Annotated in this window: 40 protein-coding genes and 1 pseudogene; 17 read left to right on the forward strand and 24 right to left on the reverse strand. The window is 41.4% G+C overall.

The annotated features are described in order from the left end of the window. Positions 1-14 precede the first annotated feature (14 nt). The 3 genes from RMX89_RS28235 to RMX89_RS28245 all read right to left on the reverse strand — a co-directional run bounded on the left by RMX89_RS28235 (position 15) and on the right by RMX89_RS28245 (position 1,462). The gene (locus RMX89_RS28235) at positions 15-491 is read right to left on the reverse strand and encodes a hypothetical protein (protein WP_322691257.1); all 477 of its coding nucleotides are present in this window, start codon (positions 489-491) and stop codon (positions 15-17) included. An 8-nt stretch (positions 492-499) separates the two neighbouring features. Next, the gene (locus tag RMX89_RS28240) at positions 500-1,003 is read right to left on the reverse strand and encodes a hypothetical protein (protein ID WP_322691258.1); all 504 of its coding nucleotides are present in this window, start codon (positions 1,001-1,003) and stop codon (positions 500-502) included. 333 nt (positions 1,004-1,336) lie between these two features. Further along, on the reverse strand, positions 1,337-1,462 hold the full coding sequence (locus tag RMX89_RS28245; protein WP_322691259.1) for a hypothetical protein: 126 nt from the start codon (positions 1,460-1,462) through the stop codon (positions 1,337-1,339). 214 nt (positions 1,463-1,676) lie between these two features. Here RMX89_RS28245 and RMX89_RS28250 point away from each other — a divergent pair, with 214 nt between their 5' ends. The 9 genes from RMX89_RS28250 (at position 1,677) to RMX89_RS28290 (ending at position 13,792) form a co-directional block, all read left to right on the forward strand. Next, positions 1,677-2,090 carry a plasmid mobilization protein gene (locus tag RMX89_RS28250; protein WP_416212012.1) on the forward strand — a complete coding sequence of 138 codons (414 nt, stop codon included), beginning with the start codon at positions 1,677-1,679 and terminating at the stop codon, positions 2,088-2,090. Beyond that, positions 2,065-3,594, forward strand: a complete 1,530-nt coding sequence (locus RMX89_RS28255; RefSeq protein ID WP_322691261.1) for a relaxase/mobilization nuclease domain-containing protein — start codon at positions 2,065-2,067, stop codon at positions 3,592-3,594. Before RMX89_RS28250 ends, RMX89_RS28255 begins: the two co-directional genes overlap by 26 nt. A gap of 536 nt (positions 3,595-4,130) precedes the next feature. Then, positions 4,131-5,777, forward strand: a complete 1,647-nt coding sequence (locus RMX89_RS28260) for a pentapeptide repeat-containing protein (protein ID WP_322691262.1) — start codon at positions 4,131-4,133, stop codon at positions 5,775-5,777. Between the two features lie 162 nt (positions 5,778-5,939). Continuing rightward, on the forward strand, positions 5,940-7,775 hold the full coding sequence (locus RMX89_RS28265; RefSeq protein WP_322691263.1) for a diguanylate cyclase domain-containing protein: 1,836 nt from the start codon (positions 5,940-5,942) through the stop codon (positions 7,773-7,775). A gap of 398 nt (positions 7,776-8,173) precedes the next feature. Beyond that, entirely contained in the window at positions 8,174-8,929 is a 756-nt protein-coding gene (locus tag RMX89_RS28270) for a ParA family protein (RefSeq protein ID WP_322691264.1), read from the forward strand. Beyond that, positions 8,926-10,002 (forward strand): ParB/RepB/Spo0J family partition protein, encoded by a 1,077-nt coding sequence (locus RMX89_RS28275; RefSeq protein ID WP_322691265.1) that lies wholly within the window; start codon positions 8,926-8,928, stop codon positions 10,000-10,002. The genes RMX89_RS28270 and RMX89_RS28275 overlap by 4 nt, the downstream gene beginning before the upstream one ends. Positions 10,003-10,154: 152 nt before the next feature. Continuing rightward, complete coding sequence (locus tag RMX89_RS28280) at positions 10,155-10,394, forward strand: hypothetical protein (RefSeq protein ID WP_190964096.1); 240 nt, start codon at positions 10,155-10,157, stop codon at positions 10,392-10,394. Beyond that, the gene (locus tag RMX89_RS28285; RefSeq protein ID WP_190964097.1) at positions 10,391-10,780 is read left to right on the forward strand and encodes a type II toxin-antitoxin system VapC family toxin; all 390 of its coding nucleotides are present in this window, start codon (positions 10,391-10,393) and stop codon (positions 10,778-10,780) included. Before RMX89_RS28280 ends, RMX89_RS28285 begins: the two co-directional genes overlap by 4 nt. A gap of 132 nt (positions 10,781-10,912) precedes the next feature. Next, positions 10,913-13,792 (forward strand): DEAD/DEAH box helicase, encoded by a 2,880-nt coding sequence (locus tag RMX89_RS28290; protein ID WP_322691266.1) that lies wholly within the window; start codon positions 10,913-10,915, stop codon positions 13,790-13,792. Between the two features lie 173 nt (positions 13,793-13,965). On the opposite strand, the gene RMX89_RS28295 is transcribed toward RMX89_RS28290, so the two are convergent. The 5 genes from RMX89_RS28295 to RMX89_RS28315 form a co-directional block, all read right to left on the reverse strand. Further along, positions 13,966-15,555 carry an ABC transporter substrate-binding protein gene (locus RMX89_RS28295; RefSeq protein ID WP_322691267.1) on the reverse strand — a complete coding sequence of 530 codons (1,590 nt, stop codon included), beginning with the start codon at positions 15,553-15,555 and terminating at the stop codon, positions 13,966-13,968. Between the two features lie 176 nt (positions 15,556-15,731). Then, entirely contained in the window at positions 15,732-18,671 is a 2,940-nt protein-coding gene (locus tag RMX89_RS28300; protein WP_322691268.1) for a hypothetical protein, read from the reverse strand. A gap of 102 nt (positions 18,672-18,773) precedes the next feature. After that, positions 18,774-19,985, reverse strand: a complete 1,212-nt coding sequence (locus tag RMX89_RS28305; RefSeq protein ID WP_322691269.1) for a TRAFAC clade GTPase domain-containing protein — start codon at positions 19,983-19,985, stop codon at positions 18,774-18,776. A 157-nt stretch (positions 19,986-20,142) separates the two neighbouring features. Continuing rightward, positions 20,143-22,854: a dynamin family protein gene (locus RMX89_RS28310; RefSeq protein ID WP_322691270.1), complete on the reverse strand. Its 2,712-nt coding sequence runs from the start codon at positions 22,852-22,854 to the stop codon at positions 20,143-20,145. A 204-nt stretch (positions 22,855-23,058) separates the two neighbouring features. Continuing rightward, on the reverse strand, positions 23,059-23,400 hold the full coding sequence (locus RMX89_RS28315; RefSeq protein ID WP_322691271.1) for a hypothetical protein: 342 nt from the start codon (positions 23,398-23,400) through the stop codon (positions 23,059-23,061). A 349-nt stretch (positions 23,401-23,749) separates the two neighbouring features. Here RMX89_RS28315 and RMX89_RS28320 point away from each other — a divergent pair, with 349 nt between their 5' ends. Continuing rightward, entirely contained in the window at positions 23,750-25,111 is a 1,362-nt protein-coding gene (locus tag RMX89_RS28320; protein ID WP_322691272.1) for an AAA-like domain-containing protein, read from the forward strand. Between the two features lie 124 nt (positions 25,112-25,235). Then, positions 25,236-27,047: an AAA-like domain-containing protein gene (locus RMX89_RS28325; protein WP_322691273.1), complete on the forward strand. Its 1,812-nt coding sequence runs from the start codon at positions 25,236-25,238 to the stop codon at positions 27,045-27,047. A 182-nt stretch (positions 27,048-27,229) separates the two neighbouring features. On the opposite strand, the pseudogene RMX89_RS28330 reads toward RMX89_RS28325, so the two are convergent. From RMX89_RS28330 to RMX89_RS28340, 3 genes and pseudogenes are all read right to left on the reverse strand, one after another. After that, positions 27,230-27,472: pseudogene (locus tag RMX89_RS28330) on the reverse strand (tyrosine-type recombinase/integrase); the annotation flags it as partial. A gap of 12 nt (positions 27,473-27,484) precedes the next feature. After that, positions 27,485-28,840, reverse strand: coding sequence for a hypothetical protein (locus RMX89_RS28335; RefSeq protein WP_322691274.1), 1,356 nt, complete (start codon positions 28,838-28,840; stop codon positions 27,485-27,487). A 153-nt stretch (positions 28,841-28,993) separates the two neighbouring features. After that, positions 28,994-29,563 (reverse strand): tyrosine-type recombinase/integrase, encoded by a 570-nt coding sequence (locus RMX89_RS28340; RefSeq protein WP_190732316.1) that lies wholly within the window; start codon positions 29,561-29,563, stop codon positions 28,994-28,996. Between the two features lie 319 nt (positions 29,564-29,882). On the opposite strand from RMX89_RS28340, the gene RMX89_RS28345 reads away from it, so the two are divergent. Then, positions 29,883-30,539 carry a CatB-related O-acetyltransferase gene (locus RMX89_RS28345; protein WP_322691275.1) on the forward strand — a complete coding sequence of 219 codons (657 nt, stop codon included), beginning with the start codon at positions 29,883-29,885 and terminating at the stop codon, positions 30,537-30,539. A gap of 528 nt (positions 30,540-31,067) precedes the next feature. On the opposite strand, the gene RMX89_RS28350 is transcribed toward RMX89_RS28345, so the two are convergent. The 3 genes from RMX89_RS28350 to RMX89_RS28360 all read right to left on the reverse strand — a co-directional run bounded on the left by RMX89_RS28350 (position 31,068) and on the right by RMX89_RS28360 (position 33,199). Continuing rightward, positions 31,068-31,412 carry a hypothetical protein gene (locus tag RMX89_RS28350; protein WP_322691276.1) on the reverse strand — a complete coding sequence of 115 codons (345 nt, stop codon included), beginning with the start codon at positions 31,410-31,412 and terminating at the stop codon, positions 31,068-31,070. Positions 31,413-31,705: 293 nt separating this feature from the next. Then, positions 31,706-31,879, reverse strand: coding sequence for a hypothetical protein (locus RMX89_RS28355; RefSeq protein ID WP_322691277.1), 174 nt, complete (start codon positions 31,877-31,879; stop codon positions 31,706-31,708). Positions 31,880-32,278: 399 nt separating this feature from the next. After that, on the reverse strand, positions 32,279-33,199 hold the full coding sequence (locus tag RMX89_RS28360) for an aspartoacylase (RefSeq protein ID WP_322691278.1): 921 nt from the start codon (positions 33,197-33,199) through the stop codon (positions 32,279-32,281). A 156-nt stretch (positions 33,200-33,355) separates the two neighbouring features. Between RMX89_RS28360 and RMX89_RS28365 the strand changes: the two genes are divergently transcribed. Next, positions 33,356-34,306 carry a LysR family transcriptional regulator gene (locus RMX89_RS28365; RefSeq protein WP_322691279.1) on the forward strand — a complete coding sequence of 317 codons (951 nt, stop codon included), beginning with the start codon at positions 33,356-33,358 and terminating at the stop codon, positions 34,304-34,306. A 490-nt stretch (positions 34,307-34,796) separates the two neighbouring features. Here the strand turns inward: RMX89_RS28365 and RMX89_RS28370 are convergent, their stop codons facing one another. From RMX89_RS28370 to RMX89_RS28410, 9 genes are all read right to left on the reverse strand, one after another. Beyond that, positions 34,797-36,620, reverse strand: coding sequence for a hypothetical protein (locus RMX89_RS28370; protein ID WP_322691280.1), 1,824 nt, complete (start codon positions 36,618-36,620; stop codon positions 34,797-34,799). Further along, positions 36,620-37,195: a hypothetical protein gene (locus RMX89_RS28375; RefSeq protein WP_322691281.1), complete on the reverse strand. Its 576-nt coding sequence runs from the start codon at positions 37,193-37,195 to the stop codon at positions 36,620-36,622. The genes RMX89_RS28370 and RMX89_RS28375 overlap by 1 nt, the downstream gene beginning before the upstream one ends. 73 nt (positions 37,196-37,268) lie before the next feature. Continuing rightward, the gene (locus tag RMX89_RS28380; RefSeq protein ID WP_322691282.1) at positions 37,269-37,940 is read right to left on the reverse strand and encodes a hypothetical protein; all 672 of its coding nucleotides are present in this window, start codon (positions 37,938-37,940) and stop codon (positions 37,269-37,271) included. A gap of 8 nt (positions 37,941-37,948) precedes the next feature. Next, positions 37,949-38,392, reverse strand: a complete 444-nt coding sequence (locus RMX89_RS28385) for a hypothetical protein (protein WP_322691283.1) — start codon at positions 38,390-38,392, stop codon at positions 37,949-37,951. 97 nt (positions 38,393-38,489) lie between these two features. Continuing rightward, on the reverse strand, positions 38,490-38,684 hold the full coding sequence (locus RMX89_RS28390; protein WP_322691290.1) for a hypothetical protein: 195 nt from the start codon (positions 38,682-38,684) through the stop codon (positions 38,490-38,492). Then, entirely contained in the window at positions 38,656-38,931 is a 276-nt protein-coding gene (locus RMX89_RS28395) for a hypothetical protein (protein WP_194144691.1), read from the reverse strand. The genes RMX89_RS28390 and RMX89_RS28395 overlap by 29 nt, the downstream gene beginning before the upstream one ends. Then, a complete protein-coding gene (locus RMX89_RS28400; RefSeq protein WP_322691284.1) occupies positions 38,928-39,152 on the reverse strand; it encodes a hypothetical protein in 225 nt (74 codons plus the stop codon). Before RMX89_RS28400 ends, RMX89_RS28395 begins: the two co-directional genes overlap by 4 nt. Continuing rightward, positions 39,149-39,382, reverse strand: a complete 234-nt coding sequence (locus RMX89_RS28405) for a hypothetical protein (RefSeq protein WP_322668617.1) — start codon at positions 39,380-39,382, stop codon at positions 39,149-39,151. Before RMX89_RS28405 ends, RMX89_RS28400 begins: the two co-directional genes overlap by 4 nt. 3 nt (positions 39,383-39,385) lie before the next feature. Beyond that, entirely contained in the window at positions 39,386-40,501 is a 1,116-nt protein-coding gene (locus RMX89_RS28410; RefSeq protein ID WP_322691285.1) for a ParM/StbA family protein, read from the reverse strand. A 222-nt stretch (positions 40,502-40,723) separates the two neighbouring features. Here RMX89_RS28410 and RMX89_RS28415 point away from each other — a divergent pair, with 222 nt between their 5' ends. From RMX89_RS28415 to RMX89_RS28430, 4 genes are all read left to right on the forward strand, one after another. Continuing rightward, entirely contained in the window at positions 40,724-40,957 is a 234-nt protein-coding gene (locus RMX89_RS28415; protein WP_190737253.1) for a hypothetical protein, read from the forward strand. A gap of 145 nt (positions 40,958-41,102) precedes the next feature. Continuing rightward, positions 41,103-41,828: a hypothetical protein gene (locus tag RMX89_RS28420; protein WP_322691286.1), complete on the forward strand. Its 726-nt coding sequence runs from the start codon at positions 41,103-41,105 to the stop codon at positions 41,826-41,828. A 272-nt stretch (positions 41,829-42,100) separates the two neighbouring features. Next, positions 42,101-45,661, forward strand: a complete 3,561-nt coding sequence (locus RMX89_RS28425; RefSeq protein ID WP_322691287.1) for a PriCT-2 domain-containing protein — start codon at positions 42,101-42,103, stop codon at positions 45,659-45,661. A gap of 474 nt (positions 45,662-46,135) precedes the next feature. Further along, positions 46,136-46,774: a hypothetical protein gene (locus RMX89_RS28430; protein WP_322691288.1), complete on the forward strand. Its 639-nt coding sequence runs from the start codon at positions 46,136-46,138 to the stop codon at positions 46,772-46,774. A 187-nt stretch (positions 46,775-46,961) separates the two neighbouring features. Here the strand turns inward: RMX89_RS28430 and RMX89_RS28435 are convergent, their stop codons facing one another. Next, a complete protein-coding gene (locus tag RMX89_RS28435; RefSeq protein ID WP_322691289.1) occupies positions 46,962-47,363 on the reverse strand; it encodes a hypothetical protein in 402 nt (133 codons plus the stop codon). Positions 47,364-47,388 lie beyond the last annotated feature (25 nt).

Below are 47,388 nucleotides of genomic sequence, written 5' to 3' on the forward strand. Positions count from 1 at the left end.
TTAAACTAAACAGTTTAGTTTGCACTTCCTGACAGCTTCGCCAGCTCTTCCCCTATTAACCGTTTTAGTTGAATGATGCTGTCTTTCCCCCTGCCTAGTACCGATACCATAGTGATGCGGTAGCCCAGGCTTGCTGATTCCATCTCTTGAACAAAATCCTGAAAATATTCCCCCACTCCAGACGGCAGATCCACTAAAGCTACAACAGGATTTGATGACGATAAATCCTTTTTTAAAATCTCGCTGAATCCATGTTGATTAAATTTGATTGTTCTTACGCCCCCTGGCACTGAAGAGTTATAGTGTCTCCACAGTTGCGGATTATTCGAGTCACAGTCATACGCTACAACATGAATCAAGTTTGCTAAGTACATATCTAAAAGAAACCTAGCCACAATACTTTTACCTGTGCCTCCCTTTTCACTGGTACACAGCACTATTCTTTTATTAACTGCTGCTTTTTTTTTGTGAGGAGTAGTTGTTTTACTCATAAACCAACTTAGATTTCGTCATCCTTGTAAATCTTTGGCACAAAAGCAGACCTGTTTGGTTCTCTGGTTGGTTCTGATTTCGCTTCTGGTTCCTGCGTTGCTGGCTGTTGTTTTTTACTCTTGCCTAGAGTACTTTTTACAGGTGCTTCTTCAGCTTCGCTGCTTTCAACAACTGCCTGCTGATTTTCAGTAGCCCCCTGAACTGACATACTACTATCGCCGTTATCAGATGCCTGATGACGGCGACGGCTGCTTTTCTTCAACTCACCGATTAAATATTTGATTCTGCTGCCAGTCAAATTAATCCCCAGACCCTTCAGCATTTCTGAAACTTCATCATAAGTGTAGCCGTACTTGTTAGAAGTCAGCTTCTCAATGTACCTTCTCATTTTTCTGATGGCTTCTCTGTCTGAGATGTCCTCTCGTTCTTTTGGCTTCTGCTCCTTCAGTAGATTGATGGCTTTATCAATCTTGCCCTTCGTAATCACTTCTGAATTCTGATGTTCACTCATGGTTATCTCGTGAATCCCGATTAACTGATAATTATCGACTATTTGAAATAATTTGCACCAATTTATTTTCAAAATGCTAAAAAAATCAGCGATTGCGGCTACGCCGAATTACCTCTTCGTATTACGGCTACGCCTTATATTTTTTAGTGTGGCAGCTTCGCTGGTCTTCTTTTCTTATTCAAACTAATGCTAAAAAATCTGACTATTACAGCTACGCTGAATCAGAGAATTTTACTTAAAACAGCTTCGCTGAATTATTTTTTAGATTCTGGCTACGCCGGACTATTATATTGTGTGCCAGCTTCGCTGAATCAGAGAATTTTCATATAGCGGCTACGCCATTTGTACCGACTCTGTAGTGGCTACGCCGAACCAGAATTTACCGACTACTTTATTTTTTCCTATTGCGGCTACGCCGTTGCTATCCTCCCCTGTAAGTTGTAGGATGATCAGCAGCACGGCTACGCCGTTGTACTCCCGCCTTCAGCCCCCTGCTGTGTCCTCCGTACATACGTAGTAATCGATACTTTGTCCACCCCCAAAAATGGGCTAGAAGCCAGCCATGCCTCAAAGCTTACGCTTTGTCTCGCTGCGCTCGAACGGCAGACTGGTTCAAGTGGGGAAGCCCCCCTTGAAAAACCCCCCGCGCAATGTCCGTTGATATTCTCGATTTATGGCTAATCGCAAGCAGTCAAAAAGGGTCGTAAGAAAACATCTCTTTTCACTTAGACTGAGTGATATTGAGTTGGATCTGCTGCGAATAAAATCACTTGATGCGGGAATGTCAGCAAGTGAATTAATGAGACGTAACGGATTGCTGCGACCACTGCCCAAACGACTGAGTAAAATTAGCCTACAAACATATTGGGAATTAGGGCAAATTGGGAACAACTTAAACCAACTTATCAAAGCTACAAACACAGCGATAAAAATTGGGCGCACTCCACCAGCCAAGCCAGAACTATTACAAGAACTTTTAGAAGTATTGCATCAGTGCAGACGAGAGATTGCCCAAGCTGACACGGAATCTGACGACTGGGAAGAGGAGGAAGAAGAAAGCGATGATTGGGAAGCAGACGAAGGGTAGAGGTTTTCGCCATCTGTTAGATTATTTGGAATCACGCGATGAAGCCCAAATAATCGGCGGCAATATGAGCGGGAGAAATGCGCGAGAATTGGCACGGGAGTTTAAGCTGTCTCGACAACTAAATTCTGATGCAGAACGTGTTGTTTATCATGTCTCATTATCAGCAGCGAAGGGCGACAAATTAGATGATGAGAAGTGGGGCGAAATTGGCGATCGCTACATGAAGGAAATGGGCTTCGATGCCAATCAGTTTGTCATCTTTCGCCACCATAACACCGACGACGACCACATCCACATTGCAGCCAGCAGAATCAGGATAGACACGGGGCTATTAGTCCATGATTCTTGGGATTATGTACGCTCTGAAAAAGTTCTGCGACAAATCGAGCAAGACTATGATTTAGTGCAAGTCCAGGGCAGTAGAGAGAAACTGAATCGTACACCCAGCACCGGACAAATCAGGCGTATAAGGCGAGAGCAAGAAGAATATTCATCGGGTAAGCGCGATACCCCACCAGAGCGCATTATTAAGGAGCAGATTCAGCAGACGATTGATAGGGCTAGTGTTGATAATCCCCAAATGCCAACGCTGATCATGCGGCTGCAACAAGCTAGTGTCAGTGTGAGAACAGGATTCACTAGGAATGGTAAGTCTAAAGGCATTTCTTATGAGAAAGATGGGCAGGCTTTTAGTGGTACACAGTTAGGTGCAGCTTATACCTTCCCCGGTTTGCAAAAACATCGTGGCATTGACTATCAACCAGAACGTGATGATGAACCTATTCATGAATTGCTGCTCAAACCTGTTAAACCACTCCCAATTGAGCAGTTAGAAAAGTTTCTTCTTCTTATTGAACGCAAACAACAGCCCCAGTTCACTCCACCACCAGAGGATAAAGTTGTTTGGCAAGTATTACACAAGTATTTGAGCGAGAAACGCTACATACCAGATTATATTTCGCAAGGATTACATAATAATCAGTTGCTTTACATGGATGAGCAACGAAATATTTTGTTTATCAAGCGTGATTTAGATGGTGAAAAAACTGGCGCATTAGTTTGGTCAAAGCCTAGAGAAAATCATCGGACTGTGGAGTACGACCAAAGCACCTCTACACAAAAAGGTTGGTTTTATCTGAGGTTGGGAGGGCAACCAACAGACAAGGTAGAAAACGTCTTTCTGTGTTCTACACCAATTGATGCGATGTCAGCAGCCACTTATCTTATCTCAAGTTGCAAGGGACTGCCACCAACTAGAACTATGTTGATAGTAGCTGATGATCCGAATAACCTACCTATGGAATTTCTCAAAGGTTTCAATAGGGTTGTCGTAGCATTCAATAATGATGAACTTGGGAATAAGGCGGCTAGTGCAGTATTAGAATTGTTGCCACAAGGTAAAAGGCTTAAAACCCATAATCCTGATTGGAGCCAGGAATTAGAAGCTCATTTGAGAGAGGAGCAGCAAAAGCTCAGAAAGCAGGATCGTGGTTTTAGCTTGTGAGCCACGCGGAGCGTAGACCGAACTCGTGACCGCTTCGCTCTTGGAGTCGGTGGCTCTTACGGGCAGAAAGATTACTGGTTGGGCCGACTAGATCCTGCAAGCCCGCAAGAGCCACTCCGCTGCGCCGACTCCAAGCCACGAGTTCTTAAATCTTGGAAGGAATGCTTTGACTACTGGCAGCGATCGCAAAACTTGAATCTTTAAAACTCGATGAAACCCCACAAATAATTTTTTGTCACTCCAAAGACTACAAAAAAGGTTTTAGTCTTTTTTGTAGTGTGATTGCATTATTTTGTAGCACTTGTCAGGCTCATCAAGTCAAAGCGCGTAACTTTCGGAATCACTGCTCATTTCACCCCATTTCCCGATACCCCCGCTTACGGGCGATAACATAGCCAAGCTTGCCGCCGCTCTCAACACCTGCTATAGTCCAAACCAAACTTGTTGCTTAGATTTAATGAGGTTAATTGAAAATTACATCTCCATAGTTATGCCTCATTGAAGATTCTAAAGGTAAAACATAAGGAGAACCTCCTATGGTTAATGAAGAGCATTATGCTCGGCTGAACAAAGGTGTACAAGCTTGGAATAAATGGATAGCTAATAATTTAAGTATAATTGTTGACCTTATTGGTGCTGATCTCAGCGATGCTAACCTCAGCGATGCTAATCTTAGCAGGGCTAACCTTAGCGATGCTAATCTTAGCAGGGCTAACCTTAGCGATGCTGACCTCAGCGATGCTAACCTTAGCAGGGCTAACCTCATCGGTGCTAACCTTAGCGGGGCATACCTCGGACAGGCAAAGCTAGAGGATGCAGACTTCAGGGAGGCATACCTCATCAAGGCAGACTTTTTCAAGGCAGACCTTAATAATGCAGTCTTCAATGGGGCAGACGTTAGAGAGACACAATTTAGTGTGGCAAACCTCGTCAAGGCAGACTTGAGCGGGTTAGACCTGAGTGGGGCATACTTTTGCGACGCAGACCTAAATCAAGCAAACCTTAGTAGGGCAGATCTTACTAAGGTTATTCTCATAAGGGCTAACCTCACCAACGCTAACCTCACTAACGCTAACCTCAGCGAGGCTGACCTCCGTGAGGCTAACCTCACCAACGCTAGCCTCACTAACGCTAACCTCAGCGAGGCTGACCTCCGTGAGGCTAACCTCACCAACGCTAGCCTCACTAACGCTAACCTCACCAACGCTTACCTTCCTAGAACTCAAGCATTAAAAACAGATTTTACTAATGCTAAGTTTACAGGGACTTGTTTGGAAGACTGGAATATTAACTTTGCTACAAAGCTAGATGATATTGATTGTCAGTACATCTATTTGAAAATAAACAAACAAGAACGTCGTCCAAGTAGCGGAGAGTTTGCACCAGGGGAGTTTAGCAAGCTCTTTCAGAAAGCTTTAGAAACAGTTGACTTAATTTTTACTGATGGTATTGACTGGAAAGCTTTTCTTCTTTCGTTTAAAGAACTACAGGCTGAATATGGTGAAGAAAATTTATCAGTCCAAGCCATTGAAAAGAAAAATGGTGGTGCATTTGTAATTCGGCTAGAAGTTCCGCTAGAAGCCAATAAAGCAGATATTGAAAGTCAGGCTAAAGCATTATATGAAATTCAGCTAAATGCACTTGAAACTATATATCGAAATCAATTAAAGGCTAAAGATGTACAAATAGAAATTTATCATCAGGAAAACGCCAACTTATGGGAACTAGTTAAACTAGCGGCAAGTAAACCTATTCAAATTAAAAATACTATTGATGTTACAGCTAAAGCGGATAATAACTCTATGGTAGATAACTCTAACAAACAATCTACTTTTAACTTACAAGACGCTCAATTTGCTGGCGGACTTGTCAATGCAGATACAGTAAATGCACAGCAAATCGGTGGTAACATAACCAACTATACCCCTGAGCAAAAGCAGAATCTAGCTTCAGCAGCATCGGAAATTCAACAACTCCTCTATCAGCTAGCTCAAACTAATCTAACAACTACGGATGCAATTACAGAAGCAATTCATCAAGAAATCAAACGTAATCCAAAACTAAAAGCTAGATTGATATCTGCATTAAAAGCTGGTGGATTGGAAGCTTTAAAAGCAATCTTTAATCACCCACTTTTCAATATTCCGGTTGAAACGATAAAAGGATTCCTAGAAGCAAATTAGGTGATGCTGGTGTATTAGTAGCATCGCAGCAGAAAACCGGGTTAAGCATTATTATATTAGTGCTAATGCTTATTTATTCACTCTGGAAACGTGATGGGCATTCCTGAGCTAAAAAGTTTGTTTAATTTTTCCTTCTTGAACCCTGCCTCCTAGTTGAAAGCCATGCAGCACTCTGTTTTGGGCGGCATCCGTACAAAGTTGATCGCCTCGTTTCTCATTGTTGCTTTGATTCCTTTACTGTTATTGGCATTTATCAACAAACAGACAACTGAAAAAGCACTAACTGACAACGCCCGACAAGCCCTATCTGCGGCGGCTAACGAAACCGCTAACAGAATAGATGCCTTTATTGATGGAAATCTCAATGCCGTGCGTGTAGAGGCGATTTTACCAGGTTTGGCACGCTACCTCAGCCTAACTCCAAAACAGCGAGACGGCAGCCCCGAAATGCAATTGGCGACAGAAACATTAATGCGTCTCAGTCGCAAAGATATGCTCAATATTCTCTCTTATGCTTTGCTCGACTTAAACGGAAAAAATGTATTGGATACACGTACACTGAACATTGGCAAAGATGAATCAGTTCAAGATTATTTTCAAAAGCCGCTACAAACTGGTTTCTCTTTTGTTTCTAACATGAAGCGATCGCCGACAATTCCCGATCTTATTACCTTCTTTTTTAGCAGTCCGGTTCGCAATGACAAGGGAGATATATTGGGTGTATTGCGTGTTTCATACAATGCTACTGTTGTTCAGCAGTTAGTAACTCGGCAAACCGAACGGGCTGGGGAAAAATCTTTTGCGATTCTTTTAGATGACAATAATATTTATCTGGCACATAGTACTGCACCAGAACTACTTTTTAAATCAATTGTGCCTCTGCCTGATGATGTTGTAACTAAACTGCAACAGGAAGGTCGTTTGCCTAATTCTTCTGTTAAAGAATTGGCAACTAATGAGTCCGAACTTAAACAAGCATTGGATAATAAACAGTCGTATTTAATTGCATCTTTGTCAGCAACAGGGGATCGGGTTAATCTAATTGCGATCGCTCGTTTGCAATATAAACCTTGGTCTGTGTTGTTTGCACGACCCCTTGCTGTTGCCCTAGCACCTGTAGAAAAGCAAATTCGTGATGCAATTTTTCTATTTGCATTTATCGCTGGACTAGTGACGATCATCGCTTTTGCCATTGGACAACTGCTAACAAAACCAATAATTTACCTTACCAATATAGTTTTCCAGTTTACCGCAGGTAACTTAGATATCCGCGCCAAAATTAGCTCAAAAGACGAAATAGGTCAACTGGGGAAATCGTTTAACAACATGGCACTTCAGTTACAAACATCTTTTGAAACTTTGGAACAACGGGTACAAGAAAGAACAGCAGAGTTAGTAATTGCTAAAGAAAAAACAGAAGATGCAAATCAGAAACTAGAAGATGCAAATCAGAAACTAGAAGATGCAAATCAGAAACTAGAACAACTAGTAAATCTAGATGCTTTGACTCAGGTGGCTAACCGTCGCTACTTCTATGGACGACTGCAAGCAGAATGGGAACGCCTTGCACGAGAGCAACAACCCCTGTCACTGATTTTATTGGATGTTGATAAATTCAAATCTTACAACGACTACTATGGTCATCTTGGAGGCGATCATTGTCTAATCAGAATAGGGCAAACAGTGCAACAGATGGTTTATCGTTCTGCTGGTCTAGTAGCGCGTTACGGAGGAGAAGAATTTTCCGTACTCCTCCCCAATACTGACTTAGTAGGAGCGATCAAAGTAGCACAAAGTATTCAACGAGCAATTCACGAGCAGGCCATTCCCCATGCACAGTCTAATATTAAGGATATCGTCACACTGAGTTTGGGTATTACTTGTGTCATACCCACTTGCAACATCAAGCCAGATACACTTATTGCTTCAGCCAATAAAGCACTGTACAATGCCAAACAAAAGGGGCGAGATCGCTATTGTACTCATTTAGATATATAACGCCATGTGCGGCTTTCTCTCAAACCTAACTGATCGCTTAATGCAACAACTCTATTCTTTTTGATAGCGCATCGTTCTTTTTTTTAAGCTATCTGTATTGCCTGCTTTACCGTTGCTGATGTACCGTAGGTATCACCTAAAATCTGTTTACGTCATTTTGCTTCTCCCCGCAAGGCTATAACCTATAGCAGTTCTAAATGATACGTGAGAATGAATCCAGGCTGTAAAGCCTGTAAAAGAAGGCTTTTTGTCTCAGTATTTTCTCACTAATGATTCACTATTGCTATATATCATCACAATTTTAAATAAAACAGTAGCCTCATCCTTAAAGAAACAGTACCGATTGCCCCATCACCAGTTATCTTTAATTGTAACGGGGCAGGTAAACAAACTCACTTATGAGCCGAATCATCGCAGTTTTTAATCAGGCGGGAGGTGTTGCCAAAACCACCCTTACCCAAAACCTGGGCTACCAAATAGCACAATTGGGTCATCGCGTTCTGCTCATCGACATAGATCCACAAGCTAGCTTAACTATTTTTATGGGCTTGGTTCCAAGAGACATAGAGCAAACTGTTAACAATGCCATTGTGGATGAACAACCCCTGCCAATTCATGAGGGCATTCATGGCATGGATTTAGCCCCAGCTAACATCTCTTTGAGCACGGCAGAAATGCAATTGGTTAATGCTTCCATGCGCGATTTCCGCCTGAAAGAAGCTATTGAACCAATTCAAGAAAATTACGATTTTATCTTAATAGATTGCCCTCCCAGCTTAGGGCTACTCTCTTACATCTCTCTTGTAGCCGCTACTCATGTTCTAGTGCCTTTGGAAACCCATTTCAAAGCCTTTGAGGGAACAGGCGAATTACTAAAAACGGTTGCCACAGTTCGCAACAAACCAAACCGCAAATTGCAAATTGCCGGATTTGTGCCTACAAAATACGATGCCCGTAACTCCCAGGACACTCGTACTCTAGCAGCCATTACCGAACAACTAGCAAGCGCTGGAACAGTCTTTGCCCCCATTCCTCGCTCCACTGCTTTTGTTGATGCTTCAGAGGAACGAATGCCCCTTGCAGTTTACGAACCAAAGCACCCATCTGTCGCCATCTTGAAAAAAATAGCCGTTAGTTTAGAATCTTTAAAATGAGACGCACTACTAAAGCCAGTCAACCCCTCAAAAGCAAAATTGATGTACCTTGGGACACCACAGGCGCATTGAATGCTGATTCTGCTCAATCCATGCCCTTAGACCAGATTGTTCTGCCAGCGACACAACCGCGCCGTTACTTTGACCCAGAAGCATTAAAGCAGTTAACCGAATCGATAAAGCAGCATGGCATCCTGCAACCCCTTTTAGTACGCCCCGTAGATGGTGGCAAACACGAAGTAGTTGCGGGAGAGCGACGCTATCGTGCTGCTAAAGAAATTGGGCTGAAAGTTGTCCCCGTCGTCATTAGAGAGTTAGACGACAACGCAGCTTTTCAATTTGCACTTATAGAAAACTTACTGCGAGAAGACCTGAACCCAGTTGAAGAAACCGAAGGCATTCTGCAACTGCTGTCTCTCAAACTAGGTCGAAGCATTGAGGAGATACCCCCATTACTGTATCGTCTACAACGCCTACAAAACAAAGCATCTACAGTTACCCATAACGTTATGGGCGCACACGATAGCGAAGGTGTTGAACCTACCCATAACGCTATCAGCGACGATGAAGGCGATATTGAATTATCTACCCATAACGTTATGGGCGAAACCGAAACGGATGATTCAGCCCTTAATCATGAGCCTGCTGTAAACCAAGACCTCAAAATCGTTGAAGGAGTGTTTGATGGCTTAGGGTTAATGACCTGGGAATCTTTCGTTAAGAACCGTCTACCCTTGCTCAACCTCCCAGAAGATATCCTTGATGCGCTAAGGGAAGGCTCACTTGAGTACACCAAAGCTAAAGCCATCGCCCAAATTCAGAAATTAGATGAGCGCGTTGAATTTTTAGAACAAGCTATTGCTCAAAACTGGTCTTTAAGTGAAATCAGACAGCGCATTATTGAGAAGAAAACCCCAGCCTCTACCGAAAACACCGAGTCTAACAATTATAAAGAGCGCTTTACTGCTGCGACTACCAAACTAAGAAAGTCGCGTATTTGGTCAGATCCTAAGAAGCGCAAGCAAATAGAAAAACTACTTGCACAACTGGAGACGCTGACAAACGTTGAGTAAGCTCAAGTTGCCACTGCTCCCCAGTTCTCTCGAAATCATGACGGGAGCAAGTTACGGCTAAAAAGTCAGGGGAGCCAAAGTGCCATAATAAAAAAACTAGAGAAAGTAAGATCCGTTTCTCTTTTTCTCCATTAACAAATAGGAGTTGTAAGATGGAAGCTCACAAAATAGAAGCTGTTTTAACAGAAGATGGAACTTTGATGCTACGGGGCTTACCTTTTCATGCGGGGGATGCTGTGGAGGTGATTATTCTGTCAGCTAAAACTCCACAACTTCAAGGAGCAGCGCCTAGCCAACCAGAAACAAATCTTTATCCAATGCGCGGTAAAGTAATCCGTTACGATGATCCAACAGAACCCGTTGCCTTGTCAGATTGGGAAGTTTTGCAATGATCGTACTTGATACCCATATCTGGGTTTGGTGGGTTGATGATAACTCGAAACTAACTACAAAGTATCGCTCTTGGATAGAAGAATATCAATCTCAGGGTTTAGGAGTAAGTATTGTTTCTTGTTGGGAGGTCGCCAAATTAGTAGAAAAAAATCGGCTGGTTTTTTCTTGTTCAGTTAATGAATGGTTGGAAACAGCTTTGTCTTATCCCGGAGTACAGCTATTAAATTTAACCCTGCCGATAGTGGTTGATTCAACTCAATTAAGCGGATTTCATAGCGACCCTTTTGACCAAATTATTGTAGCTACAGCCAGAAATTATGGGTGTCCTTTGTTAACTGTTGACGCGAAAATCCTTAACTATTCTGGTGTGGTAACGCTTTCATAACGTTCTGAGCAATTATAATTGTTAAAAATTTTGTGGAAAACTGCTGACTACTGCGGTATGTTTGCGACAAACGACAAAAAATATTAAGTTAGTCAGAGTGCCAGTAGTACAGTCGCTCCCACAAGTGTTCCTATGCTAGAGTCAGAAAAACTTATCCAGATAGTACAAGCTTGGTTAGGCTACATCAGGTTAGAAGAACTGACTCAAGCCGAGGTCGAGCGTTCTTCAGATATTTATTCAAAAGTAGTAGATAAGGGAGTGCAGCTTGTTGGCAACAAGCTACTGTTAGATAGCGAAGTATTTACACAATTCCAGCAACAGCAGCAAGCAGCTAAAAGAGGGAACAAAAATGATGTTCAGATGGCTGTTGCTTTCCCGCAAATCTATATAATCAACGGCAAGGGCAAAGACCAGAAGCTGAAATACTTGCCTCTGTTCACAATTGATATTTCACCCATATTCAAAGGTAATTACCGCAAAACTGGCTGGGACTTGACTGAGTACGAATTTCAGCCAGTGGTTGTTAATTTAATGCGCCTGTATGGACTAGAGGAGGAGCAAACCGAATCACTGATTGTTGCGTCAGGAATTGGAAAATTTTTAGAAGACACATTTAAAGGAAGATTCCCAACGCTTCGAGACTTTCTTGAATTGGTAGACTTACCCCAAGGAAACTACAAAACCTCTCAGCAACCTTATTTGCTACGCTGCGACTTTACGCCCTACAATGCCCTTCTTAAGCTTGACTTGCAAGAAATACTAAAGGAACTTCAACAACCTGACTGTAATAGCGAATGGCTAACTGAAACTCACCCAGCTATGCAGTACATCTGTGGTCAGCCACAATTACCCAGAGATGAGGTGATGTTCTGGGGTGCTTTTCCCGATCATGCGCCTGATGAATTTCAAGCGTCTGTCTTGAAACACGCCCAAGAGAACTTACTAACTGCTGTTTGTGGGCCTCCGGGAACTGGAAAAACAGAAGTGTTTCTGCACCTCATAGCCCAGCAAGTAGTAAATCGAGCGTTACGACTTGTTCAGGGTCTTGATGATGTAAATAATTTAATATTCTTTGTCGGCGCTAATAACAGCACCGTTAAAAAATTCCAACAACGACTGGCTATAGATTCTCCTGCTCAACAGTTTTATCTTACTGGTGGCAATCAAGCTAATATCCGTAAGTCAACTCTACCCAAACTGCAATCAACCCAAGATTGGCTGCGTAATGCTGAATTTAATCAATCTGCTTGGGAGCAAGCCAAACTCGAATTACTGCAAGCCGAAAGTGAAATTCAGCAACTCCAAGAGCAAGACCGCTTGAATACTGCTCAAAAAGTTACTGATACCGAACGTCGATCGCAATTGGATGTAGAGATCCAATCTCTCAATAACGATATTTCTGCTAAATCTGCCGAGTTACAAGCCCTAACTGAACAGCTATCAAGTTTGTCTGATTACGAAAATTTTCCCATTGATGCTTACCAGCAGATACAAGAAGCTTTATCCCAGGCAGAACGAGAACTACCAAAAGAGTCTGACTCTATCACCAAACGCGCCTTGAACTGGCTTAATGCTACTACCGACAAGCGAATTTTTCAGCGTTTGGCGAATCGGATAAACGCGGCTGTTTTAAACACCTTGGCAACAGCGCATCCCTTTCAGATACCCATTGACCCCTCTAGTTTAACGACAGCAATCACAAGCGTTAACCAAAAAATCGGTTTCTCACGGCAATGGCGCAATCAAAACGGTGAAGTAACTGAAATTCAAAACCAAATAGCGGTTTTAACTAAGGAACTAGAGTTAAAGCAAGCTCAAAAGCAACAAATCCAAGGACAACTTGATAGTTACCCCCAAGCCGATTTTTACAGTCGTTTTTACCGTGACTATCACCTTTTGCAGCTAGAACTATTTCAACGAGCCTGGGCGTTTCTGTTGCAAGAAGTCCTCCGACGCAAGGAGAGCGTTATGAGGGCATTGTCAACTTATGGCAGCGTCTTGACGGGAGACGGAGAGGCATTGCTCAAACTGTCAACAGATGGTGATGCCATCTTCCGTGACTTGAGTTTGATTTTCCCGGTCATTACCTCCACCCTCCAATCAATGCGTAATATGTCGCCAATTCTTCAGCCTAATATCATCAAGCTGGCACTGGTGGATGAGGCAGGGACAACTCTTATACATCAATTATTTCCCTTGCTAGTGCGATCGCAACGGGCAGTAGTGGCTGGCGACCCCCAACAAATTGAGCCAATCGTTAACATGAGCGACGATAGCATCAAGCAATATCTGAAAACCGCCTTTCTGGATCGGGGCATGGGGAATGAAGATTACTATCGCTATGCCCCCACTGCCAAATACACAGCTACCGCTTATCACCGCGCTGCTGGTGCTAGTGGTGCAGAAGGCGACTTAGGCAATGGCATTATTCTCTCTAATCATTACCGTTGCACCCCACCCATTATTCAGTTTTGCAGCCCCAACTATCCCGGTGGTCTGCAAATCCTTTCAAGTTATGACCAGACTGCAACGGTCAAGCACCTGCTGGCTTATCACGTTGAAGGAAGCCACACCCATAATACCAATCCAGAAGAAATTGATGCTGTAGAAACTATAATTGCGTCCTTGCTAAAACATGGTTACTCTATTAGCGCGGAGGACAACTCAAAGACAATTGGGGTGATGTCGCCGTTTTTGCAGCAAGCTAACGCGCTCAGGTATCGGCTTTCTAAGCGTTGGCGAAACTTTTGTTGGGATGATATTGGTACGGTTCATAATTTTCAAGGTGGGGAGAAAGCAGCTATTATCTTTTCTCCTTACCAGTGTCACCAAGAGCATAGTTTTTGGTTCCTCAACCGGAAACCTAATTTACTGAATACAGCCGTTAGTAGGGCAAAGGAATTGTTTATTTTAGTGGGTAATCTTAGAGAACTAGAATTAGCAGGAGGAGAAACCAAGCGGTTAGTTGAACATATTCGGCAACACGGGGAAATTCGCTCGCCTGCGGCTTAAATGACATCGTTTCAATGCTCATATTAGGGGTAGTGTTACGCTTATGAAATTTGCAAGAGATGTACCACACAAGCAAAATTAGCCTGCGAAACTTTTGAAAGTATTGGTGTATGCGCCTAGATTCAAGATTTACTCGGCTGGACTAAACCTGTCTCTACTCCCGAAACCTCGGCTCAATTACAGTTACTCGCGGCGTTCGCAATGTGGTTATGATGTTCTTGATATACGCCTCTACTTTTTTCCGATACTGGTAAAATCTGAAATTCCTTCCCAATAACTTTGACGAGAACAGGAACTCTGCAAATGTCTCCCATCTTGGAGAACTCGACTGGCTTACCAGAGGTTTTAGTTGGAGTAAGATAAATAGACCTTAGATTTTGCAGGACGTTAGCGCGTGTTGGATGTTTACCAGACAACGCTTTGATCAAAGCGTGGCTGGCATCAAAAGCCGTAGCTGTACGCCAACTAATCTGTCCTCCCCATCTTTCACTAGCCTTATCTGCAAATTTTTTTGTATTTTCTTCTCCTGCAAACCAAGGAACCGATAGAATCAATCCTTCCAATGCTGTGCCACCTTCATTCAAAGTATCTAAGTTGTAGAGTACATCCCCACCCAACAACTGTGGTCTTTGCCCCTTTAATTTAAAGTTAGCTTTGGCAATCTGAATGGCTTCAGTAGTTAGATTAACATCGGGGAATAGCAGGACGGCACTGACCTGACCTGAAAGTGACTTAACCTCATTCTCTGCATTTAGGTTAGGCTTGCTGAGGGAAACTTTGCGTACAACCTGCCCCCCTATCTGCTGGAAGTTACTTTCAAAAGCTTTTTGTAAGCTGGTGCTGTAGGTGGTGTCATTAGGATTATAGAAAATTGCTACCTTGTCTATGTGCAAATTTTTTTTGGTATAGTAAGCGAGTTTTTTGCCCGATTCCTTGTCTGAAGGAACAGTTCTAAAGAAAACTTTACTCACAAGGGTATTACTAGTGCTGGTAGGAGAAATCATCGCCAGGGGGGGATTAGCTTTTTCGTATTTTTTAAGCCCTGCTTCACTGGCACTACTAGCGTTGTGTCCAATCACACCTAAAACCGCCGAATTATCAGTTAGTTTTTGGGCTATACTGGCAGCCCGTTTGGAATCGTTAGCATCATTGGCAATTAAAACTTCTAGTAACCGACCGTTTGCTCCCCCTGAATCATTGAACTGAGTTTGGGCATCCGCTATTCCCCGTAGCATTTCTTTAGCCTGGTCTTCTCTGTTGTCCACAGGCAAAACTGCTGCCAGCATTAAAGTCGAACCAGCTTGGCGTGCTTTGGCATTGTTTAGGTAAACCTGTAGTTCTGGCTCAGTATGACGTTTTTTGCGATCGGACTCTACCGCTTTTTCAAAAAATGCCTGTGCTTTGGCATAATCACCATCTCGGAAAGCTTTAACGCCACTATCTCTGTCAGTATTAGATTTTTCTTTGAAAAGGACGCGATCGCCACTGCTATACCACTCTGGAGAAATTACTGGAGAAATTACTAGAGGATTAAACAGAGTTAGTAAACCGTGAACTCCACTAATTAAGGCAGCAACTCCCGCCATAACTGCAATCAATATACTAGGTTTTCTAAATAGCGATAAATTATTTGTTCTATGTTCATTTTCACCCTCGCAAATATAACATTTTTCTTCTTCATTTATTACTATCTCGGCATGAGTAATCCCTTTTGAACCAGGGCCAACACACCTCCATTGATTGTTTAAAGGTTTTTGATTCATAAGCTACCCCGAGATAATTTACATGGTTTCGTATTTGGTTAGAGAAGACAAAGTAATACCATTTCAGTTTATTAATGATACAAGTACGTTCGTAAGGGCATGGCATTGCCATGCCCTTACGAAAAATCTATATGTATCAGAGTTTCCGTGAATTAGTATAACTGACTAAGCAAGCCCTAGTTTTGCTCAGGATCAATACCTTTGTCGAGATATTTGAATAGCAATTCCTTATCGCAAGCTTGGCGATTTGCTTTGAGAATTTTTATTTGTTCAGTTAAACTTAAGCCCCAAGTGGAACAATCCTCAAGCAAGCGATCCATTTGTTCTGGCTGAGTGTATAACTCTACTATTGTTATTGCATACTCCCACAGGTATTTCTTCTCTTGGTTTGTTAGAGTTGGTCGGACAGCATCTAGTAGATCAAGGCGATCGCTGTCATCCTTAAACGCTGTACTTCGATCAAGTCTCTTAACCAATTCCCATGCTTGAGGCCAATTTTGCTTAGATTTGTTTTCAACAACTCTCTGACAGAATGTGCGAAGTTCTGATTTAACGTCAGTGTTTTCTAAAAGACACTTTTGCTCATATAGTCCATGATTGAGCAATATTTCAGCCAAAGGAAGATTTTGCTTGAGGCGCTCATTTAAAAGTTGGCTGAGGAATGCAGACGAAAGTTGGCTCATCTGTTCAAATAGCGGTGGAATGTCCTGAGTCGGATCAATCGCTGTCAAGTCACTGCTAATGTAATCAAGTACTAAGTCAAAGTCACGGGCTTGGTCGGCTACACTTTTAAGAATGTCTTTTAGTTGAGTCAATTCTAACTGCCAAGCCTTACAATCTTGGAGTAAGCGCCGCGTTTGTGCAGGTTGTCTGTCGGGGTCATTAGCGATTTGTATTGCTATATTCACCAAATCATGTTTTTCACCTACCTCTAAATTAGGTTTACCCAGAGGCAAATTAAAACCAGTACCTATTGTCCAGCAGAGGTGTTGCAGTTTCAACCAATCATGAGTTGTGAATGTTTGGGCGACATCAGGATCAGTTACCAAAGCTCTCAAGTCATCATCAACGTACCTTTTTTTAATCCAATAATCGCATAGGTAATGCAACAGCTTGCCATTGAGCCAGTCCAAACGGTCGCTATCTCGCAAACAGCGTGCCCAAGTGATAGCATACTTTGGTTCAGTAGCAACGAGTCGCTCGAAATCCTTGTGTTGCGATCGCAACTGTTGCCATGCCAAACTGGTTCGACAAAATTTTCTTCTAACATCGTTATCCTCAGCGATCACTGGCAGCCAAGTTTCCAACACCTCAATCGGAAATCTCGTTCCGAATATTTTATCGAGAAAAGCGGCAGAGTCTTGTTGATTTTCGTATAGAGCCTTAGCTAGTTGTTTCCAGATGTCCCAGTCCGAGCTAATAGTTGGTTTTGGTTGCCAAAGAGTAATGAAAATATCGCTAAGTTCAGGCTTTTTACCCTCAAACCATGCACAGGTTTTGACTAGGGCGTTACGATTGAAGTTCTTGCTACCTATTCCCTGAGACTGCTCAATCAGGGCTGCTAGTAATTCGCGTGCATCATCATAAGACGGAGACCAGGTGACAAGAACTGTTTCGTAAAACTTATCTTGTTCAGGCTCTTTCATCCCTGTTAAATTTGCCAGTTTTGGCAGGTCTTTTAAGACTGCCTTCTTTTGTGTCAGTAAGACATTAAGTAACTGAGCTACTTCTGGTTTCTTAATCTTTAGCTGTTTGTACAAATTGCTATCAATAATTTTGGCAGCTTCAAAATGAACAACTAGAGGCGCAAACTTGTCATTGAAGAAGTTTAGCAGGTCAATTTTATCTGTAATAGCAGTATCTAGTAGCGCAAAGGTTTCGACGATGTTATCCTGAAAGATTTTCTTTGTGGCAAAATAAATAGCAAGCTGCAAAGCTGTTTGCGAGTCTTGTTCAGATTTATATTCAACTACTTTTTTACAGAGTGCAACAATCTGCTGCACAATTACGGTATCTTTATCACAATAAGGCTGATCTAACAACTTCTCCTTTAACAATGTCTCTGCTAGATGTAGATTTTTCTCAAGTTCTCCTAAAATTTGTTTGGCACTTAAAATAGACTGCCACACTTGCTGAAATATCTGGGGAAACTCTTCAATTAGACGGACAATGATATTAAGATTAGCGGGTTCTTTCAGTGTGACGTTATTATCCTCAATTGAATCTAATTGCTTGAGGAGTGGTGGGATTACATGATCTATATCTCCGGTCTTAAGGATAGATTGAAGTAGCCTAACATACTTAGACGTAGTATTTTTGTCAAACTCTTCCGCAAATTCTCTAGTACCACAATTGAGCCAAATAATATCTTCAACAGGCTGATACTGAGAGCTATTATTAAGTTTAATCAATACATTTGCCCAACCACAATGCTGCTCGTCGAGTATACCTCCCGCCACTGAGACTTCGTTACGCACAGAAGCAGGTAGTAATAGTAGGATGCTCTCAAAAAAATCTGTACTTTTATCCCCTGTTAGAAGTAGCCGCTTACCATTGTTTAAGGCAGCTAAAGCCAACAGCAGCGATGACTGACCTTTACTATTAGTATCATTGAGCCAGAATTTGATCTTATCGACTTCTTCTTGATTCAACTCTGTTGGCAACGGATCATTGAGGGGTAAAATGGCCAGAGATTGTAAGTTAGCTTCAAACTCAGGAAAAAGTGGAATACGTTGATCCTTCATCCAATTCAAGAGTTTAAATTTCCGACCACGTAGCTGCTTTGCTACCAAATCTTTTGGGATAAAAATATAGTGACGTTGTTTAAATCCTCTGTCGCCACTACTGACTTCCTGTCCATTATCATCGACAGCAGTTTCGACCTTCACCAACACTAAATTATTATTTCCCTCGGCTGAGAAGATACCTATAGCTTTTCCATTTCCTTCAGGCGATCTTGTCCCCCAAAAGCGATGGGTTTCCGCTAGAGTTTTGAGACTTTCTTCATCCGTTAAATCAGTACTACGAGCAACAATACGATAACCAGAATCACTGTCACTGGCAAACTTGCCATAAATAAAGTGATTATATCCTGAGGCTAAATTCCTATGGAGCATATATGTCAGTTTTGGTTTGCATAGTATGTTTTGAAAATGAGGAGTAAAGAGAGGATGTTTCAAAATATTAAACATCCCTTATCTGCTACACTCAGCCTGAATTCAAGAATTTTGGTTTGGCAAACTACTAAGTTTGGGACGGGAAGGTGGATGCTTTTGGATTCCTCGAATTAACCACTCAATCGGTTCAAGCACATTATGTGAGTTCAATGTTATATCTGGCTTGATAGTGGGTTGGAGTTTTGGTGACAACGCTGGTTTATTCTCTTTGTTATTACTTGATACCCAATCATCAGATGACGATGAACTACTAAGATTTATATTGGTTGTTTGTGAGGATGTATAGTCATCAAAGTCAAATCCTCTCTTGATCTGTTGAGGTTGAGATGCCACAATTGGCGTATTAGCTTGTTGATTAGAATTACTCTTTTCTGCTGGATAAATTACAGATGGTTGCCACTTGCCATCTTTGTCTTGAGAACGACCTATAGATGATACAGAAAAAAATTCACAACGGTTTTCTTTGCCGATCCTATTTTTTCTTTTTTCTCTATCCAACTCTAACCAACAGTAGTTTTTAAGACGCTTCAACTCCCAACTCATCACATCTTCAGCTAATTCATCAGATTTCTGCCCCTTATTCCAAAGCTCTTCACGATCAACCTTGGTCACACAAAATGCCATGTATTGCTCTAGCAGCTTAGACTTGCTGCCAATGTGTGGAGAGCGCTCTTGAAATTCTTGAAATAAATCCCTCAACAGTTCTGAGTATGCCTTAACATCTTTCTTACTTCTTATGGGGTCAAGCAAAAAGATAATTCCATCACAACTAATTAGATAGTCCACGATATCCATTAGCTGCTTCTTATTTTCAAGAGCTTGGGCATTATGGCTAAGGACTTTGGCTCTGGAATTGAGTATATTTTCATAAAACTCTCCAGGGGCATCGATAAAATTAAGTACAATTTCAGAGTTAGCAACACGTGAAGACTTAGGACTCAATATGTAACTGTAAATTTCTAACTCCCCTGGCTCAGTTGGCTCTGGGAATTTTCGTTTATAGTTGATAGTGTTCAAATAATTTTTTACAAATGAACGCCCCTTTGAATCAACTGTAACCTGCCAATTGTCTGATGCCTCTAGAGCATCGAAAAGCATTGCCAGGTAAGTAGTTTTACCTGCCCCTGTAGTTCCCCAAATCCCTAAACGTATGTTTCTTGGAGAGGCGTGTAAGCTTTCATTTAACCACTTGCTTAAAGTCTCTCCGTAGCTTTTTAGACGATTGTTTAAGTCCAGCGTGTTACTACTAGTCATGAAGATTCCTCCATATTTATCATTAATGATTGCTTTGTTGGATTTTTAATTGCACGTGGGTAGATTTTTAGTGAAGCGAAACATCTCTGTTGTGAAAATGTTGTTGAGATGCTTCACTTTGTTCAGTATGACAGCTACTTTTCAGTGAAATTTAATATCATTCCTTAATACTGGATAGAGTAGAAATTTTACTCTTGAGTGAAACCTCGTACTCCCAATTTGGATCGGAAGCACGCATTTTGGATAGCCAAACAGGAGCTGGAGTATCGCTATTCATAAGAAATGGAATCTGAATACGCATTTCGGTAAACACATCCTCGATATATTGCAACAAGTAATCCTCAACCAAGAGCATTTCGTATCGATAAAGATTCAAAAGTCCAGAAACACAATAATCAGATATAAAATTCTCGTATAACTTCCTAGCTTCCGTAATAAAATTGACAAACTTATCGGCAGACAAATCCTCATTGAGCATATCTGGACTAGAAAGGCTCTTAAAGAGTTGTTCCTTCTCTGGTTTGTCATTTTGAAAAGCGGTAAAATGAGTAGCTGGATTGGTCATTTGTGTCATCGCAATACGCTCGGCGATTTGAGTCATTGTGCGATCCATATCATCAATAAACTTTTGAATTTTGGTTTCTATTTCTACAATTTCCTTAGAGCCAAAGCAATGGCTAACAATTTTCTGAACGACTTGGTATTTTTGAAATGCTTCCCTGTAGAAATCAGTCAAAGATATTGCTAGCCTTGGTACACGTTCATTGAGATCATCCCAAAGCTCAACTTGGGCATCGCTCAGGACAGGTTCAAGTAGGACTCTACCAATCTCGTCAATTGCTAGCTTATCGTTGCCAGTCTTAAAGTGTTCCTTCCAAATACGGGGCATCTCCTTCCGTAAATTATCATCTGCTTCATCACAAATGTTTTTGGCTTTATTTTGTAGTAGCTGGCGTCTTTCCTCAAATGTGCTGAGTATTTTCTTTCGGAAATTCAACAACTTCTTCTCAAGAGCCTTTCTTTGGTCTTCGAGCTGAGTTTCTATGTTCTTCTGAGAGGCATATTGTCCTTGGTTATCAATCACTCTTCGGTATTCACTGTCATACTTACTGTAGAGTGGGTTGATAATACTATCCAAAGCCTGCTTGCCATCACGAATTTGTCCTTCAATACGCTTATCACGAGCAAACTTAGTTAGTTCTTCTACCAGCTTTGGAACTTGACTTGCCTTAAGAACTTCCTCATCACTATTATCTTTGACCCTAAGCTTAACCTTAATTGCCTCGTAAGTATTATGGTCTCCAATCTGTTCTCCCTTGATCTTCTTCTGAGCGCAGTATGCTGCCAACGCAGATGTCATGAAATACGGAGCATCACCACCGCGCTTGTTTAAGAGGGGCGAAGTTTCATACTCAAAGAGTTTGTTCATGAGTTCCTCCATATCCTGCTTTAGAGTAGTCGGGGCCATGTCTGTCATGATCAAATCTTTAGCGTTGAGTACAAGAAAGATGCGTTCACCCGATTCCACTTTTCCTTTAAGACTAATGTATTTACCTACACGATCAAGTAAATAATCATCACCACGACCAAGAATACGGGGTGGACGTATGATAAAGATAACTGCGTCAGCATCTTTAATTCCTTCACTAATAATTATGTCGTGCAAAGGGCTACCATCAAGACCAGGTAAATCAACCAAACATACATTGTTGGGTAATTGGAGCGTTTGCACACCATTAGAATTTCTATCCGACTTAATATGATAAGTTACGGATTTCACTAAGCCGATCATGCGCTTGCTTGAGCCTTGACGATTGAGATCGCTATTCTCATCAATTAGCTCCATCAACTCCTTAAAATCAGTGGAATTGTTAAGTGAGAAGTGTGTGCGTAAATTATTAGAGTTATTATTAGCGTACTGCTCAGTTAGCTCAACCAGTATTTCGCGTAATTTCTCAAAATCTTTGCGAACCTGCTCATTAGTAGAAGATTGCATTTGCAACTCTGAGAGTGCTTTAGAAAAGCTTTCATTAAGTTCACCATTTAGCTTTGACTCATCAAGTTGATATTGTTGAACAAAATGTTCATCAATCAGTTGATGGATATTGTCTTCATCGCGATATGTAACAACTGCCTTTTCATCTTGATTCTCAGATACATCAAGAAATATTTCTAAAGCTGCACCTGTTGCAGCTTTACCAACAGATTTTGTTAGGACTAGCTCACGCCCCAGCATGGCATTAAGCATAGTACTTTTTCCCGCACCAGTAGTACCAATCACCGCAATACGATACGGTTGTCTATAATTAAAAGCCTTTTTGGCACGATTTAAGAAATCTTTATAACCATTAAGCTCTTGAGGATATTCAGAAAAGAAGCTTTCTAATTCTCCTAACCTTTTAAGCTGCGTAGTATAGCGTTGTGCTTGCTCGTCGGTGGCATCAGGCAAGAATTGCTTAATCTCGTCAATATTCACCATTTTCTTCTTCCACACACTAATTAAAGATTGAAGTTCTAAAATTTGAGGCTTTAATTCCTCTACAACTGCAAAATTTTGCAAGACCTTATTCAAATTTGGTAGGGGATGCTCTTTTGCTGTTAATGCCAGTTGTCGTGCAGTTTGAGCAAATTCAGAATTGGTTTGTGTTTCTGCCTCTACTTCCTGAAATAATTGCCCATAATCTAAAGCTTCTAAGGGTGTTTTTCTAATAGCAATTGCAGTATTTGGAGAGCGTTGTTCGAGTAATCCCAAAAACTTTTCATAGATTGTATCTCCTACCCTTTCTCCTATCCTTTCTCCAACTTTGTCTAAGGCGCTTCTTGCGATCGCATAAACAACAGCCAAAAGTGCTTGCGTTAAAAAGTCCATAACTATCTCCAAGATAAAGTTAGATGATTGAGGTAGTGTTACAGAATTTGTTAATAAGAAACAAGTGTCACGAAAAGAACTTAATTTCGTTTTCGATTCGGAACTTTACCTCTTTTGATTGATTTCAATAAAGCTAGTCGAAAGGTTTTTTCATTAACACTACCCCAACTAGCGTTGCATTAACCTCAAACTTGACTCATATACTTATCTTCGTGGTCTTTGTCTCTCCCAGGTTTCATCCATATCATCAACAATTCGTCTGCCCGTATTATTGTCAAACCGTCTTTCTTGGTAATTTCTTTCAGACTCTCTTTCCTGGTAATCATTGTAATGACGTTGTAGTTCCTGACGACCTCTTTCAAAACCTTCTTTTATGTCATTCGGTAGACCTCTATTGTCGTAAAGAAATTTTCCAGCATCATAAGCACCTTTGACACATTGTCCAAAATGGTTTCTATCACACGCATAAGAAGGTGATGCGTTAACAGCAAGAGCAGTCGTCACAGTTGCTACAGCTAAAAGAGCAGATACAAAAATATTCTTCATGATTAGAGTACTTGTGTTTTGAATTTCATATTTAGAGAATAGCATGGTACTCAAAATAATTTAATTATAAAAATGATTATAAAAACACTTTTCAATCAATAATATATATATGTGAACTATCAATTCATATAAATTTTCCTTCTTAAAAAAAAGTGTATTATTGTTTTTGTAATTTGAAAAAAATTATGCTTAATGTGAACTAAGAGAAAAGAAATGTGTAATGAAAAATAGCCAAAGTGAATTGTTAAGTTTTGAGTTGACAAATTTCTTGTCGTCTATTCAGTCGAAGTAATTGAAATTTCCGTAAAAATAACAGATATTTGACTGAGGCTATTTCGTCGAAAAGCCAATGTTTGAGCAAAATACTTATAATGACGGTACTATCACAAAAGCTATGGACTATCGAAAATTTGAGCAGATCTGGAAAGAACTAGAACGGAAGCCTAAGCAAAAAAATGCTGCGCTACAGATGTTGAAAGGGTTGCCTGATGCAGAGATTGCTAACAATCTAGATATGAAAGAGGCAACTGTACGCAAGCACATTGAGAAAACCTACAAAGCCTTTGGTCTCAATAACCGTCGTGAACTAGTTTCTTTATGTGCCCAGTACAAGCGAGAGCTAGTGATAGGTAATAATACAATCAACCAAACCAAGCACATGATGCAGCCGCTAACGGGTCGTGTGCCGCTAGATTCGCCACTATACCTAGAACGGTCGGCAGATGAAAAGTGTAGGCAATATCTGCAAGCAGCCCAGAACAGGGAAGAGTCTTTACCCTTTATTCGGATCAGAGCATCCAAAGGTATGGGCAAGTCTTCACTGTTGGTGCGGCTTTGTCAATTTTTAGAGAGACAGCAAAAGCAGGCGGTTGGCTTTATCGATCTAGGTAGTATTGATTTATCTGAGTTTGCGGATTTAAACCAGCTTTTATATCAGTTCACCTTCGTGATAGCTCAGAAATTTAGTAATAAACTCAACAACCATACTCCGCCTGATCTCAAAGATTACTGGCGGAAGGATATTGCATCAGGATTGAACTGCACTAATTATCTCAAAGAACACATCTTCTCTAAGATAGAACAACCAAAAACTCTATTCATTGATGGAATTGACGCTGTTTTAGGTCAAGAAAAAACTCAAAACCCTTTTTTGAATCTGCTGAGAACTTGGAATGAAAGCGAAATGAAACTTGTCAGTGAAGTTCCGATTGTATGGCCAAGTATCGTGATTGCTTACTCAACAGAGCCATACCCAGAGTACGGCATTAAAGGTTCAATCATGCAAAATGTAGGCATAGAGATAGATTTGAAAGAATTTAGTCCAGACGAAACCCTAGAGCTAGCTAAGAGATACGGCTTGAATTGGAGCTTAAACGAAGTGAATTTACTCAGGCAATTGATTGGCGGTCATCCAGCTTTAATCAATCGGGCATTTTTTGAAATTAGTCAGGGGCATATAACTTTGGCAGAACTAGAGATGAAAGCTACTTCGCCAACTAGTCCTTTTAGGGATGATTTACTTAAAAAACTAGACCTACTTGAAGCAAATGAGAATTTAAAACAATGCTTTAATAAAATTTTGAGTGGAGAGAGGTGTACTGATGAATTCGCAAATTTTCAGCTAGAAAAAGCAGGATTAATTAAGGTAGGACAAGACGAAGTAAAAGTAGCATGTGAGCTATATAGGAAATATTTTGATTTGCACCTGTAAAATTTTATAGCAGTTCTGTATTGTCTAAGGCTAGCAATTAGGGCAATACTAGTGTAAACTGCAACCTAGTGCTATATAATTTTCAAAGCGCTTGTTAGGCAAACGTTTCATCAAAAAGTGGCTGATGGACAGAGCTAATCAGGGAAGCTTTTACCAAATAGAGGCTGGTACATTACCTCTGAATGCACCAAGCTATGTTGTGCGAAAAGCAGATGAACAACTGCGTCAATTTGCTCGTTCCATGCAGGCGACTAATCGGGTTTGTTATATACTGGCTGCCCGACAAATGGGAAAATCTAGCTTAATGGTGCGGGCGACCAAGTGTTTAGCTAAGGATGGGGCAGTTGGCGTTAAGATTTATTTGCAGCAACTAGGTAATGTTGAGTCAGAGAAAGCACTCTGGTTTAACCTTCTGCGCTTGATTTGCCAACAAGTTGTACTTCAAGAAGGAAGCTTGGTTAGCAAACTGGATGCATTTTGGGATAAAACTCCAGGGGTACAGCCAACGGTACAATTTGAAGAATTCTTAATTCAAGAAGTTCTGAGCAAAATAGATGAAAAAAAGCTAATTATTTTTATAGATGAGATTCAAACATTAACTGACTGGAATTTACAAAATAGTTTTATAGGATTTCTTAAAAACCTTTCAGAAAACCGCGACCAAGCACTCCTTCAGAGACTCAATTTTGTTTTAATTGGAGTTGCCAAGCCTTCGGATTTGATTACCAGTAATAGTTACTCCTTTAATTTGGGCGATTATATTGAATTAGGTGGGTTGCTGAAAAAAGACTGTCAACCATTGCTAGAAGGATTAAAAACAGTCACAAGCAAACCAGAAGCAGTTCTAGACTTTATTTTAGATTGGACAGGCGGGCAACCATTCCTCACTCAGGTGCTTTGCCACTTAATAGCCAGTGAATCTCAAATTCCTAATAATTGTAATTTGAAGGATTACATTGATTGGGTAGTAACCGATAAAATTACCAACAATTGGAAACTCCAAGATAGACAATCACATCTCCAGGAAATTGAAAACTGGTTCATTAGGGTAAAGGACAGCTACAAACCTGATAAATTAAAAGCGCTAAGACTTTATAGAAGAATTATCAATCAAGATATAGTTAATTTTCATGAGCGAGATCCAGTGCAATGGGACTTGCTAATTTCAGGTTTAGTTACTAAAAATAATGGTCATTTAAAAGTTACTAACCGAATCTATGAGAAAGTTTTTACTTTAGATTGGATTGATAATCAAGAAAAAAAGCTACAGGAGCATAATATGGTAGACCCCTTAAGCACTATTTATAACAGAGATGTATTCATACTGATTGACCAAAGTGGTTCAATGACTAAACAAGATGCAGCAGACAGCACTTTAAAACGCTGGGATAGCCTCAAGGAAATAGTCATGTCTCACGTAGATATGATACTTGATAAAAAGGATAGTCAACAGGGAAAAATTTGTGACTCTATATATTTAGACTTATTTAGTAGAAGCAAGTTAAGAAGAGAACCCCATCAAATTAAAAAAACTGCTCAAGTGGAGAACATTTTTCTAGAAAATCGACCTGATACATTAACTTTTGTTGTCCCCGCACTAAATAGAGCTATTAATTTCTGGTTCGATAACCGCGCTCAATCAAAAACTAAAGGTGCTTTTTTTATCATATATACTGATGGTCAATTTGATGATACAAAAGCTTTTGAGACTTTAATACAAGAAACTTGTAAACAAATAGATGATGAGCGAATTATCAAGATTATTGTGGTTGGTATTGGTAAAGATATTGATGTTGAATATTTTCAAAATTTAAATAATAATCTACAAGGTAATGTAGACAAAAATGGCAACGACTGCGATATTTTTGTTTTTGAGTTAGAAACTGAAATGGAAGATATCATTGAACTTATGGAACGTGAGATTAAACCTGCTTAACATACCTGAAAATTATATTTTTAAACTTTTACTATACTACTCAAGAAAAAGACTTGCTTTACAATTCAGAGGAAAAGTACTGTATCACTTTACCTCTATTAACTCAATGGATTAAAAAGCGATTGAAACAAGATAATTATTAATTATCTTTTCTAAAAAGCTTTCAGCCCAAATCCTTAACACTAAAACCCAATCACAGAAACAGCCTTGCGCTTCTGCTCTGGCGTAACCTCCAGATAACGCTGCAACGTCCCCAGGTCGCCGTGGCCTGAGATTTCTTGAATAGTTCTCAAAGGTATCCCAGCGCTGGACATCTGCGTGAGGGCAGTTCGCCTAAACGAGTGGGTGCTGACTCCCTCTACCCCAATCCGCTTGCAGGCATCGCGGAGAATTTTGTCGGACATGAATCGAGTCAGACGCTCAGTCTATCTCTTTAGTTAGCTGCTTCTTTTTTGTACAAGAAAATTTTCATAGCTTACTCGAACAGCATCAGGTACGCTAGAAGCATCAATGAGTTTGAGAGCTTGTTGAAATCTTTTACGGCATATAGAGTTACTTACAATTCGATGTGCAACAAGAGAAGACTTCTTTTGTTGAATCTCAACCATGTGCTGTATTTCTTTTGGTGAAAATTCACGTATCATTTCTTCGTAGAAAGGTTCTGCCTTCCGAGAACTTCCACTTTCATTTCCAATGTAACAACCAACTACTTTTTCAACAAATTCTTCCTGTATAGAAACTGGTAGTGAACCCTGTCTAGACAGTTCTGCTAGTCGTTCTGCAAATGGAGGCTCATTATGAAAGTTATTCCATCCTTGATGAACGTTCCATAGTTGAGTAATTGCTTTTGATATTAGAGTATGCTTCTCAGATTCATTGAGAAGATTAAGCAAACCTATTTTCTCAAAGAATTGTTGAGATATTGCATGGCGCTGTATATCACCTTTTGCTAAATATTCTGAATGTCGATTAATCAGATTAGACCGAATCGCTGAAGTTAGCTTTTCCTTATAATAGGTATATAAATCTATTATATTTAGACGTGCTGGCTCTAGTGTACTTGGGTCGCAATAGATGCCATGAATTGTTCCAAATAATAAACCTCTTTGAGCGTCATGTGTTGCATTCAAGCGTTCTTGCCACAATAAACATTGCCCTTCTGCGAATCGAGAACTTTTGACTGCGGAAATAAAAGCTGCAATATCAACACCACGGGGTGAAGAAGATTCAGCAAGAGCATAATTTACGCAAGTGTTAAGAAAAGCAGTAAACTGGCGGTCGTTTAATTGACCAATTGTTGGGTGAGCTGCGGAGAAGTTGTTACGAGTATCCCTGCATTGATCTAAGAAGAAATAACCATCTTCTGTTGCAAGATTGAGCTTCAAACAAAGCTCCAACAGGTGACTATCTTGAAGATCCAAAAGGTGTTTTTCTTCAAAGTCTTTTTGAAGAATTTGAGCAACTATTGGTAAACCAAAATTTTTAACTTTTTCTCGTAGTTGTAATATAGAAGCATTCCAAGCATAGTTAATTGCACTATCAAAAAGTCCTACACTTACTGCAATGCACATTCTAGCAATTAACTCGCCACGTAAATTTATAGTAGAAATACTACGCAATTCCCTTGGTAAACCTATCCAAGCGTATTCAATATCTTCATCGCTGGCTAACACCTCTCTGGGAATACCCAATGCAGCTATAAATTGATTTACAGCTGGTAGCATAATTTCTGGTAATGGTGGCAATGATGACAATTGGATAGCTGTAGACTGTACCGGGATAATTTCTGACATAAGTATTTTATATAATTACTAACTTATATTTAAAACGAATAAATTAAAATATGTCTTGGGTAAAACCACTAATAATTAAAAATCAAAAGATTTGGTAGACTCAAAACTGACGAGATTATTATTAGACGTATTCATCTAATTTCGCTACATTATTCAAAAATCCAAAGCAGAGATCGCGTTTTGCTTCTGCTTCTCAGTTACACCCAAATATCGCTCCAAAGCTGCCAAAGTCCGATGCCCCGATATCTCCTGTATGTGGCGCAACGGTATCCCCGCATCGCTCATCCGGGTTAACGCAGTCCTCCTGAAACTGTGGGTACTAACGCCCTCAATGCCCAGCCGCACACAGGTATCTCTGAGGATTTTGTCAGCACTGACCTTGTGAATATGTAACAACCCATGCCGACCGGGAAACAAGAACTCTTTGCGGCGATTGGGGTTGTACTCTTCTAAATACTGCTTAAGCTTCGGATGCACTTGGATTTCCCTTGTGTCTCGCTTGCCTTTGGTGTTGACGCTGCGTAGCACTAACACCCCTCTGACACCGTTGCTGCCAAACACATCTTTCACTGCCAACGTGCAAGCTTCGTTGATCCGGCAGGCTGCGTAAAGGCACACGCCGAATAAAGCGCGATCGCGTGGGTTGACAAAGCCCTCGCTAAATAGGACATTAATTTGGTCGGGGGTGAGGATTTCTGCCCTGCCGAAGCGGTTTATTTTCATAGGGTCTAGCTTACATGGTCTTTTCGCAATAACACAATGTAAGTCCCCAAAAAGCTGATTATTTCGTTCACCAATTTAGGCGATTAACCCAGACTTATCAATCAGCACGAAACCACTCACGCTACAACCCGCATTTTTTCGTTGGCTGATAAAACCTGCTTATGCTTGCAGCATGATGACCACTTACAGGTATAATCCACGCAAATAGGATCTGCTCATATTGCGGCTTGCCTAAGAAGTCTATACTCGCTTCTATACCCCTGGTTGATAAATCGTTGCTATCAAAACCGATATCAATTTTCTCTGCGCCAGCGTCTGGATGTCTTTTATAACTATGCTCGAATACGCTTCTCCTCCCATTTGGCTAAATGCTCATATTCAAGACCCTCGGATCAAAGTTGGAGATTACACCTACTTTGATCGGCATATCAGTTTGGCAATATTTACCCCCTCTGATCGGATTGAGATCGGAAAGTTTTGTTCTCTGGCTAGGGATATCGTTATCTTTGGTGGAGGAAACCACATTATGACAAGAGTAACGACATTTCCTTTCAAGTGGTTATCTGCGGAAGCTTCTCCAGAAGAACGTTACACCGATGCTTCTGCTAAGGGGGCAACGATTATTGGTCATGATGTTTGGGTTGGGCATGGAGCAACGATTTTGTCAGGGGTGAAAATTGGTAATGGTGCAGTTGTGGGCGCACAGGCTGTTGTTGCTTCTGATGTTCCTGCGTATGCAATTGTGGTCGGTAATCCAGCTAAGATAATTCGGTATCGGTTTGAGCCTAAAACAGTAGAACGGTTGCTAGAACTATCTTGGTGGGATTGGGAGTCACAGAAGATTGCGGCTAATCTAGATTTGCTATATACCAACCCGGATGAATGGCTACCAGAGATCCAGTTGAAACAGCCACAAGCAGATGTATTGAAATTGATCGGGATGCCATCGGCAGAACACCGAACAGATAGGTATTGAGCCGAGGTGCCACTTCCACATCCTAGATATCTAGATGTTTGAACATTTAAACATCTAGATATCTAATGATTTTCTCTTGGCCAGACTGTTTTCAACTAACTCGTTAAACAATCGCTTCAATTCCTCCAAGCTGAACCTTGACCCTTTACCTTAAAGTTAGGCTGTATCTCAATAATGACTGCCGATTAAAAGCGATCGCTTTTAATCGGCAGTGCGCCAGCAATTGCTACCACCAACCACGATTGAGATAACACCCGCTAGTTGTCTGGGTTTAGACGAGAGTAACTTACGGGCTAACCAAGACTGACCTGTGTGAGCGGATAAATATCAACGGCAGTCAAATCAATCAATGGGCTACGATGCTTAACCTAGAAGAAAGATGACTACCTGTATGAGTTGACTGGGTGGAAGAAACCCCTTAACGCTCGGCGGTACTTCCCGGTGTTGGAGAACGAGCAGAAACAAGCTGCAAAAACTAGTCAGTAGTCCCACCTTGCGGTACTAGCTACAAGCTATGCCCTAAGCTAACTATCTGGTAGCAGAGGGAAGGTGAAGTTCAATGCCTAATTTGTTCCCTAAATCTATGGCGTTATTAGCAAAATCGGTAATCCCTGCAATTGGAGTCGCAATCATTGCACCAATCATTGCTAAGGCGATTAGGCGCTTTTTCAAACGGGTTAAGTTGCGCTGATTTTCCGGCTTTTTAATTTCTTCTTCTACATCATCAATATCAACAATAATATCGTCTTGGATTTCTTTAGGAAATTGAGCGGCTGTTTGGCGCATAGTCGTGATGATTTGTAAGAGTTCGGCAGTGCTGGCACCACTTGTTTGGCTAAAGTTAGATGCTGTGAACAGCACTAGCGCTGGCATCAGTTGGCGCTACGGTAGTGATTGCTGCCCGTCGGAGCGATCGCCTGCAAGGCCTAGAAGGTATTGAGCCGAGATGCGCGACGTGAAAGTTGTGCATCTCGGCTCAATACCCCCCAGCTTTAACAGTGATCGAATAATTATTTACTTGGAAGTCCCTAATAACTGCCCTGACTCTTGTGGTAATGACAGTTCACACCTGCCTTTAATGTGTTGTGTGGGATTGAGACACCATCAACAAATTAAAAGTAGGTAGGCAGACACTATGCCCACCTATTCTCAGGTTTTATAACTACTTACTTATCTCGATTGCCTGACATTTTAAAACAGTAGATAATCACAGTTTGAACAAAGACAGGACGAATATTTTTGTCAATAATCGCCAAACCTATCGCACTACATACTAAAGTAGTAATAAGTGCAGGCAAAATAACGCCTTCGATAAAGGCATTTTTAGGAACTATTTTCATTTTCTACCCCTTAAGTAATCACTTTTTGCCTGTCAATCCAAAAATTAATTAACTAACTCTAGTATTTTTAGCTGCTGGGAACAGCTTAAAACACTAGAGTTGTGTAACTAATCTTATGAGGTTAAATCCTATAAATCTAGGGATAGTACTATATCAAAATGAGTTAGTAAAGAGACGCAATGCCTGTACGTTAACATCTGACCCTAGTAAGGATGCTAAAGACACCAAGCTGACACATAAGTATTGATATTTATCCAGATTTTACACCTGCTTAATTTGTAATAAATAAATGTTGTGTCCAAGGTATAAATATACTAAGTCAATGCTAGTTGACTTAATAACTTTGGTTGATTAACGATAAAAAAGAAGGGCTTTGCTAAAAGTAAATATGAATTAGTTTCATACAGAGGCACAGAGAGAAAGAGTTGGAGAATAATTAGGAATTGACAGCTTTTTGGTTAAACACATAGCAATACCTTTTTCGTAATAAGCTGCTTCATTAATAAAAACTGGGTACACAGTTGATTCACCTTCGTAAGTAATAGTCTGTCCGTCAAAAGTCATAAACATCGGTTGACCTGGCTCAAGTGCCTCATAATCTTTAGACTGAAGTTGCGGATGAATCATCGCTTGCAGTTCACCAGATTCATTTCTGGGGTAATCAATCGTTCCAATATGGTGATAAATTGTGAGGCCGTTGTCAAAAGATAGAATTTCTCCGCGATTATATTGCTCCAAGTAATTTAAAGCATTGATAATCAAGGCTTCAGTTTGCTGAAAAATATCAGCTTTTAAAACTCCTTGAGATACTGCTCCAACTTCAATCGTGCAGCCCAACTCACAAATAGATGGCAAGCTAGAAGATTCTTCTGATTTAGGTAAAATGTAAATCTTTACAGAAGGGTTAACGCTCTGAAGATAGGCAACTAATTGCAGGTTAAAAGGGTGAGCATTGGTGATTACAGTTAAGCCCATATTTGCAGTTGTGCTATGAATATCTAAAATGACATCAACTGGAGTTTTGCCATTTACACCAAATAAATTATTTATTTCTCTGGCTCGGATATATTCATAACTAGAACGCGTCAAATCTTGTAAATCAGACTTTTTAAAACTACGGTTGAGGTCTAGATCTATATATCGACGCACTGCTGCAAATGCTTTGGGATTTGCCAACAAAGTTAAAGTTTCAAAGTTGTCTCGACGCATCAGATAAGGATGCTGTTCGAGTTTTTTGAGGAGATAGATACCAGTGAACTCGTTTCCGTGGACTCCCGCAGCTATCAATGCTCGTTGAATTGAATTTATTCTGTTTGTCATCAAATTCTTCTGCTCCAGTGGTTGTTGCAATCAATCTTAAGTAGTTACAGTCTGTAAATCTAGTTATGGGACTATACCTAAATTGGTATGTATACATAATGAAAATTCGTAGTAATTTTGATTATGCTTACTTCTTAATCATAAATTTGGCTGAATATGAACCAAGAATATCCAAAACCAATAAATATAGAACGTCTAAAACGTTTTGTTTTTCTAGCAGAACAAGAAGATATCAATCTCAGCCATGCAGCAAAAAAACTGCATATTCCTCAGCCCCATCTCAGCAGACAAATTCAACAACTAGAAGAAGAATTAGGAGTAGAACTGTTTGTCCGTAACCCTCGCTTAGAACTAACACCATCTGGCAAGGTCTTTCTGAAAAAAGCACAACACCTTCTTGGACAAGTAGAGCAATTTCAAAAATTATCTCAACAAGCAGACAAAGGTGAAATTGGACGTTTAAGTGTTGGTGTTAATACTTCGATTTCTAATAGTTTGTTACCAGATATTCTTTGTGTTTTTCGTCAGAAATTCCCGCAAGTAGACTTAGTATTGCAAGAGCTTTTGTATAAAGACAGTCGCCAGAGACTGCAAAATCGTACTCTAGATATAGATTTTGAGAATTTATACAATCTACAAGATGTGGATAAGCATCATGTTCTTCGCTACGAAGTTGTAAACAAAGAACCACTGGTGATGGTACTACCTCAGCAACATCCCTTAGCCAATAACTCACAAGTTCAACTCGCAGATTTTGCCAATGAACCTTTTATACTTCCCTGTCGTGAAACAGTACCAGGACTACATAAAATGACTCTAATAGCTTGTATGGAAGCGGGATTTCACCCGAATATAGTGCAAGAAGCCGCATGGATGCCCACAGTCCTCAGTTTGGTTGCAAGTGAAATGGGGGTTGCATTGCTACCAGCCAATGCCATGAATCTTCAGCGAACTGGTGTTGTGTATCGAGAAATTACCGAAAAAGTGCCTATATTTCAAATGGCGATGGTTTGGCGAAAAGATAATTACTCACCAATCTTATTAAATTTCCTTAATGTAGTAAGATATGTTTCCGTTAACTATATACATAAGATAAATAAGGCTTAGATACCAGCAATACTCAACTTAATCTTTTCGCTCTCCTTACACTGAAATGCTTTATTAATAACTAATTTTATTTTTGAGAGAGCGAGTAAATTTTCAACCACTCATATCCGGCAATAGTAAATCAATTAGCAAAATATCAGGCTTCATCTGTTCAATTAAGAGAAAACCTATCTCTCCACAAGTGGCTTCACTCCTTACTTCTATTTTGGGAGATTTGGAAATAGCAGTCTTGATGTCTAAAAGGGTAAATGCTTCTTGTTCAACAATGAAAAAATTTAGATGATACGGGTTAATTCTCTAATAATAAATGGCTGTTTATTGACTAATTTATTATTGATGCTTCTGCCGTGGGTATCTGCGCTGCCGTAGCCATGCCGTAGGCTACGACCTATACAGTGTATGGATTGCCGTGATTGTGCATCCTGACGTGTCCACCCATAAAAGCTAGTTTTACGTTCCGTTTTATCACTACGGCATCACGGCAACACGTTCACCAATCAGGGAGCGAGTAGCTATCAGGGGCGTCAGAAAAAATCTGATCCCTCTCAACTAATTCAGATAATCCCTCAAGTAAATCTTGGTCTGAATAGCTAGATAACCTGTCAGCCTTCTTCAAATCGCGTAATGTTTTTGGCGTTTTATTCTTCACGTTATGGAAGTATTCATAAATCTTTTTCGCTACATCAGATAATGGTTTCGGGTGGTGATGGGGAGTCCGGCTTACATTAAATTCAAGCTCATATACTCTAGATAGATATTCCTGGTCATCTGTAATTGACTTGGCTTGATTAGATAGATTCGGCATTAATGCAACTACAAAACCCCCAACGGAAGCAATCATTACTGGACGTAAGTTTTGATAGGAGACTGTTTTCACTGACAGATATTTAGATTTAATTTGCTCCCGCTCAAGCTTACCTGGAATAATGTCACCTCTATTTAAAATTAGTTCCAATACCCCATAAGATTCTTGTTCCCTTCCGTTTTTGATATACCTGTTACCTAACAGCAGTAAATTGAGACAGAGACGTGTTTGAGCATCCATCTTTTCAATGCCCAAAGCCGCCAAATTAAAAGACTGTAGGGAAGCAATAAACTTAGTATTAAACTCTCGACCAATCAGTAAAACATCAAGTAATTTACCCCCATAATTCCAGTCGGAGTAATGCTTGCTTAATTGGTCAGCAATCACTAACCAATCATCCAGAATTAGAATCAATGGCGGTAGGGAATCGCGCTTTGATTCTGGTAGTTGCTTACGCTTTTTGTAGTCCGTGTAAAAGCGATCAATTACCTCTTTGGCTAGGTCTGGGTTTTCCCCGTCAAAGACAATTACCCGCCCCTTCTCTCGTAAACCACAGAAACTATCATTCTTAGCACTAATTACCCAGATATCTGCTCTTGGTGAATCCGCCAAGATTTTCTGAATTAAGTAATTGAGCGTTACCGATTTACCGCTTCCCGGTGCGGCGACTAAAGCAGTAGAACTATCGGCTCTGGCTAGGGCTTGCAAAGTATTCAGGGCAAGAGATTCTGATGGGTCAAGGCAAAAGGTAGTATTTTGTTGTAATGTCTGCTGTTCTTCCCCGGTTACTTTATTGTCACCCCTGGCGATATCCTGCATTGATTGCCCTGGCAATGCCCCGGCTGGTTGACCCGTTGCCTGTTGCAGTTGCACCCGTGCTTCGGCTTCTGCCCTTAATCTCACTTGTTCCTGAAAGATGGCTAACTCTTGCGGTGTCATTTGAGACAACTGCGCGGTTCTTACCCGTCTATTCTCTGTCCATTGGTGAAATTCGTAATCTAACTGCGCGGTGTAGCTTTCTTTGTGGAGCCTCAAGCCGGATCTTAGTTTGGCGATTAACCAGTTGCTACGAATTTCTTCCCTAACAGAGGGCATTAGTTGTAGCAATCGCCATTCCCTAGCTTTGGATAAAGCGAAAGCGCTACCAGTTGCCACAACAGAGGCTAGGCCCCAAAGCGATTTATCAGGGTTGCTTGGTGGAATAATTCTTAAACGGGTAGCTTTGGTTGGCAGGAAGTTATCACGCTGAAACTCTGGATTAGCTGGTGCATAAGCTTCAGCATAAAATTCCGACTCTGGCATTATGTAACGCTTGTTGGGAGTGCAGTACCTTTGACGGTTAACCGGCTTGGTGAGCGTTGAGGGGATGAAGCAATATTCAACCAAACTAATTTGAGTTCCTGTGAATGACTTTGCCCCACAAATTAAGCCGATGGTTGCCAGCAGCCCTACAGTAATATTGTTGGCTGTTCCTGATCGTAAATAATCCTCAAACTGCTTACGTTTCATTAATTTCTCCCCCTCGTCATAGCTGCAAGCAACAACACTCCCAATGCTGCCAACCCGATCATTAGCCAAGGGGTGTCAGTCTGGGGACTGGGCTTAACTTCGTACTGTCTTACTTCTGAATAAAACCTTGTCTTACCTGTATTAGTTGCATTAGACACCATTCGATACTCGTCAAAAGCCACCCATAGAGAAACCCCTACACTTGCAGTTTGGGCAGTCGCCACCATGAAGTCTTTACCAATATGGATTTGTCCGTCGTACTGAATTTTAGTAAGGGTGTTGGCGAAAAATAGCCCCAGTACAATGCTGCTTAAAGTGCCAGAAGCGATCGCCCCAATTCCCAAACTCGTTAGTAGGCTGACTCCAGCATTAGCAGTAAACACACCCAGAAATGTGGCTAGGGCTTTGTTTAGCAGTTGTTTGTTACTGAAGACATCTCTAATAGATTGCTCTAGGCGTTCGCCGTCTTCGCTCTCCGGGGTCGGTTTTTCTGAAGTAGTTTCACCCCACATTAACGGTGTGAACTGTTCACTGGTATTTTGGAACTGTGATAAGAGGGAATCAATTTCATTCATGTTTACCTCGCAAGAGGGGTGAAACAGAAAAAGCCAGAGTTTTCTGTCACTACTGGCTTTCGACTAATTACGGTTAGATGCCCATGAAGTTGCGGAACCACTGCCCTACTCTACTAATCCCAGCAGTGCGCGAGTAATTGGGCTTGGGTATGCGGTCGGTTTTCGCTTCACTACCGTTTGTCCAAAGTGCGCTAGTTACCGCAGTTTCATAAGCGCGATCTGCTGCATCTTGGGCTTCTGGAACTTTGTTAGAAGCTTTGATTAAATCAGCCTCATATTTTGCGATCGCCATTAAATCCGCAGTGGCCCCAGATATCTGAATCAAGGATGAACGTTGAGCGTGACGGGTGGCCTCGGCAGTGGTAGCATTGACGTGTTCTGCCTGCATCTCGGACATCTCGTTCTTAAAACGCTGCTCTCCTGTCTTACTAGTGTTGATAGCTTTCAGGGTTTGCGTACCGTGTTTTTGGGTCATCTGCACCAGTTCGGCATAGGCTTGGTTTATATCGCCTGTGGTTTCGATAATCTTTCGGTATGCCTCCAAAGCCTTGGGTAAATTGGCTTTGGCAGTATCCGACAATCTCGCCATGTCTGCAATTCTGGTGATTACCGTTTGATCTCCTTGTAAGGCTTTGTTGAAGTCCGATTCTGAGACATCAAACAGTTTCCCCATTGCTCCTAACGTACCGGGGGCATTGTTGGAAATATGGTTTTTGAGTTTTGCTGCTCCAAAATTACGTGCCATTTAATCTCCTAATAAGGTATGTTGTCGTAGTCGATATTTATCGGCTCTTGGGGCACTTCATCCCAGTAACCCATATCTTCAAATCGGCTATAAATTCTCGTTGCTAATTGCCTTACGGGGTCGTCCAAATCTTCAGAGATTAAATCAAATCGGTTAGAGCCAAACGCCAAGATATTTGCAATGTCCGCGTCAATCCCATTGCCCAAGAATTGACCAAATGCAGCAGAGTATGGATGGTCATCAATGGTTTCATGAGTTGCTAGAAATTCGGTTCCTGTGAAGGGTGGGTAATCTTCACTCTCGAAGATTGGTGTGGAGAGTGCCTGAATATCTGCCTCAATCATTGCTGCCCATTGTTCAGGATTTTCTGCTTTGAATTGCTCTAATCTCAAAGCGCGGTCAGTTAGCGGTGAACGTCCCCAATCGTTGGGATTTTTGTAGTCAAGTGTCATTTGTTAGAATCCTTGTGTACTTTCGTTTTTGCGGCGAGAGATACGTCCCGGAGTGGGGCGATTGCAATGATTGGTCGTCGGTGCAATCGCTTCATCATCAGTTCTCACAAAACTCAACAAGTTCAAAAACCTCACGTTGTACTTGGGTTTGGCTTAATTCTTTGCGCCTGCCCTTTGAGTCATTGAATATGAAAGGTGCATTGACTCTAGAGTTAGAAAGGTGGCTGTAGCGCAGTTGTTGACCACGGAATTGGTACAAATGATTACGCTGTAAGGCTGTCGTTGAAAGCATTTGTTTGTCCCTCAACTTGAGAGTAAAACTCGATATTTAGGATGGCTTCATGAATCTCCATCAAGGCTTGCACTGCATCACCTATTTTTAGGTCATTCGATGTACTGAACCGTTCGGACGCTTCAATTTGCTTGTAATTGGGAGATGCTTGCACAAATCTAAGAGTCTGTTCGCAACCGAGGATGATGGTCATAATTTCGGTTGTTGTTAGGCTTGGCTGTGTCTGCATGGTTTCTTGGTCGCTCATGACTTGTTTCTTCTCCTTTGGGTTTTAACTGGTGTGGCTGGGGCTTCTGGCTGACTCGGTTTCTGAAGTACATAGCTGATAGCCCCTGCACCCCCCACGGCTGCGGCGATGGTGAACATATTGTTTCTGCCGAAGTATTGGACTCCGAAGTAGCCAAGGGCTAACGCTGCTGCTGTTGCACCAATGCCTAAAACCGTGTTTCTAAATGTGGTTCTGTTCATGCTGCCCCTTTGAAATTAGTGACCATTGCGCTAAGTGCCGATTTATTGGGCTGTGTAGATTGCGGTGTTTCAACTTTGGGTGATGATTGGACATTACCGTGTTGAAAAATCAGCTTCTCTACACCTGCTGATAATGCTTGTGTTGGCGCATCTTGGGGTAAATCAAAAATCTTGCACAATTCAATTACTGCTAGGTAGGAGATGGTTATACGCCGAGATTCGTAATTCATTAATTAAGCTCCTCTTGCAATTTGAGTTAATAGTTTCAACCCCAAGGCATTGATGAACTGGGGATTGTTCAAAATCACAAAGCCTAAATCGGCTAGGTTTTGATCCACCACGGGCAAGGAAACACCTCCACCCCAGGCGACAAGGTATTTCGCTCTATCAAGGTAATTACCAGCAGTCACAAAGTTGGCGAATTTCTCAATCCTGGTACTCCACCATTCATCTAGGCACTGGCTGTACTCGGTTTCAAACTTCTTACCCGTGAGGTGGTTGCCGCCATAAGTGAAAGTCCCTTCTAGAATGCCCTGGTTCACCAAGCTGGGCGAGTGCTTCACATCTTTGGACAGCAGGCTCACTCGGTCGTTTCGCTTGTCGAGAGATCGGGCAATCATGCTGTGCAGTTCACCCGCTCCACCTTCAATCAAGTGACGGTCAATCACTGCACCACTGCCGTTAAACACGGTAATTAACCAAGTGGATGAACCGATATCGAGTGCGATCGCTAATTCTGAGGGGTCAAGTACCAGGGATGCTTCACCAAATAAGCAGTGGGCAATGCTGCCGAATCCTTCGGGATAAATGCCAGTAACAACAATCTCAACTGTCTTGGTGACAATGGAACGGGTTACAGGGTGCAGATGTTCAAAGCTGTGAGTCCCTTCAACTCTGCGCTTAATCTCACTTGCCCAGCGTTCTGGGTTGTGATTGCTCAAACTAATTTCTAGCTTTACCCCATCGGGAATATTCAGAACTGATAAGTCTGCAAGGATGCTTTCTAATGCCAGTTCTGCTTTTTTCGCCTTATCTTCGTGTAACAGGGTGTGGTCACTTTGGGCTAGAGCCGCACTGCCCCAGAAGAATTGAACATCTTTTAAGTCAACCCGCGTTCCTTCTACATACCGCACCCAGCAGCCATCTTTTGAGATGGTTTCGTGGTGCATGATGTTGCGGTTGCGAACAAGTGAGTATACGGCAGGCATCATGATAGAAAAATCACCGATGATTGCTTTGCCATACCCTGCACCTGAGTCTTTTCCGGCGATGAGGTCAGTTAGCCCGGAATTGGCTAACAAGTCTGCCTGAACTAGCCAATTTTTGGCATTGGTGTATGTCGTTGTCATGGTTCTGTTGTTTGTTAAAGTCTTGATTTTCCTGGCTTTGCAGAATTTAGAGGCGCTTATCGCTTTAAATCCACATATCCAGTTGGGGGCTTGCCATCACTTCGCTTTCCGGCTTCTATCGCCTATGTTATGCGTCGTTTTTTGGCTTGCTAGTGTTATGATAGCATTACTTCATGAAGTAATGAAGTAATGTTTTACTAATTTTCTTGAGGTAATGTCAAAATGTTTTCAGAACAAATAGAAAACAGTGATGTGGTAACAAGACGAGACGATCCAGATTTCACTCAAGTTAGCGGGTACATACCAAAGGAGAAAGCTTTAAACTTTAAAATTGCTTGCACTGCTTTGCAAATAACCCAAAGCGATGCACTAGATGAAGCAATTAGCCTTTGGCTAGCAAATCATGAGCAACCTTCCTCCACACCCAAGGGCAAAAAAGGTAAGGGTACAGCATGATCAAAGAAAGCCAATCAGAAAAAAACGCTCTAAGGGAAATTCTGGCCTAGTTACAGAAAGTAGGGCTATTTGCTCAAAATCCAGTGTCAAACATTACTATCGGTACAGTTCGTATAATTTCACATCATTAATTTTGTTGTCTCCAATGACTACAGTGAAAGACTCACCAACCGATTTTCAACTCCCGCCGCACAACGAACCGGCATTAGAGATGCTTAGGGAGGCGAAAGACTATGCGTCCACTCAAGCTCTAGCGGCTGGTGGTGCTGCGCTGGCTACAGGAGGCATAGTTCATCCTTTTGGCTGGGTTCTTTTTGGATTGGCTTACAAGCCATTGGTAGCAATTCAAAAACTGGCGCGGTTGGAAAAATTAACAGCTGTACTTTTGAATGAGTTTAAAAGCAAGGGGATACAAATCTTTCCAGTGCTTAAGCCAGAGGATAAGAACCCGATTGACTTGTTTATCAGGTTTCCACAAAGGGCGCACCTGTTTATCTCCATTCGTTCGCGGGGAGATAGTGAGGTTGTCTACAACGAAACCAAAGAAATTCTCCAGGTCAAAAAGAAGAATAAAAGTGGTTTAACCACCTGGAAACCCTGTCCACTAGTTGAGCTATCGGATTATGAGAGATGGCTAACTAAAAATAGAGCCTTGTTCGGAATGTCCTCGAAAGAGGTGACAAAAACGCCGACAGTAAAAGTTTTGGTCTTATGGCCTCCTACCAAGGCGGCTAGTGATCACAATCCACATCTTTATTCTGAAGTTGGAAGTATGAGACTTCTAGCTCTCAGGAGAAAAGGTACTGCATTTGTTATTCAACAGGAGGAAGTCACCGAGTTTGTCAAGGCTTGGTTAGCCAAGTACGAATAAGCTAAACAATGAAAACCCCACGTCTCGACGAGACAGCAGGGTTTTCAAACGGAATTGGGGTTATCGGGTGTCGAAGCCTAATTAATATCCCTAACAGTAATTTTATCGTACATGATTGGGTGTAAAGCCAATGTACACACTGGTTCACCAGATGTAAACAGCGTTTCAGGAATTTTATGTAATTTTGTTCTTATATTTCTGAACGTTTGTATATAAGATTGCTTTCGGGATAGCTCCAATTCCTCCAACACACTTCAGGAGGAATAGCTCTCATGTCACCATTACAACAATTTAATCACTCAGTATCAACGCAATCAGCAGATGCTCAAGGGGCAAATTCTGCTGCTTTGACAAAACTTGAGTTGATTGAGAGTCGCATAATCAAGTTTGCGTTTAACGCCACTGGCAGAAACAAAGACTGGGATTTTAAGAAGCTGGCCGGTAACTTCATTGATGTAGAAGGCACTCTAGAAGATGTGCAGCAACACATTAAAGCAGGTCACGCTATCTGTGCTGGGTTATTGGGTGGTAAATGGCGCAGTAAGGCTAATGTCATAGGTTCTCAATGGTTGCTCCTCGACATTGATAATTCCGATGTTGCCCGTGATGCTTATGGGAAGCCGATTAAGGACGCTAACGGCAATTCTATCAAAGTTTACGATCACCAATTAACCATTGAAGAAGCGCTAGCCCATCCCTTCATCAAAAAACACTGTGCTTTAATTTACACTACTGCCAGTCACAGACCAGACTGGCATAAATTCCGGTTGGTTTTCCTTCTTCCCGAATATGTCCAAGGCGCTGATACTGTAGAAGCTTGTACACGCTTCCTCATGCAGCAGTTGCCCCATGACCCAGCTTGTAAAGATGCAAGTCGTGTTTTCTACGGCAGCACAGAGGCAGAATTCCCGCTAGTCAACCCTGAAGCCACTTTACCAGCAGAATGGATTCAGGAAGCGATTGCGATCGCGCTGCATGAACGGGAGGAGTATCAGCTAAGAATTCAAGAAATTGAGTCACGGCGTAAAGAGTGGCGTGAGATTTCCCTCACTGAAGGCTGGGACATTGACCAGCTAATCCAGAACGCGCTTTCATTCATCCCACCACGCACCCCAGGAAGCGGCAACTATGACGAATGCCGTCAGGTGTTGATGGCGCTGGTTAACCATTATGGGGCATCAGAAGCGGAAATCATAGCAGAACAGTGGTCGCCCAGCATCAAAGGCTCAACTTGGAACATCCACGCTAAGATTCGCAGTTTCCGCCGTGGAGGAATTACGATCGGCACACTGTTTCACATTGCCAAACAGTATGGCTTTCGGTTTCCACAACGGCAGTATGAACCCAACATCGGCAACAAAGGAGTAATTAGCCGTGAAGAGTGGGAGCTTGGGCGAGTCAGAGAGGACTTGAGCAGCTTCCAAAATTTATTAAAGCAAGCGATTGCTCCATTTAGTTCGATATTTAAAGGATTTAAAACCCCACCAACACGAAAGCCCTTACCCGAAATTGACACGCCTTCGCCCAATGTAATTATTTACAAGCCCGGCAATATCCCGTACATAACTGAAGTTACAGGCAATATCTCTATCTCCTGCCAGCCAGAAGAACATATTACCGCTTGGGTGGAAGCTGTTTCTAAGGGCTGGACACAAATCTTAGATAATTCCCATCCAGGACTGGGCAAGTCTTACAACGCGGGGCAACTGACGGCGGGGCTATTCGGCGTTGATAAACTAATTTACCAGGATGCCAACCACAGAAACCCATCTACTCTACCCATTGAGACGAATTTTGTTGACTTACCAGTGCGTCACAACGGCTTTAAACTAGATCCCACCCGCAAAACTCCTAAAGGTGAGGACTTTAAACTGTGGACTAAAGCGGGTGAAACTGCCGACACTGACGGCAATTGTCACAGAACTTACTTGTTTAACGCCTTCCGCAGCAAGAATTTTAGCAGTTTAGATTTTGAAGAGAGCGGCATCAGCCCCATCTGTGGCGGTTGTTCCCTTAAGAATCAGTGCCGTTTCGCTAGTGGTGACGGTTTTGGCTTCCGCTTTCAAAAACGCACAGTTATTCAAAATTATTCTGAACTCAGAGCGCACCCAGACTCTACCCCTGTCACCTTAACTAATGCTGCTGAACAAACTTTCACCGTTGGGCGTTTATGGGAAGAAGCTGGCACACTCATCAAGCCCGTGCGTAATGTTGATGTGAACCGAGGCGATTTTGAAACCACTGTGGGCAAGCTGCTACTGTTAGAACCAAACATAATCTCACAGCTGCAACCTGCACTAAAAGTTTTACACCAACTGTTAACTCAGCAACTTAAGCCCACTGACCGCTACGGGTTTGATGATGCCAGCATCCGAGCGCTGCTGCCCCCTTTCCCCACAGGCTTAGATATCGAAGCGATTCAGCAAACTGTAGAACCTGATTTAACTTTCCTAGAAGACTTGGACTCAATTGATATTACCCAAGATAAACAACTCAAAAAAAGCTCTGCGGCTCGTTATGCTGCCAAAAAGGTAGTTAAAGACAGCGCACGAACGGCAGGCAGAGAGTTTCTTGACTTGCCTAATTACTGGTTGCCTGACTTTCTCGAAGCTTGGAAGGGTGACGGTAGTTTCCAATCTCAATGGGGTGTACTCAGCATTTACCGCCGAAATCCCAAGCATCAAGATTTGGCCCACTCTGCCAAATTTAATATTTATCTTGATGCCACATTCAAATCCCAGCAATTGAAATTGAAACTGGGCATCAATGATCCTGTGTTAGTCATTGAGCAACAACGCCCAGACTACGACAATTTAAAAGTGGTCAACGTTACTGGGCTGGGTAAACTGCCTAAAAATCGCTCTCTTCCACTCAGCAACCGCGTTAATGCCCTCAAAGAAACCTTGAAAAAACTCTGCCCCACCCTTGGGATTATCGATTGGAAACAGATTGCAACTCAAGCCGAGGGCCGCACAGAATACGGTCACTTTGTCGATGGGCGTGGTGTTAATCGGTTTAGTGACGTTGCAGCGATCGCAAGTTTTGGCATTCCTTACCAAAACATCGGTGTTTTAGCAGCACAATATCAGGTGATGACTGGTGAAAGGGTCAACCTGGAAGATAAAAACAGCGCTTTCCAAAAGTATCTCACAGACCTGATCCGTGCAGAAATCATTCAAGAGATTGGGCGATTACGCGCTCATCGTCGCTCCAATGTGGAGCTAACATTCTACTTCTGCGCTGACTATGATTTAGGTTTCCTCGATCGTGAATTACCAGGAGTGAAATTAGAAAGCGTTGATGCCTGCGACTTCTGCATTGAAGCGGGTAGCCGAGATCAGCAGACCGGACACGCCATCGTCAAAGCGTTCACCCAGCTTTGGCAGTCACACCAGAAAATTGGACAAAAGGCGATCGCCAAAATCATAGACACTACCCAAGGATGGGTGAGCCGATTTACCCAACGCTGGGGGGGCTGGCAGCACTTTAAAAAATTATTACTCCTGCTATTAGATAGTCTTAATAGCGGTAGTAATAAAAATTTGGCTGACTTAGACGACGATGAAAAGTGGTTAGCCCGTACATACTTCCCGATGTTGATTGCTGAATCAGAATCATCACCAGAAGATGCCTTAGAACACGTCGCTGAAGTTGCCACAATCTTTACTAATACTGCACTGCGGCGAGTTTTTAACTTCTGCACGCCGATAGTTTTGGCTGACTTGCTGATGATTATCTTGCGTTGTTTACCTACTGAAGTTTACTCAGACCAATCTATTCTGAGTGTTATTGAAAGGGTGCAAACCACCTGTAACTCGACAGTGACGCTCTAAAATTTATCGGTTTTTAATTTCTACTGACCTATCAGTAATAAAAGATTCTCAAAATCATGATTTCGTACTTAATCATTGAGTGAGCGTCCCGTTCAGTATGCCTTTTCACACCACTAAGAATGAAGTGTAAGTAAGTTGGTGAAAATAAACCTAGCTATGTAACGGAATGTAAAATCGACATAAGCATTGCCATTGCTTCATTACACTTCTCTACGAGACGCTACCGCGAACGTTTCATTCGCAATGACATAGCGTCAATTATTGAAGCTGTTCTACTTATTTAAATTCTAAATAATACTTTTTACGGAATTAGCATTTTCACCTTGTAGCTATTAAGGACAAAATTTAAAATATGTGGATTCGCCTAGATACCTGACTTTTCATTGCAAATTGAAAAAGTTCTTTTTAGGCTTTGTTAATTCCTCATTTCTTGTTGCTCATTCTTAATAATTTAATCTCCTTTAGACAAATTATATGGATTACATTAGCTTACTTTTATTGATGGCCTTTGGTGGTTCTTGCGGTGGTTTCGCCTCTGGAATAGCTCAGAATAATGAGAACAACTCATACGAAGTTAGAGTTCCTTTTTTACGTACCAAGAATAATGGAGCTAGATTAGTTCCTCTGGGAATTTTAGGTAATATGATAATTGGCGCTACTGCAAGCATCTCAATATTTTTTATAGCAGTTCCATTATTTAATTTAAAAATTCCAGCAACTACTTCTGCTAACCAGCCACAATGGCCACCTGTTGAGGATCAGGCTAAGTTATTCTCACTTTCCGTTGCTGCTGGTTTTGCTGGAATTAATTTAATGGAAAGCATGGCAAGGCGAATAACAAGCACAGTATCCGAAAAAGAAGGACAAAACTCAAAGCTGGAACAGATATCGCAAAAAACGGTAGAGCCAAATGGCAAAGTTACAGAAGCAGCCTATACATTGGCTGAAAAACATGATCATAAAGAAATTACAACTGATTTAGAGCAAAATCACTCTAACTCTGTCGATAATGCAGTTAATAACCTTCCTGTTAATCAAGAAATATCGAATCAATCAGTTTTTAAAGCCACTGAAGCATCAAATGGCAAATCAAAGCTTGATAGCTCTAAATAAGCATAATTAGACCGAAGCTCTGAATTGTGTAGTAACTAAACAGTTAAAAGTTATACAAGAAATATTGTAACAGAGACCAAGTTTAGTTAGAAGATTTAGCTCTGTGATCCCCAGCCTATCCATTTGAAAAAACTAAAATCAACCGGAATTTTTTCAAATGGATTGAAAATAGCTTTATCAGAATTAGTTACACGTTTTCAATAATTACTTTCCTTAAAGTGTCCCTATCTCTGGGTTGTGCCTCTTCAAGTCTCAAAAGTGAGCCACCTTTAATCAACTCTGACTCATTATTTGGTATCCATATAGATAATCTGGCTTGCTTGCTGATAGTTAATGTCTCGTGGTTTACTGCTTCTGTAAAAGTTAAATCTTGAGCATCTATTGCTTCGTAGACCCAATCAACAAGACGCAGAAACTTTAATTCGATTGCTCCTAACTCCAAGACAGATTTTCTGGTTTTAGATTGTTCGTAAAAGATGAACCTTTTCTCTTCGTCGTCTTCACCCCAGTACAAATTCTTCACTACTACATAATCAACCTGATTACCGCAGGTTTCTATTAGGGGTAGAGCTGGCGAAGCTGTCATCATGTGCAAACTAAACGGTTTAGTTTAA

The sequence above is a fragment of the Nostoc sp. DedSLP04 genome, from assembly GCF_034530775.1.
Classification (GTDB): Bacteria; Cyanobacteriota; Cyanobacteriia; order Cyanobacteriales; family Nostocaceae; genus Nostoc.

What these genes read in the sequence shown, in the direction of transcription:
- RMX89_RS28235 (WP_322691257.1), bottom strand. Translation starts at nt 491, where the DNA reads ATGAGTAAAACAACTACTCCTCACAAAAAAAAAGCAGCAGTTAATAAA.
- RMX89_RS28240 (WP_322691258.1), bottom strand. Translation starts at nt 1,003, where the DNA reads ATGAGTGAACATCAGAATTCAGAAGTGATTACGAAGGGCAAGATTGAT.
- RMX89_RS28250 (WP_416212012.1), top strand. Translation starts at nt 1,677, where the DNA reads ATGGCTAATCGCAAGCAGTCAAAAAGGGTCGTAAGAAAACATCTCTTT.
- RMX89_RS28255 (WP_322691261.1), top strand. Translation starts at nt 2,065, where the DNA reads ATGATTGGGAAGCAGACGAAGGGTAGAGGTTTTCGCCATCTGTTAGAT.
- RMX89_RS28260 (WP_322691262.1), top strand. Translation starts at nt 4,131, where the DNA reads ATGGTTAATGAAGAGCATTATGCTCGGCTGAACAAAGGTGTACAAGCT.
- RMX89_RS28265 (WP_322691263.1), top strand. Translation starts at nt 5,940, where the DNA reads ATGCAGCACTCTGTTTTGGGCGGCATCCGTACAAAGTTGATCGCCTCG.
- RMX89_RS28270 (WP_322691264.1), top strand. Translation starts at nt 8,174, where the DNA reads ATGAGCCGAATCATCGCAGTTTTTAATCAGGCGGGAGGTGTTGCCAAA.
- RMX89_RS28275 (WP_322691265.1), top strand. Translation starts at nt 8,926, where the DNA reads ATGAGACGCACTACTAAAGCCAGTCAACCCCTCAAAAGCAAAATTGAT.
- RMX89_RS28280 (WP_190964096.1), top strand. Translation starts at nt 10,155, where the DNA reads ATGGAAGCTCACAAAATAGAAGCTGTTTTAACAGAAGATGGAACTTTG.
- RMX89_RS28285 (WP_190964097.1), top strand. Translation starts at nt 10,391, where the DNA reads ATGATCGTACTTGATACCCATATCTGGGTTTGGTGGGTTGATGATAAC.
- RMX89_RS28290 (WP_322691266.1), top strand. Translation starts at nt 10,913, where the DNA reads ATGCTAGAGTCAGAAAAACTTATCCAGATAGTACAAGCTTGGTTAGGC.
- RMX89_RS28295 (WP_322691267.1), bottom strand. Translation starts at nt 15,555, where the DNA reads ATGAATCAAAAACCTTTAAACAATCAATGGAGGTGTGTTGGCCCTGGT.
- RMX89_RS28300 (WP_322691268.1), bottom strand. Translation starts at nt 18,671, where the DNA reads ATGCTCCATAGGAATTTAGCCTCAGGATATAATCACTTTATTTATGGC.
- RMX89_RS28305 (WP_322691269.1), bottom strand. Translation starts at nt 19,985, where the DNA reads ATGACTAGTAGTAACACGCTGGACTTAAACAATCGTCTAAAAAGCTAC.
- RMX89_RS28310 (WP_322691270.1), bottom strand. Translation starts at nt 22,854, where the DNA reads ATGGACTTTTTAACGCAAGCACTTTTGGCTGTTGTTTATGCGATCGCA.
- RMX89_RS28315 (WP_322691271.1), bottom strand. Translation starts at nt 23,400, where the DNA reads ATGAAGAATATTTTTGTATCTGCTCTTTTAGCTGTAGCAACTGTGACG.
- RMX89_RS28320 (WP_322691272.1), top strand. Translation starts at nt 23,750, where the DNA reads ATGTTTGAGCAAAATACTTATAATGACGGTACTATCACAAAAGCTATG.
- RMX89_RS28325 (WP_322691273.1), top strand. Translation starts at nt 25,236, where the DNA reads ATGGACAGAGCTAATCAGGGAAGCTTTTACCAAATAGAGGCTGGTACA.
- RMX89_RS28335 (WP_322691274.1), bottom strand. Translation starts at nt 28,840, where the DNA reads ATGTCAGAAATTATCCCGGTACAGTCTACAGCTATCCAATTGTCATCA.
- RMX89_RS28340 (WP_190732316.1), bottom strand. Translation starts at nt 29,563, where the DNA reads ATGAAAATAAACCGCTTCGGCAGGGCAGAAATCCTCACCCCCGACCAA.
- RMX89_RS28345 (WP_322691275.1), top strand. Translation starts at nt 29,883, where the DNA reads ATGTCTTTTATAACTATGCTCGAATACGCTTCTCCTCCCATTTGGCTA.
- RMX89_RS28350 (WP_322691276.1), bottom strand. Translation starts at nt 31,412, where the DNA reads ATGCCAGCGCTAGTGCTGTTCACAGCATCTAACTTTAGCCAAACAAGT.
- RMX89_RS28355 (WP_322691277.1), bottom strand. Translation starts at nt 31,879, where the DNA reads ATGAAAATAGTTCCTAAAAATGCCTTTATCGAAGGCGTTATTTTGCCT.
- RMX89_RS28360 (WP_322691278.1), bottom strand. Translation starts at nt 33,199, where the DNA reads ATGACAAACAGAATAAATTCAATTCAACGAGCATTGATAGCTGCGGGA.
- RMX89_RS28365 (WP_322691279.1), top strand. Translation starts at nt 33,356, where the DNA reads ATGAACCAAGAATATCCAAAACCAATAAATATAGAACGTCTAAAACGT.
- RMX89_RS28370 (WP_322691280.1), bottom strand. Translation starts at nt 36,620, where the DNA reads ATGAAACGTAAGCAGTTTGAGGATTATTTACGATCAGGAACAGCCAAC.
- RMX89_RS28375 (WP_322691281.1), bottom strand. Translation starts at nt 37,195, where the DNA reads ATGAATGAAATTGATTCCCTCTTATCACAGTTCCAAAATACCAGTGAA.
- RMX89_RS28380 (WP_322691282.1), bottom strand. Translation starts at nt 37,940, where the DNA reads ATGGCACGTAATTTTGGAGCAGCAAAACTCAAAAACCATATTTCCAAC.
- RMX89_RS28385 (WP_322691283.1), bottom strand. Translation starts at nt 38,392, where the DNA reads ATGACACTTGACTACAAAAATCCCAACGATTGGGGACGTTCACCGCTA.
- RMX89_RS28390 (WP_322691290.1), bottom strand. Translation starts at nt 38,684, where the DNA reads ATGCTTTCAACGACAGCCTTACAGCGTAATCATTTGTACCAATTCCGT.
- RMX89_RS28395 (WP_194144691.1), bottom strand. Translation starts at nt 38,931, where the DNA reads ATGAGCGACCAAGAAACCATGCAGACACAGCCAAGCCTAACAACAACC.
- RMX89_RS28400 (WP_322691284.1), bottom strand. Translation starts at nt 39,152, where the DNA reads ATGAACAGAACCACATTTAGAAACACGGTTTTAGGCATTGGTGCAACA.
- RMX89_RS28405 (WP_322668617.1), bottom strand. Translation starts at nt 39,382, where the DNA reads ATGAATTACGAATCTCGGCGTATAACCATCTCCTACCTAGCAGTAATT.
- RMX89_RS28410 (WP_322691285.1), bottom strand. Translation starts at nt 40,501, where the DNA reads ATGACAACGACATACACCAATGCCAAAAATTGGCTAGTTCAGGCAGAC.
- RMX89_RS28415 (WP_190737253.1), top strand. Translation starts at nt 40,724, where the DNA reads ATGTTTTCAGAACAAATAGAAAACAGTGATGTGGTAACAAGACGAGAC.
- RMX89_RS28420 (WP_322691286.1), top strand. Translation starts at nt 41,103, where the DNA reads ATGACTACAGTGAAAGACTCACCAACCGATTTTCAACTCCCGCCGCAC.
- RMX89_RS28425 (WP_322691287.1), top strand. Translation starts at nt 42,101, where the DNA reads ATGTCACCATTACAACAATTTAATCACTCAGTATCAACGCAATCAGCA.
- RMX89_RS28430 (WP_322691288.1), top strand. Translation starts at nt 46,136, where the DNA reads ATGGATTACATTAGCTTACTTTTATTGATGGCCTTTGGTGGTTCTTGC.
- RMX89_RS28435 (WP_322691289.1), bottom strand. Translation starts at nt 47,363, where the DNA reads ATGATGACAGCTTCGCCAGCTCTACCCCTAATAGAAACCTGCGGTAAT.